The sequence below is a fragment of the Bartonella fuyuanensis genome (assembly GCF_014197255.1).
GTDB lineage: Bacteria > Pseudomonadota > Alphaproteobacteria > Rhizobiales > Rhizobiaceae > Bartonella > Bartonella fuyuanensis.
On record NZ_JACIFE010000008.1, the window covers coordinates 1 to 57671 of the forward strand.

The 57671-nt window shown below is 36.2% G+C and carries 54 protein-coding genes (1 of these 54 running past the window's edge); 44 read left to right on the forward strand and 10 right to left on the reverse strand.

Features of this window, described 5'->3' with window-relative positions; genetic code table 11:
- The 32 genes from GGR08_RS04320 to alaS all read left to right on the forward strand — a co-directional run.
- Nucleotides 1-104: EF-Tu C-terminal domain-related protein (locus GGR08_RS04320; RefSeq protein WP_484478976.1), on the forward strand; the 104-nt coding region annotated here is incomplete at its 5' end.
- Nucleotides 105-164: 60 nt separating this feature from the next.
- Nucleotides 165-473, forward strand: coding sequence for a 30S ribosomal protein S10 (gene rpsJ / locus GGR08_RS04325; RefSeq protein ID WP_005773267.1), 309 nt, complete (start codon nucleotides 165-167; stop codon nucleotides 471-473).
- A gap of 27 nt (nucleotides 474-500) precedes the next feature.
- Nucleotides 501-1238, forward strand: a complete 738-nt coding sequence (rplC, locus tag GGR08_RS04330) for a 50S ribosomal protein L3 (protein ID WP_183194159.1) — start codon at nucleotides 501-503, stop codon at nucleotides 1236-1238.
- Nucleotides 1239-1240: 2 nt separating this feature from the next.
- Nucleotides 1241-1861 carry a 50S ribosomal protein L4 gene (rplD, locus tag GGR08_RS04335; RefSeq protein ID WP_183194160.1) on the forward strand — a complete coding sequence of 207 codons (621 nt, stop codon included), beginning with the start codon at nucleotides 1241-1243 and terminating at the stop codon, nucleotides 1859-1861.
- Complete coding sequence (locus tag GGR08_RS04340) at nucleotides 1858-2151, forward strand: 50S ribosomal protein L23 (RefSeq protein WP_183194161.1); 294 nt, start codon at nucleotides 1858-1860, stop codon at nucleotides 2149-2151. The genes rplD and GGR08_RS04340 overlap by 4 nt, the downstream gene beginning before the upstream one ends.
- 22 nt (nucleotides 2152-2173) lie before the next feature.
- Complete coding sequence (rplB, locus tag GGR08_RS04345) at nucleotides 2174-3007, forward strand: 50S ribosomal protein L2 (RefSeq protein WP_183194162.1); 834 nt, start codon at nucleotides 2174-2176, stop codon at nucleotides 3005-3007.
- A gap of 15 nt (nucleotides 3008-3022) precedes the next feature.
- On the forward strand, nucleotides 3023-3301 hold the full coding sequence (gene rpsS / locus GGR08_RS04350) for a 30S ribosomal protein S19 (protein ID WP_004855734.1): 279 nt from the start codon (nucleotides 3023-3025) through the stop codon (nucleotides 3299-3301).
- A 2-nt stretch (nucleotides 3302-3303) separates the two neighbouring features.
- Nucleotides 3304-3693: a 50S ribosomal protein L22 gene (gene rplV, locus GGR08_RS04355; RefSeq protein WP_183194163.1), complete on the forward strand. Its 390-nt coding sequence runs from the start codon at nucleotides 3304-3306 to the stop codon at nucleotides 3691-3693.
- The gene (gene rpsC / locus GGR08_RS04360) at nucleotides 3693-4403 is read left to right on the forward strand and encodes a 30S ribosomal protein S3 (protein WP_183194164.1); all 711 of its coding nucleotides are present in this window, start codon (nucleotides 3693-3695) and stop codon (nucleotides 4401-4403) included. The genes rplV and rpsC overlap by 1 nt, the downstream gene beginning before the upstream one ends.
- A gap of 36 nt (nucleotides 4404-4439) precedes the next feature.
- Complete coding sequence (rplP, locus tag GGR08_RS04365) at nucleotides 4440-4853, forward strand: 50S ribosomal protein L16 (RefSeq protein ID WP_183194165.1); 414 nt, start codon at nucleotides 4440-4442, stop codon at nucleotides 4851-4853.
- A gap of 13 nt (nucleotides 4854-4866) precedes the next feature.
- Nucleotides 4867-5067, forward strand: a complete 201-nt coding sequence (gene rpmC, locus GGR08_RS04370) for a 50S ribosomal protein L29 (protein ID WP_183194166.1) — start codon at nucleotides 4867-4869, stop codon at nucleotides 5065-5067.
- Nucleotides 5068-5078: 11 nt separating this feature from the next.
- A complete protein-coding gene (rpsQ, locus tag GGR08_RS04375) occupies nucleotides 5079-5318 on the forward strand; it encodes a 30S ribosomal protein S17 (protein WP_183194167.1) in 240 nt (79 codons plus the stop codon).
- 142 nt (nucleotides 5319-5460) lie between these two features.
- The gene (rplN, locus tag GGR08_RS04380; protein ID WP_183194168.1) at nucleotides 5461-5829 is read left to right on the forward strand and encodes a 50S ribosomal protein L14; all 369 of its coding nucleotides are present in this window, start codon (nucleotides 5461-5463) and stop codon (nucleotides 5827-5829) included.
- A gap of 11 nt (nucleotides 5830-5840) precedes the next feature.
- Nucleotides 5841-6155: a 50S ribosomal protein L24 gene (rplX, locus tag GGR08_RS04385; RefSeq protein WP_183194169.1), complete on the forward strand. Its 315-nt coding sequence runs from the start codon at nucleotides 5841-5843 to the stop codon at nucleotides 6153-6155.
- Nucleotides 6148-6705, forward strand: a complete 558-nt coding sequence (rplE, locus tag GGR08_RS04390; RefSeq protein ID WP_183194170.1) for a 50S ribosomal protein L5 — start codon at nucleotides 6148-6150, stop codon at nucleotides 6703-6705. The genes rplX and rplE overlap by 8 nt, the downstream gene beginning before the upstream one ends.
- 24 nt (nucleotides 6706-6729) lie before the next feature.
- Complete coding sequence (gene rpsN / locus GGR08_RS04395; protein WP_183194171.1) at nucleotides 6730-7035, forward strand: 30S ribosomal protein S14; 306 nt, start codon at nucleotides 6730-6732, stop codon at nucleotides 7033-7035.
- A 14-nt stretch (nucleotides 7036-7049) separates the two neighbouring features.
- Nucleotides 7050-7448, forward strand: coding sequence for a 30S ribosomal protein S8 (gene rpsH / locus GGR08_RS04400; protein ID WP_183194172.1), 399 nt, complete (start codon nucleotides 7050-7052; stop codon nucleotides 7446-7448).
- A 38-nt stretch (nucleotides 7449-7486) separates the two neighbouring features.
- Nucleotides 7487-8020, forward strand: coding sequence for a 50S ribosomal protein L6 (gene rplF / locus GGR08_RS04405; protein ID WP_183194173.1), 534 nt, complete (start codon nucleotides 7487-7489; stop codon nucleotides 8018-8020).
- A gap of 12 nt (nucleotides 8021-8032) precedes the next feature.
- Nucleotides 8033-8395, forward strand: coding sequence for a 50S ribosomal protein L18 (rplR, locus tag GGR08_RS04410; RefSeq protein ID WP_183194174.1), 363 nt, complete (start codon nucleotides 8033-8035; stop codon nucleotides 8393-8395).
- Between the two features lie 113 nt (nucleotides 8396-8508).
- Nucleotides 8509-9057, forward strand: a complete 549-nt coding sequence (gene rpsE / locus GGR08_RS04415) for a 30S ribosomal protein S5 (protein WP_183194175.1) — start codon at nucleotides 8509-8511, stop codon at nucleotides 9055-9057.
- A 31-nt stretch (nucleotides 9058-9088) separates the two neighbouring features.
- Complete coding sequence (rpmD, locus tag GGR08_RS04420; protein ID WP_183194176.1) at nucleotides 9089-9295, forward strand: 50S ribosomal protein L30; 207 nt, start codon at nucleotides 9089-9091, stop codon at nucleotides 9293-9295.
- Between the two features lie 19 nt (nucleotides 9296-9314).
- Nucleotides 9315-9779, forward strand: a complete 465-nt coding sequence (rplO, locus tag GGR08_RS04425) for a 50S ribosomal protein L15 (RefSeq protein ID WP_183194177.1) — start codon at nucleotides 9315-9317, stop codon at nucleotides 9777-9779.
- A gap of 165 nt (nucleotides 9780-9944) precedes the next feature.
- Nucleotides 9945-11291: a preprotein translocase subunit SecY gene (gene secY, locus GGR08_RS04430; RefSeq protein ID WP_183194178.1), complete on the forward strand. Its 1347-nt coding sequence runs from the start codon at nucleotides 9945-9947 to the stop codon at nucleotides 11289-11291.
- On the forward strand, nucleotides 11288-11866 hold the full coding sequence (locus GGR08_RS04435) for an adenylate kinase (protein ID WP_183194179.1): 579 nt from the start codon (nucleotides 11288-11290) through the stop codon (nucleotides 11864-11866). The genes secY and GGR08_RS04435 overlap by 4 nt, the downstream gene beginning before the upstream one ends.
- A gap of 175 nt (nucleotides 11867-12041) precedes the next feature.
- Entirely contained in the window at nucleotides 12042-12410 is a 369-nt protein-coding gene (gene rpsM, locus GGR08_RS04440; protein WP_183194180.1) for a 30S ribosomal protein S13, read from the forward strand.
- 113 nt (nucleotides 12411-12523) lie between these two features.
- Nucleotides 12524-12913, forward strand: coding sequence for a 30S ribosomal protein S11 (rpsK, locus tag GGR08_RS04445; protein ID WP_183194181.1), 390 nt, complete (start codon nucleotides 12524-12526; stop codon nucleotides 12911-12913).
- Nucleotides 12914-13019: 106 nt separating this feature from the next.
- A complete protein-coding gene (locus tag GGR08_RS04450; protein WP_183194182.1) occupies nucleotides 13020-14033 on the forward strand; it encodes a DNA-directed RNA polymerase subunit alpha in 1014 nt (337 codons plus the stop codon).
- Between the two features lie 24 nt (nucleotides 14034-14057).
- Nucleotides 14058-14486 carry a 50S ribosomal protein L17 gene (gene rplQ, locus GGR08_RS04455; RefSeq protein ID WP_183194183.1) on the forward strand — a complete coding sequence of 143 codons (429 nt, stop codon included), beginning with the start codon at nucleotides 14058-14060 and terminating at the stop codon, nucleotides 14484-14486.
- Between the two features lie 269 nt (nucleotides 14487-14755).
- Complete coding sequence (locus GGR08_RS04460; protein ID WP_183194184.1) at nucleotides 14756-16150, forward strand: DegQ family serine endoprotease; 1395 nt, start codon at nucleotides 14756-14758, stop codon at nucleotides 16148-16150.
- Nucleotides 16151-16158: 8 nt separating this feature from the next.
- Nucleotides 16159-17478, forward strand: coding sequence for a replication-associated recombination protein A (locus GGR08_RS04465; RefSeq protein WP_183194185.1), 1320 nt, complete (start codon nucleotides 16159-16161; stop codon nucleotides 17476-17478).
- Nucleotides 17479-18078: 600 nt separating this feature from the next.
- Entirely contained in the window at nucleotides 18079-19122 is a 1044-nt protein-coding gene (recA, locus tag GGR08_RS04470) for a recombinase RecA (protein WP_183194186.1), read from the forward strand.
- 167 nt (nucleotides 19123-19289) lie between these two features.
- Entirely contained in the window at nucleotides 19290-21953 is a 2664-nt protein-coding gene (gene alaS / locus GGR08_RS04475; protein ID WP_183194187.1) for an alanine--tRNA ligase, read from the forward strand.
- A gap of 1669 nt (nucleotides 21954-23622) precedes the next feature.
- Here the strand turns inward: alaS and GGR08_RS04480 are convergent.
- Nucleotides 23623-25410, reverse strand: coding sequence for a glucan ABC transporter ATP-binding protein/ permease (locus GGR08_RS04480; protein ID WP_183194188.1), 1788 nt, complete (start codon nucleotides 25408-25410; stop codon nucleotides 23623-23625).
- Between the two features lie 208 nt (nucleotides 25411-25618).
- Between GGR08_RS04480 and GGR08_RS04485 the strand changes: the two genes are divergently transcribed.
- From GGR08_RS04485 to GGR08_RS04500, 4 genes are all read left to right on the forward strand, one after another.
- On the forward strand, nucleotides 25619-26602 hold the full coding sequence (locus GGR08_RS04485; protein ID WP_183194189.1) for an RluA family pseudouridine synthase: 984 nt from the start codon (nucleotides 25619-25621) through the stop codon (nucleotides 26600-26602).
- Between the two features lie 1497 nt (nucleotides 26603-28099).
- Nucleotides 28100-28249 carry an antA/AntB antirepressor family protein gene (locus GGR08_RS08245; RefSeq protein ID WP_246350124.1) on the forward strand — a complete coding sequence of 50 codons (150 nt, stop codon included), beginning with the start codon at nucleotides 28100-28102 and terminating at the stop codon, nucleotides 28247-28249.
- Between the two features lie 857 nt (nucleotides 28250-29106).
- Nucleotides 29107-29466, forward strand: coding sequence for a hypothetical protein (locus tag GGR08_RS04495; protein ID WP_183194190.1), 360 nt, complete (start codon nucleotides 29107-29109; stop codon nucleotides 29464-29466).
- Nucleotides 29467-29751: 285 nt separating this feature from the next.
- Complete coding sequence (locus tag GGR08_RS04500; RefSeq protein ID WP_183194191.1) at nucleotides 29752-30117, forward strand: response regulator; 366 nt, start codon at nucleotides 29752-29754, stop codon at nucleotides 30115-30117.
- Nucleotides 30118-30443: 326 nt separating this feature from the next.
- Here GGR08_RS04500 and rpsI read toward each other — a convergent pair whose 3' ends face one another.
- The gene (gene rpsI / locus GGR08_RS04505) at nucleotides 30444-30929 is read right to left on the reverse strand and encodes a 30S ribosomal protein S9 (RefSeq protein WP_183194192.1); all 486 of its coding nucleotides are present in this window, start codon (nucleotides 30927-30929) and stop codon (nucleotides 30444-30446) included.
- Between the two features lie 2 nt (nucleotides 30930-30931).
- On the reverse strand, nucleotides 30932-31396 hold the full coding sequence (gene rplM, locus GGR08_RS04510; RefSeq protein ID WP_183194193.1) for a 50S ribosomal protein L13: 465 nt from the start codon (nucleotides 31394-31396) through the stop codon (nucleotides 30932-30934).
- A 290-nt stretch (nucleotides 31397-31686) separates the two neighbouring features.
- On the opposite strand from rplM, the gene recJ reads away from it, so the two are divergent.
- Nucleotides 31687-33471, forward strand: coding sequence for a single-stranded-DNA-specific exonuclease RecJ (gene recJ / locus GGR08_RS04515; RefSeq protein ID WP_183194194.1), 1785 nt, complete (start codon nucleotides 31687-31689; stop codon nucleotides 33469-33471).
- A 16-nt stretch (nucleotides 33472-33487) separates the two neighbouring features.
- Here recJ and parE read toward each other — a convergent pair whose 3' ends face one another.
- The 4 genes from parE to GGR08_RS04535 form a co-directional block, all read right to left on the reverse strand.
- On the reverse strand, nucleotides 33488-35551 hold the full coding sequence (gene parE / locus GGR08_RS04520; protein WP_183194195.1) for a DNA topoisomerase IV subunit B: 2064 nt from the start codon (nucleotides 35549-35551) through the stop codon (nucleotides 33488-33490).
- A 77-nt stretch (nucleotides 35552-35628) separates the two neighbouring features.
- Nucleotides 35629-36366 (reverse strand): lipoyl(octanoyl) transferase LipB, encoded by a 738-nt coding sequence (lipB, locus tag GGR08_RS04525; RefSeq protein WP_183194213.1) that lies wholly within the window; start codon nucleotides 36364-36366, stop codon nucleotides 35629-35631.
- 121 nt (nucleotides 36367-36487) lie between these two features.
- A complete protein-coding gene (locus GGR08_RS04530; RefSeq protein WP_183194196.1) occupies nucleotides 36488-37339 on the reverse strand; it encodes a TPM domain-containing protein in 852 nt (283 codons plus the stop codon).
- Nucleotides 37339-37965 (reverse strand): LemA family protein, encoded by a 627-nt coding sequence (locus GGR08_RS04535; RefSeq protein ID WP_183194197.1) that lies wholly within the window; start codon nucleotides 37963-37965, stop codon nucleotides 37339-37341. The genes GGR08_RS04530 and GGR08_RS04535 overlap by 1 nt, the downstream gene beginning before the upstream one ends.
- Before the next feature lie 450 nt (nucleotides 37966-38415).
- Here GGR08_RS04535 and GGR08_RS04540 point away from each other — a divergent pair, with 450 nt between their 5' ends.
- From GGR08_RS04540 to GGR08_RS04570, 7 genes are all read left to right on the forward strand, one after another.
- Nucleotides 38416-38625, forward strand: coding sequence for a hypothetical protein (locus tag GGR08_RS04540; RefSeq protein WP_183194198.1), 210 nt, complete (start codon nucleotides 38416-38418; stop codon nucleotides 38623-38625).
- Between the two features lie 1526 nt (nucleotides 38626-40151).
- Entirely contained in the window at nucleotides 40152-41687 is a 1536-nt protein-coding gene (gene hutH / locus GGR08_RS04545; RefSeq protein WP_183194199.1) for a histidine ammonia-lyase, read from the forward strand.
- Nucleotides 41688-41955: 268 nt separating this feature from the next.
- A complete protein-coding gene (locus GGR08_RS04550; RefSeq protein ID WP_183194200.1) occupies nucleotides 41956-42318 on the forward strand; it encodes a hypothetical protein in 363 nt (120 codons plus the stop codon).
- A 469-nt stretch (nucleotides 42319-42787) separates the two neighbouring features.
- A complete protein-coding gene (locus tag GGR08_RS04555; protein WP_183194201.1) occupies nucleotides 42788-44170 on the forward strand; it encodes an amino acid permease in 1383 nt (460 codons plus the stop codon).
- A gap of 2376 nt (nucleotides 44171-46546) precedes the next feature.
- Nucleotides 46547-46948 carry a hypothetical protein gene (locus GGR08_RS04560; protein ID WP_183194202.1) on the forward strand — a complete coding sequence of 134 codons (402 nt, stop codon included), beginning with the start codon at nucleotides 46547-46549 and terminating at the stop codon, nucleotides 46946-46948.
- Between the two features lie 1235 nt (nucleotides 46949-48183).
- Nucleotides 48184-50937 carry an autotransporter outer membrane beta-barrel domain-containing protein gene (locus GGR08_RS04565; protein ID WP_183194203.1) on the forward strand — a complete coding sequence of 918 codons (2754 nt, stop codon included), beginning with the start codon at nucleotides 48184-48186 and terminating at the stop codon, nucleotides 50935-50937.
- 559 nt (nucleotides 50938-51496) lie between these two features.
- Entirely contained in the window at nucleotides 51497-52279 is a 783-nt protein-coding gene (locus tag GGR08_RS04570; protein WP_183194204.1) for an ATP12 family chaperone protein, read from the forward strand.
- Nucleotides 52280-52970: 691 nt separating this feature from the next.
- On the opposite strand, the gene glnA is transcribed toward GGR08_RS04570, so the two are convergent.
- The 3 genes from glnA to uvrA form a co-directional block, all read right to left on the reverse strand.
- Nucleotides 52971-54380, reverse strand: coding sequence for a type I glutamate--ammonia ligase (gene glnA, locus GGR08_RS04575; protein ID WP_183194205.1), 1410 nt, complete (start codon nucleotides 54378-54380; stop codon nucleotides 52971-52973).
- Between the two features lie 59 nt (nucleotides 54381-54439).
- Nucleotides 54440-54778, reverse strand: coding sequence for a P-II family nitrogen regulator (locus tag GGR08_RS04580; RefSeq protein ID WP_183194206.1), 339 nt, complete (start codon nucleotides 54776-54778; stop codon nucleotides 54440-54442).
- A gap of 698 nt (nucleotides 54779-55476) precedes the next feature.
- A protein-coding gene (gene uvrA, locus GGR08_RS04585) for an excinuclease ABC subunit UvrA (RefSeq protein ID WP_183194207.1) crosses the window boundary here: on the reverse strand, nucleotides 55477-57671 show its 3' portion. The gene runs 685 nt beyond the window's last position; the window shows 2195 of its 2880 coding nt (coding positions 686-2880); its start codon lies off the right edge, out of view — the gene reads right to left on this strand; its stop codon occupies nucleotides 55477-55479.

A 57671-nucleotide genomic window follows, 5' to 3' on the forward strand; every position in this document is an offset into this window, starting at 1 on the left:
TTTCGTTGATCGTTCCAATAGCAATGGAAGAGAAACTTCGTTTTGCTATTCGTGAAGGTGGTCGTACTGTTGGTGCCGGTATCGTTTCTGAAATCGTTGAATAAATAATATTTGTTGAGTTCCTTTATTATAAAGGTACTTTCTATAACAGGGAAATAAAGAGCATGAACAGTCAAAATATTCGTATTCGCTTGAAGGCGTTTGATCATAGGATTCTTGATACGTCTACACGTGAAATTGTATCAACTGCTAAACGTACTGGTGCAAATGTTCGTGGTCCCATTCCTCTTCCGACGAGGATTGAGAAATTTACCGTCAATCGTGGACCGCATATCGATAAGAAGAGTCGTGAGCAGTTTGAAATGCGTACACATAAGCGTCTTCTTGATATTGTTGATCCAACGCCACAAACAGTGGATGCGCTTATGAAGCTCGATCTCTCTGCTGGTGTGGATGTAGAAATTAAGCTCTGAGGTTTGAAGACAGAAGGAACAGACCCGATGCGTTCAGGTGTAATAGCACAGAAGCTGGGCATGACCCGTATTTATAGTGATTCTGGTGAACATGTGCCGGTAACGGTGCTTCGTTTGGAGAATTGTCAAGTTGTTGCTCAGCGTACAATTGAAAAGAATGGTTATACTGCTGTTCAATTAGGTGTAGGCTTTGCTAAAGTTAAGAATACTTCGCAAGCCCTTCGTGGGCATTTTGCTAAGGCTTCTGTTGAGCCTAAAGCTAAGTTGGCGGAGTTTCGTGTTAGTCCCGATAATCTTCTAGATGTTGGTACTGAGATTACAGTGGAACACTTTATTCCGGGACAAAGAGTTGATGTGACTGGTGTCAGCATTGGTAAGGGTTTTGCTGGTGTTATGAAACGGCATAATTTTGGTGGACATCGTGCTTCCCATGGTAACTCAATCACACATCGCGCTCATGGTTCTACTGGGCAGTGCCAAGATCCTGGTAAAGTTTTTAAAGGCAAAAAGATGGCTGGCCATATGGGGCAGGTACGTGTGACAACCCAGAATATCGAGGTTATTTCCACTGACATTGAGCGTGGTTTGATTTTAGTTCGTGGTGCTGTTTCTGGTTCTAAAGGTTCCTGGATTTTGGTACGGGATGCTGTGAAGAAGTGTCTTCCTGATGATGCTCCGAAGCCTGCTGGTATTCGCTGTCTTGAGAAGGAGAAAACAAAAATGGTCGCTCCAGTGACGGACACCTCTAAAGCTGAGGGAGCCTAATAATGGATCTTGTAATTAAAACTCTTGATGGTAATGAAGCTGGCAAATTGAAGGTTTCTGAAGCTATTTTTGATCTTGTGCCTCGTGAGGATATTTTGCAACGTGTTGTTCGTTGGCAGCTTGCCCGTCGTCAACAGGGGAGTCATCAGTCGCAAGGCCGTTCTGATGTTTCGCGAACGGGAGCGAAGATGTTTAAACAAAAAGGAACCGGGCGTGCTCGGCATTCATCTGCACGTGCACCGCAGTTTAGAGGTGGAGGTAAGGCGCATGGGCCAGTAGTTCGTAGCCATGCGCATGATCTTCCTAAAAAGATTCGTTCTCTTGGGGTGCGTCTTGCTTTATCTGCAAAATTAAAAGCAAAAGATTTGATTATTGTGAATGAGCTGACTGTTAAAGATGCTAAAACGAAAATTCTTGTTTCTTATTTTTCGAAGCTTGGATTTAATAATGCTCTCTTGGTCGATGGTAAAGAGATTGATATTAACTTTTTTCGTGCGGTATCTAATATCCCTAATGTTGATATTTTGCCCGTTCAGGGAATTAATGTTTATGATATTTTGCGTCGCGGTAAACTTGTTTTATCAAAGGCAGCTATTGAAGCTCTTGAGGAGCGTTTTAAATGACAGATTTTCGCCATTATGATATAATTATTAGTCCAGTTGTTACTGAGAAGTCTACTATGATTTCTGAATATAATCAAGTTGCTTTTAATGTTGCGCCGAAAGCGACAAAGCCTGAGATTAAGGCTGCTGTTGAAGCGCTTTTTAGCGTAAAAGTTAAAGCTGTTAACACAATAGTCCGTAAGGGTAAAGTGAAGCGTTTCAAGGGTATTGTTGGTCGGCAGAGTGATGTTAAAAAAGCAATCGTAACTCTGGCCAGTGGCCAGGTTATTGACGTTTCAACAAGTCTTTAAAGAAGCATGGAGATAGGAATTAATGGCACTTAAGCAGTTTAATCCAACTACGCCTGGACAGCGTCGGCTTGTTATTGTAGAGCGTTCTTGTCTTTATAAAGGAAAGCCTGTAAAGATATTAACTGAGGGTTTGTCTTCAAAAGGTGGACGCAATAATCGTGGTCGTATTACTGCTCGTTTTCAAGGTGGTGGACATAAACGTAGATATCGGTTTGTTGACTTTAAACGTCTTAAACGTGGTATTTTAGCAAGAGTTGAACGTTTAGAGTATGATCCCAATCGTACTGCTTTTATCGCTTTAATTCGCTATGAGGATGGACAATTGAGTTATATTCTTGCACCACAGCGCCTTGGTGTTGGTGATTCTGTTATTGCTGGTTTAAATGTTGATGTTAAGCCAGGTAATGCTATGCCTCTTGCTAATATGCCGGTAGGTACAATTATCCATAATGTTGAAATGAAGCCAGGAAAAGGAGGGCAGATTGCGCGTTCAGCGGGGACTTATGTTCAATTGGTTGGACGAGATCATGGTATGGCTATTCTTCGTTTAAATTCTGGTGAACAGCGTTTGGTATCTAGTAGTTGTTTTGCAACTGTTGGCGCTGTTTCAAATCCTGATCATGGGAATATTAATGATGGTAAGGCAGGTCGGGCACGTTGGCGTGGAAAACGTCCGCATGTTCGTGGTGTTGCTATGAATCCCGTGGATCATCCGCACGGTGGTGGTGAAGGTCGCACATCGGGGGGACGTCATCCTGTATCTCCTTGGGGTAAACCTACAAAAGGTAAGCGTACGCGCTCCAATAAAGCCACTGATAAGTTTATTATGCGTACGCGTCATCAGCGCAAGAAATGAGAAAGGTAATCTGAAGTGGTTCGTTCAGTATGGAAAGGTCCGTTTGTTGACGGCTATCTTCTTGGTAAAGCAGAAAAAGTGCGTGCAAGTGGGCGTAATGAAGTTATAAAAATATGGAGTCGTCGCTCTACGATTTTACCGCAATTTGTTGGTTTAACTTTTGGTGTTTACAACGGCAATAAGCATATACCTGTTTCTGTTTCTGAAGAAATGGTTGGACATAAGTTTGGTGAGTTCGCTCCTACCCGGACTTATTATGGTCATGGTGCCGATAAAAAAGCGAAGAGGAAGTAGGAATGGGAAAAGCTAAGGTTCCGCGCCGGCTTAAAGATAATGAAGCAAGAGCTGTTACACGGACAATTCGCGTTAGTCCGCAAAAGCTTAATTTAGTCGTTGCGATGATTCGTGGTAAAAAAGTTGATACGGCGTTAGCTGATTTGATGTTTTCACGCAAACGTATTGCTGGAACTGTGAAAAAAACACTTGAATCCGCGATTGCAAATGCAGAGAATAATCACGGTCTTGATATTGATTCGCTTATTGTAGCAGAGGCTTATGTTGGTAAGTCGATAATGATGAAGCGTTTTCATGTTCGTGGTCGAGGACGTACCAGTAGAATTGAGCGTCCATTTTCACATCTTACCGTTATTGTTCGTGAAGTTACCGAAAAAATGGAGGCCGCGTAATGGGTCAGAAGATCAATCCAATAGGGCTTCGTCTTGGTGTTAATCGGACTTGGGATTCTCGTTGGTATGCTGATAGTGGCGAATATGGACGTCTTCTTCATGAAGATTTGAAAATTCGTTCATATGTGCTTGAAGAGCTTAAACAGGCTGCTATTTCTAAGGTTGTTATTGAGCGTCCTCATAAAAAGTGTCGTGTTACGATTCATTCTGCACGTCCTGGTTTGATTATTGGCAGAAAAGGTGCTGATATCGAAAAGCTTCGTCGTAAGCTTTCAGAAATGACAAATGCTGAAACTTCATTAAATATTGTGGAGATTCGTAAACCGGAGATTGATGCTACGATTATTGCGCAGTCAATTGCTCAACAGTTAGAGCGTCGCGTTGCTTTTCGTCGTGCCATGAAACGTGCCGTTCAGTCTGCTATGCGTCTTGGTGCGGAAGGTATTCGTATCAATTGTTCTGGTCGTCTTGGTGGCGCTGAAATTGCCCGTATGGAATGGTATCGTGAAGGCCGTGTTCCGCTTCATACTTTGCGTTCTGATGTTGATTACGGTACAGCAGAGGCTAAAACCGCTTATGGCATCTGTGGTATTAAAGTGTGGGTCTTTAAAGGTGAGATTCTTGAGCATGATCCGATGGCTTCAGAGCGTCGTGCGACGGAAGTTGATCAATCTGTTTCTTCATCGAATCGTCGGCGCGAAAATGCTTAGTTTTTGAGGTTAAACTAAATTTTGGAGTAAAGAACAATGTTGCAGCCAAAGCGCACAAAGTTCCGTAAACAGTTCAAGGGCCGTATTCACGGTGTTGCAAAGGGAGGTACCAATTTGAATTTTGGTGCCTATGGTTTGAAGGCTGTTGAGCCGGATCGAATTACTGCTCGTCAAATTGAGGCTGCGCGTCGTGCGATTACACGTTACATGAAGCGTTCTGGTCGTGTATGGATTCGCATTTTCCCAGACCTTCCGGTTACATCTAAACCGACTGAAGTTCGTATGGGTAAGGGTAAGGGAAGTGTTGATTATTGGGCTGCGCGTGTTGCTCCTGGGCGTATCATGTTTGAGCTTGATGGAGTTTCTGAGGATATTGCACGTGAAGCGCTAAGGTTAGGTGCTGCAAAATTGCCGATAAAAACGCGTTTCATCCATCGTATTGTTGAATAAAAGAGGTTAAACGATGAGATCTACAGAATTACGGACACAAACGCTCGATCAAATGAAAGATGAATTGGCTAGTTTGAAAAAAGAGCAGTTTAATTTGCGCTTTCAGAAAGCGACGGGTCAATTAGAAAAGACTGCACGTGTTAAACAAGTTCGTCGTGATATTGCACGTGTTAAAACTTTTCTTTGTCAGAAGATAAGTAAAAATAATGTTTAAGGAAATAAGAGATGCCTAAACGCGTTTTGCAGGGTGTTGTTATTAGCGATAAAAGCGATAAGACTATAGTTGTCAGAGTTGAGCGTCGTTATTCTCATCCGCTTCTTAAAAAGACTGTTCGGCAGTCTAAGAATTATAAAGCACATGATGAAAACAACCAGTTCAGGATCGGAGATCGAGTTTCTATTCAAGAATCTAGACCAATTTCGAAAGATAAATGTTGGATTGTTGTGAAAGACAGTGTAGCATAATTAGTTAGGTTTGTTGTTTTGAAATTTAACAGTTATTTTTCGTTGGTAAGTTTGAAAGCGGTAATTTTATCGTTATTTGGCAGGAAAATCCGGATGTATAAAAAGTACGATCGAATGTATATATTAAAAAAGGTAGGCAGTCATGATTCAGATGCAAACAAACCTTGACGTTGCTGATAATTCTGGTGCTCGTCGTGTCATGTGTATCAAGGTGTTAGGCGGTTCAAAGCGAAAATATGCTTCAGTTGGTGACATTATTGTTGTTTCGGTTAAGGATGCTATTCCTCGTGGACGTGTTAAAAAAGGTGATGTTATGAAGGCTGTTGTGGTTCGTACTGCTAAAGATATTCGCCGTTCAGATGGTAGTATCATTCGTTTTGATAGTAATGCTGCGGTTTTAGTGGATAATAAAAAAGAGCCGATCGGTACTCGTATCTTTGGGCCTGTTCCCCGTGAATTGCGTGGTAAGGATCATATGAAGATTATTTCGCTTGCTCCTGAAGTGTTATAAGGGGTAATGTTATGCAGAAGATTCGAAAAGGTGATAAAGTTGTTGTTTTATCGGGTAAGGATAAAGGATGTAGTGGTGAGGTAATTAGAGTTAGTCCAAAAGAGAGCAAAGCTGTTGTTCGTGGGATTAATATGGTTAAACGTCATCAACGTCAAACGCAGAAGCAAGAAGCTGGAATTATTTCTAAAGAATCTCCGATTCATCTGTCTAATTTGGCAATTGCTGATCCTAAAGATGGTAAACCTACGCGTGTGGGATTTCGTGTGAATGCAGATGGTAATAAAGTGCGTTTTGCCAAGCGTTCGGGAGATTTGATTAATGGCTGAGGAAAGACAAATACCGCGTATGAAAGCATATTATTCTGAAGTGATTTGTAAAATGCTTCAAGAAAAGTTTAATTATAAAAATATTATGCAAATTCCGCGGATTGATAAAATTGTGATAAATATGGGGGTAGGTGAAGCTACTGCTGATTCGAAGAAGCCTTCCCTTGCTGCTGAGGATTTAGGACTAATAACAGGTCAGAAGGCTGTTGTTACGCGCGCGCGTAATTCTATTGCGACCTTTAAAGTTCGTGAAGGAATGCCACTAGGGGCTAAAGTTACGTTGCGTAAAGATCGTATGTTTGAGTTTTTAGATCGTCTTATCACGATTGCTCTTCCGCGAGTTCGTGATTTTCGTGGCTTAAATCCGAAAAGCTTTGATGGTCATGGCAATTTTGCTATGGGTATTAAAGAGCACATTGTGTTTCCAGAGATCAACTATGATAAAGTTGATCGAATTTGGGGCATGGATATTATCGTTTGTACGACAGCAAGAACGGATGATGAAGCTCGTGAACTATTGCGTGCTTTTAATTTTCCTTTTCGTTCGTAACGGCAAATGTAGCGAGGTGAGATTATGGCCAAAGTAAGTGCCGTTGAAAAAAATAAGCGTCGTGAAAGAATGGTGAAGCGTTATGCTGCGCGTCGCGCGTGTTTGAAAGCAATTGTGATGGATCAGAGAGTTTCTCTGGAGGAGCGTTTTAAAGCTTCTGTTCAGTTGGCGGAATTACCGCGTAATTCTTCAAAGGTTCGGGTTCGTAATCGTTGTGAGGTTTCTGGTCGTCCGCGGGCTTATTATCGTAAGTTAAAAATGTCGCGGATCGCATTGCGTGAACTTGGCTCTGTGGGCCATATTCCTGGTATTGTGAAGTCTAGTTGGTAAGAGGAGATTATTTAATGTCTATGTCAGATCCTCTTGGTGATATGTTAACGCGTATTCGTAATGCACTTGGTCGTAAAAAGGGTAAAGTGGTTACTCCAGCTTCGAAGTTGCGCGCGCGCGTTCTTGATGTTCTTCAGTTGGAAGGTTATATTCGCGGATATAATCATATTGATTTAGGTGATGGAAAAGCTGAAATTGAAATTGAATTGAAGTATTTTGAAGGGGTGGCTGCTATTCGTGAAATTTCGCGTGTATCAAAGCCGGGTCGTCGTGTATATGTTTCTGCTAAGTCACTTCCGCAAGTGGCAAATGGTTTAGGTATTTCGATTTTGTCGACCCCTAAAGGTATTATGGCGGATCATGAAGCGCGTGAACAGAATGTTGGTGGAGAACTTCTTTGTCGTGTTTTCTAGTTATATCAAGAAAACGGAAGAAAAAGTAGGTTAGAACGATGTCTCGTATTGGAAAGAAACCCATTTTAATTCCTTCTGGAGTTACTGCTACTGTTGAAGGTCAGCTAGTTAAGGCAAAAGGTCCAAAAGGTGAACTAAGTTACGTCGTTAATGATGAGGTCTTAGTCAAATTGGAAGAAAACGTTATATCAGTTATCCCGCGAGATCAGTCAAAAGATGCGCGCTCTAAATGGGGTATGTCACGCTCAATGATTGAGAATATTTTTTGTGGTGTAAAAAATGGTTTTGAAAAGAGGTTAGAGATCAATGGAGTTGGTTATCGTGCTGCTTTGCAAGGTAAGGATATTCAGCTTTCTTTAGGTTTTTCGCATGATGTAGTTTATAAAGTTCCATCAGGTGTTACTGTAACTGTTCCAAAGCCCACAGAAATTGTTGTTTCTGGAATTAATAAACAGCAGGTTGGGCAAGTGGCAGCGGAGATTCGCGAATATCGTAGGCCTGAACCTTATAAGGGTAAAGGTGTTAAGCATGCTGATGAGTCTGTCTTCCGTAAGGAAGGTAAAAAGAAATAAGGATTTTGTATTATGGTTTCATCTAAGGACATTATCCAGCGCCGTGCAAGGCGTGTTCGTCATAGAATAAAAATGGTTTCTCATAATCGCCTTCGACTTAGCGTTTATCGTTCAAATCAAAATATCTATGCTCAAGTTATCGATGATTTACGGGGATGTACGCTTGTTTCAGCTTCTACTCTTGAGGGTGATTTAAAGAAGTCTTTAAAGAGTGGTGCTGGTAAAGAAGCGGCTTTCGCTGTTGGTAAATTAATTGCAGAGCGTGCGAAGAAAGCTGGTATTGATGAAGTGTTTTTTGACCGTGGGGCATGTGTGTACCATGGACGAGTCAAAGCTTTGGCTGAAGCTGCTCGTGAAGGTGGTCTAAACTTCTAAAGTTTTCTTATTTGTGGGTAGATTAGGGGGATTTAGGGGGGGTTCGTTTAAGTTCTTCCAGTTTGGTGAGGAGCTTTTTTATCGTGCTTCCGGAAAAGAAAAAGGAATGAGGAATGGCACAAAAAGAACGTGGTGAGAGAGAAGAGCGCGACAATGAATTTGTCGATAGGCTTGTTCATATTAATCGTGTTGCTAAAGTTGTAAAGGGTGGTCGACGTTTTGGTTTTGCTGCTCTTGTTGTCGTTGGAGATCAAAAGGGACGTGTGGGTTTTGGTCATGGTAAAGCTCGTGAAGTTCCAGAAGCTGTTCGTAAAGCAACGGAATCTGCAAAGCGTAGGATGATTTATGTTCCGCTTCGTTCTGGACGTACGTTGCATCATGATCTTGAAGGCCGTCATGGCGCTGGGCGTGTTTTGTTGCGTTCAGCTTCTTCTGGTACTGGTATTATTGCTGGAGGGCCTATGCGTGCTATTTTTGAAGCTCTTGGTATGCAGGATGTTGTTGCAAAATCATTAGGGTCTTCGAATCCTTATAATATGGTGCGTGCAACATTTGATGCATTGAAACAACAAATGCATCCTAGGGATATTGCTGCTCGGCGTGGAATAAAATATTCTACTTTGCAGGCGCGTCGTCGCCATTTGATTGACGTAGAAGGGTAGTTTCTGAGATTATCAGAAAAGGAATTAGGAAATGGTTCAAAAAAAATCTCGGACTGGTAAAACTGTAATAGTAGAGCAAATTGGAAGCCCTATCCGGAACTCACAGATTCAGCGTGCAACCTTAAAGGGGCTTGGATTAAATAAAATGCGTCGGCGGCGTGTTTTAGAAGATACCCTTTGTGTGCAGGGTATGATTGCTCAGGTTCGGCATCTTGTTCGCATTATAGATAAAGCTTAAGAATTGTGGGAGTATTAGTATGAGACTCAATGAACTGCGTAATTGTGAGGGCGCAACAAGAAATCGTAAGCGCGTTGGGCGTGGTGTTGGTTCAGGTACTGGTAAGACTGGTGGTCGCGGTGTAAAAGGGCAGAAATCGCGTTCTGGTGTTTCCCTTAGTGGTTTTGAAGGTGGACAAATGCCCATTTATCGTCGTTTACCGAAGCGTGGATTTAGGAATTTTTTTGCCAAAGCTTATAATGAGATTTCATTGGGACGTATTCAGTTGGCAGTTGATGCAGGTAAGTTGAATATTGAAAAGCCTGTTGATATAATTGCTTTAAAAGAAGCTGCTCTTATTCGTCGTAAAAAAGATGGTGTTCGTCTTCTTTCTGATGGTGATTTGAAGGCTAAGATTGTCTTTCATGTTTCTGGCGCTTCAGAAGCTGCTCGTATTAAGATTGAAAAAGTAGGTGGTCAGGTTATTTTTTCTGATGTTATTTGATAGTTTTTTTGATTATGAGTAAAAATTTAAAGGGTGTTATAGCTGTTCTGTAAAATCTTTTATGTAAAATTGTTTGAGTTGTGCATTTATTTGTGTTTGAAGATATGGATTTTGTAATTATACTTCTGGAATTGAAAAAACTGGAGTGTAAAGTGGAGACGTTTTATGGCATCAGCAGCAGAGCAATTTGCTTCCAATATAAACTTCAGTACCTTTTCTCGTGCAACTGAATTAAAGAAGCGCATCTGGTTTACTCTGGCGGCGCTTCTTGTATATCGTTTTGGCACTTATATCTCTCTTCCGGGTATAAATATTGATGCTTTGCGGCAAACATTTGAGCATCATGCATCGGGTGTATTAGGGCTCTTTAATATGTTTGCTGGAGGTGCTGTTGGGCGTATGGCAATTTTTGCATTGGGGATCATGCCTTATATATCGGCATCTATTATTGTACAATTGTTAACGTCTATTATTCCTTCTTTGGAAACTCTTAAAAAGGAAGGGGAATTGGGTCGTAAGATTATTAATCAATATACGCGTTATGTAACAGTAGTATTGGCAATTCTACAGGCTTTTGGTATTGCGGTTGCGCTTGAAAGCGGTATAGGGACAGAGCTTCAAATTGTTTTAGAACCAGGACTTATGTTTCGTATCTCTTCTGTTATTACGCTTGTGGGTGGGACAATGTTTTTAATGTGGCTTGGCGAGCAAATTACATCACGCGGTGTTGGAAATGGGGTTTCTCTCATCATTTTTACAGGGATTGTGGCCAATTTTCCTTCTACTTTTGCCCAACTTTTGACAGCTCATAGTCAGGCTGATTTATCAACTTTTCTTTTAATGGGAATTATTCTTATTGCTGTTTTTGTTATTGGGTTTATTGTTTTTATAGAGCGTGCGCAGCGGAGAATTCTTATTCAGTATCCAAAACGTCAGATTGGTAATCAAATATTTCAAGGTGATATGTCGCATCTTCCTTTAAAGTTGAATACGGCTGGTGTTATTCCTCCTATTTTTGCTTCATCTTTATTGTTATTACCTGCTACTATTAATAATTTTTCTGATAAAATGCCCCAATGGATTCAGGCGATTTCTTATTCTCTTTCTCATGGACAGCCATTTTATATGATTGTTTATGCATTTTTAATGGCGTTTTTTTGTTTTTTTTATACGGCTATTGTGTTTAATCCAAATGATACTGCAGATCAGTTGAAAAAGCATTCTGGTTTTATTCCAGGGATTCGTCCGGGTGAGCGCACAGCCCAATATATTGATTATGTTTTGACACGTATTACTGTTGTGGGTGCTATTTATATTATCTTGGTTTGTTTGTTACCTGAATTTATGATATCGGCATTACAAGTTCCTTTTTATCTTGGGGGGACATCCTTATTAATTGTTGTTACTGTTACACTTGATACGGTTGCTCAAATTCAGGGGCATCTTTTTGCACACCAATATGAAGGGTTGATAAAAAAATCAAAACTTCGTGGAGGTAGAAGGAATCGATGAGAGTTATTCTTTTGGGTCCTCCTGGAGCAGGAAAAGGTACGCAAGCTAAAATGTTGACTGAGGAATATAACATTCCTCATTTATCAACAGGCGATATGTTGCGTGAGGTTATTACCAAAAAAACGGAAATTGGTAAAAAAGCAAAAACTATTATAAGTTCTGGTGCTTTAGTTCCTGATAGCATTGTTAATCAAATCGTATCAGATCGGATTAATGAAGCTGATTGTAGAAACGGTTTTGTTTTAGACGGGTATCCACGAACTGTGGGACAAGCAGAGGTGTTACAGCAGATACTGGCGTCAAAAAATATGCAACTTGATACTGTTATTGAATTGTATGCTGATGAAGATATATTGATTGAACGTATGAAGAAACGTGTTCAGGAAACGATAGTGGCTGGTGGGCAGGTTCGGCTAGATGATAATCCTGTTGTTTTTGCAAAAAGGTTAGTCGAATATCGTGAAAAAACAGCTCCCTTATCAAAATTTTATTCAGAGCGGGGAATCTTGAAGGTTATTGATGGAATGATTGGTATTGCTGAAGTGACACGAATGATTAGAGGATTTCTTTCATAAGATTTTTTTTAGAAGTAAATGAAAACAGTTGACTTTTGAGATGAAATCTATCACAAACGGGTTTAGTTCATTTCGATGAAATAGGAGGATTCGGAAGGGTTTCTGAGTCCATTTTTTTCTGTAAGGTATATCAGGTATTTTATATAATTTGTCAACATAACTAAGGAGAGTAGGCGTGGCTCGTATTGCTGGCGTCAATATCCCGACAAATAAGCGCGCTATCGTTGCGCTTCAATATATTCACGGGATTGGACCAAAATTTGCTCAAGAGATTATTCAAAAGGTTGGCATTCCCATAAGGCGTCGTGTGAATGAACTTTCAGATACTGAGGTTTTACGGATTCGTGAAGCGATAGATCAGGGCTATCAGGTTGAAGGGGATCTTCGTCGTGAGGTTGCTATGAATGTTAAGCGTTTGATGGATCTTGGTTGTTATCGTGGATTGCGTCATCGTCGGTCTTTGCCTGTTCGAGGGCAGCGTACACATACGAATGCTCGTACGCGTAAAGGTCCTGCTAAGGCAATTGCTGGTAAGAAGAAATAAGAGCCTTTAGTAGAAGTTTTTTATATATTCTGTTTCTTGTTTGGTTTTTAGCAAGGAAAAGAAGATGCGGCTGCTGATATTACGGCAGTGATGAGATCGTTGAAAGGGAGATTATGGCCAAGGAAGCCACACGTGTTCGTCGTCGCGAACGTAAGAATATTTCGTCGGGTGTTGTGCATATTAATTCAACATTTAATAACACAATGATTACTATTACTGATGCACAGGGAAACGCGATTGCGTGGTCATCTGCTGGTGCTCAAGGGTTTAAAGGGGCGCGTAAATCTACACCCTTTGCTGCTCAAGTTGCTGCGGAAGATTGTGCAAAAAAGGCGCAAGAGCATGGGATGCGTTCTTTGGAAGTTGAAGTTTGTGGACCTGGATCGGGGCGTGAATCTGCTTTACGTGCGTTGCAATCTGTTGGTTTTGTTATTACTTCTATTCGTGATGTAACACCAATTCCTCATAATGGATGTCGTCCACGAAAAAGGCGGCGTGTTTAAATGGGTGTTGTTTTTTGTTGTCGGAGATTTCTCTGATGTTCACTCTGATGTTCACATTGGTCGTTACGATTGAATGGTAACGGAACTAAAGAACGGGAATAAAAATATGATCCAGAAAAACTGGCAGGAACTTATTAAGCCCAATAAGGTTGAGTCATGTGCGCATGATAATCCGAATATTACAAGTGTGATTGCTGAGCCTCTTGAGCGGGGGTTTGGGTTAACGTTGGGAAATGCGCTTCGTCGCGTATTGTTATCTTCATTGCGTGGTGCAGCTATTACTGCTGTGCAGATTGATGGTGTTTTGCATGAATTTTCATCAATTCCAGGTGTGCGTGAGGATGTTACGGATATTATTCTAAATATAAAGGAAATTGCACTTCGTATGGAAGAAGAAGGGCCTAAGCGTGTTGTTGTTTATAAAGAGGGGCCTGGTGTTGTGAGAGCGGGAGATATCAATACTGTTGGAGATATGGAAATTTTAAATCCAGATCATGTTATTTGTACTCTTGATGAAGATGCTGAAATTCGTATGGAATTTATTGTTAACACAGGAAAGGGGTATGTTCCATCTGATCGTAATTGTATTGATGATTCACGTATAGGACTTATCCCAGTTGATAGTCTTTATTCACCAATTCGTAAAGTATCTTATAAAGTAGAAAATACTCGTGAAGGTCAGGTTCTGGATTATGATAAATTAACATTAACGGTTGAAACAAATGGTGCTATTAATGGAGAAGATGCTGTTGCTTTTGCAGCACGCATTCTCCAAGATCAATTGTCATTATTTATTAATTTTGAAGAGCCACAGAAGGAGCTTGTTGAAGAGACTGATTCTGAGCTTTCGTTTAATCCAGCACTTCTTAAAAAAGTGGATGAATTAGAGCTTTCGGTTCGTTCGGCAAATTGTCTTAAGAATGATAATATTGTTTATATTGGTGATCTGATTCAAAAAACGGAATCTGAAATGCTTCGGACACCAAATTTTGGTCGCAAATCGTTGAATGAGATTAAAGAGGTTTTAGCGTGTATGGGGTTACATCTTGGGATGGAGATTCCTGCATGGCCGCCTGAAAACATTGATGATCTTGCTAAACGCTATGAAGATCAGTATTAAAGTTAGAATTTAAGGAGAGGGCTTATGCGCCATAAGAAGTCAGGCCGCAAATTGAATCGGACTGCCAGTCACCGTAAAGCGATGTTTGCAAATATGGCAATGTCGTTGATCGAGCATGAGCAGATTATAACAACACTTCCAAAAGCTAAAGCAATTCGTCCTATTGTTGAAAAACTTATTACTCTTGGCAAGCGTGGAGGTTTGCATGCGCGTCGACAAGCGATTGCTGCGCTTCGTGATTCAGCAAAGGTTGCAAAATTATTTGATACGCTTGCGCCGCGTTATGCTTCACGCAACGGTGGGTATTTGCGTATTATGAAAGCGGGATTTCGTACTGGTGATAATGCACCCATGGCTGTTATAGAATTCGTTGATCGTGATGTTGAAGCAAAAGGAGCTAGGAATCGTGCTCGTGTGGGAGTTTCTGAAAGTGAAAAGGAGGCTTCTTCGTAGATTCTTCTTATTCTGTTGAATTTTTAAAGGCCGCCTTGTCTTGGGCGGTTTTTTTTATGAGCACTTTTAAGTTTGTTTTACTTGAGAAATAAATGCAGGGAGAAAGTTATATGATGTTGAATTATCTGATTTTTATAATATTTATTGTTTAGATAGATTGTTTTTATTTGCTATTATGAAATATTAATAGAAATCCTTAATTTGCGGGGATAGTTTTTAAAATTCTATTAACTTTCAACAGAATGTACTGATTTTATAAGGAGTAGATTATGAGGTATTCTTTTGGGGTGCGGATTTTTTTTGCGATTATGCTGCAGATATCGTTTGATCATGTGTATGCTCATATTCCTCAAACACAAAAAGAAATTACTCTTTCATTTGCTCCTTTAGTTAAAAAAACAGTTCCATCTGTTGTAAATATTTATGCAGCTCGACAAATTAAAGCGCGCTCACCTTTTGAGGGTGATCCATTTTTTGAGCAATTTTTTGGTCATTTTCAAAATAATTTTCCTGTCCGTAAGCAATCATCATTAGGGTCAGGAGTAATTGTTGATGCACGTGGTTTGATTGTTACAAATTACCACGTTATTAAAGATGCAAGCGAAATTAAAGTGGCTTTTTCTGATGGACGTGAATTTGAGAGCAAAGTTATACTCAAAGATGAAGCAACAGATCTTGCCGTTTTGGAAGTTGATGCAAAAAATGCTCAATTTCCTGTTCTTCCTTTAGGAAACTCTGATGCTGTTGAAGTTGGTGATCTTGTTCTTGCTATTGGTAATCCTTTTGGTGTTGGGCAAACGGTTACAAGTGGTATTGTTTCAGCGCAAGCGCGTACACGTGTTGGGATTTCTGATTTTGACTTTTTTATTCAAACAGACGCTGCTATTAATCCAGGGAATTCTGGTGGAGCTTTAATTGATATCAAAGGTCAGTTAATTGGGATTAATACGGCTATTTATTCGCGTTCCGGTGGTTCTGTAGGCATTGGTTTTGCTATTCCAGTTAATCTTGTAAAAGTGATGCTTGATACTGTTAAACGCGGTGGAAAATATTTTGTGCCGCCTTATATTGGGGCATCTTTTCAAAATATTACATCTGATATTGCTGGTGGTTTAGGTTTAGAACGTCCCTATGGTGCTCTTATTATTGAAGTTATCAAAGATAGTCCTGCTGAAAAAGCTGGTTTGAAAGTGGGCGATGTTATTTTAAGTGTGCAAGGAGTGCGCGTTGAGAGTCCAGATAGTCTTGGGTATCGTTTGATGATTGCTGGCATTGGGCATAGCCTTGCTTTAGAATATTTACGAAGTGGAAAAATTTTAAAAACACAAATAATAGTTTCATCAATATCGGAAACTGCACTTTTAAAATCTGAAAAAATCGTGGGTGAAAGTCCTCTTGCTGGTGCTGAGGTATTAGATTTAACACCACAAAATAGTCGACGGTTTCATCTTCCTGTATCTGCAAAAGGTGTTGTGATTATCAATCTTGATGAAATGAGCAATGCTGCTGGAATTTTTCGGTCAGGAGATATTCTACGTGTTATAAATGGCCATAAAATTCAAACAGTTCATCAATTGAAAAAGATTCTTATGCAAGCTCGTTCGCGTACGTGGCAATTGGAATATGAACGTGAGGGTATGTATATTCGTCAATTTATTCGTTGAGGTTTTTTTTGAAGAAAGATTTTTTTACTTCATCGTTTGATTTTCAAGTTAATAAAAATCAGCCTCTTGCAGAAAGAATGCGCCCTTGTTCTCTCAATGATGTTGTGGGACAAAAGCATTTGATCGGAGGGGATGGTTTGCTTTCACGTATGGTGGCAGCTGGTTCAATTGGATCGATGATTTTTTGGGGACCTCCAGGGACGGGAAAAACTACAGTTGCACGTTTGTTAGCACTTGAGACAAATTTCGTGTTTGAACAAATTTCTGCTATTTTTACAGGAGTTTCTGAACTTAAAAAGATTTTTGAAGTTGCAAAGAGGCGTTTTATATCTGGGGATAAAACCCTTCTTTTTGTTGATGAAATTCATCGGTTTAATCGAGCACAGCAGGATAGTTTCCTTCCTGTTATGGAGGATGGTACTGTGGTCCTTATAGGTGCGACAACTGAAAATCCTTCTTTTGAGCTTAATGCTGCTCTTCTTTCACGTGCACGCGTTGTGACGTTTTTTTCTCATGATTATGAGAGTTTGGACAGGCTTTTGAGGCGTGCTGAAGAAGTGAAGGGAAAATTTCTTCCCGTGGATAATAATGCTAGAAACGTTTTGATAGAGATATCTGATGGTGATGCACGGGTAGCATTGACATTGGCAGAAGAAGTTTGGTCTATTGCACCGTCAGAAGAGATTCTTGATGTTGCTGCTTTGCAAAAAGTTATTCAACGTCGTGCACCCATTTATGATAAAGGACGAGATAGCCATTATAATCTCATTTCAGCATTGCATAAATCCGTTCGTGGGTCTGATCCTGATGCAGCGCTTTATTATTTGGCACGTATGTTGGATGCCGGTGAAGATCCTCACTATATTGGACGACGATTGGTTCGTATGGCTGTTGAAGATGTTGGTTTAGCAGATCCTCAAGCTCTTATCATTTGTAATGCGGCAAAAGACGCTTATGATTATTTAGGATCACCGGAAGGAGAATTGGCTTTGGCACAGGCATGTCTTTATGTTGCAACTGCACCAAAGTCAAATGCAACATATCTCGCGTATAAAGCAGCTATGCATTGTGCGCGTAAAAATGGTTCTTTGTCGCCGCCTAAGCATATTCTTAATGCTCCTACGAAATTTATGAAAGAGGAAGGGTATGGTGATGGTTATTGTTATGACCATGATGAACCAGATGCTTTTTCAGGGCAAGAGTACTTTCCTGAAAAACTTGGGCGTCAGAGTTATTATAAACCAGTTGAGCGTGGTTTTGAACGAGAAATTTTAAAACGGCTTGAATGGTGGAAACAATTGCGCCAAAAAATCAAAAATAAAGTTTAAGTTAAAATAAATTTTTTATTGATCTTAGATTTATTTTTTATCCCTTAATAAATTGGATGAACAATTTAGTTTATATTTTAAATGCTTATTGGATTAGTGGTAGTGTCATTTTTAAGTGATATTTTTAAAAATGCATGTTCTTTTACGGATTTAAGGTTAAAAGATATTTCATTCAACAATTAAACTGTCTTATTTGTGTGGTTAATTAGATGCAATCTAGTATGTTTTTGATTGGTGATGCATTTTTGTGTGATCAATATCAGAGGAGTGATTCTCTCTTAAGTATTTAATTAAAGGGATACGCAAAGGGACCATAGAACATTGTGTTGAAATTGAAAATGTTCCTTTTCTAGAAAGATATAAATGTATTAATTTTCTTTCATATAGAAGTATTATTTTACTGTTACTAAAACCTATTTTGTGTCATAAGATAAGCAATGTTAGGTCTTTTATTGTGGTGATTTTGATGTGTTCTGGGTAGAATGTGGAGATAGGAATGGGAATAGTCTGTGAAAATCTAAATTCAATGCTTTAGTTAAATTAAAAATACAGTGCACAATATAAGTGTTGGATTATTATGAATCAATCAAGGATATAATCGTGGATAAAACAAAAGCTCTCGATGCTGCTCTCTCACAAATTGAACGTTCTTTTGGTAAAGGCTCCATTATGCGTCTTGGGCAAAAAGAGCAGGTTGTTGAAATTGAAACAGTTCCAACAGGGTCGTTATCCTTGGATATTGCTTTAGGAATTGGTGGACTACCAAAGGGCCGTATTGTTGAGGTTTATGGACCAGAAAGTTCTGGGAAAACAACATTGGCTCTGCATGCTATTGCTGAGGCGCAGAGAAGCGGTGGGATTTGTGCTTTTATTGATGCAGAGCATGCGCTTGATCCTATTTATGCACGTAAGCTTGGTGTAGATTTAGAAAACTTGTTCATTTCTCAGCCAGATACTGGTGAACAGGCATTAGAAATTACAGAGACGTTGGTTCGTTCTGGTGCAGTTGATGTGCTTGTTGTGGATTCTGTCGCAGCTTTAACACCACGGGCAGAAATTGATGGTGAAATGGGTGATGCTTTGCCTGGATTGCAAGCTCGGTTAATGAGTAAAGCATTGCGGAAATTAACAGCAGCAATTTTTCGTTCTAATTGTATGGTAGTCTTTATTAATCAAATTCGCATGAAAATTGGTGTGATGTTTGGCTCTCCTGAAACGACAACAGGTGGAAATGCTTTAAAGTTTTATGCTTCTGTTCGTTTAGATATTCGTCGCATTGGATCTATTAAAGATAGGGATGCAATCGTTGGTAATCAGACGCGTGTTAAAGTGGTAAAGAATAAATTGGCACCTCCGTTCAAACAGGTTGAGTTTGATATTATTTATGGTGAAGGCATTTCCAAAGTAGGTGAATTGATTGATTTAGGTGTCAAGGTTGGCATTGTGGAAAAATCTGGTGCATGGTTTTCTTATAATTCTCAGCGTTTAGGACAGGGGCGTGAGAATGCAAAACAGTTTTTACGTGAACATGCGGAAATAGCTGCAGAGATTGAAGCAGCTTTGCGCCAAAATGCCGGTTTGATTGCGATTGAATTATTAGAAAATGCAGGGTCAGAAAATACAGAAAGCGATGAAGCTATTTGATAGAGCGTTTTTTCATCTATAGTTTTTTTATTTAAGATTTTTTCAATTTTTTTGAAAAAACATTCTGCTTTTTGATTAACTGACTCTGCGAGTGTAGCAATAGAGAATGTTAAATTCGGAAGGTATTTAATTTTTATGGTTTTGCACTGTACTTTACAGGTATTAATATGAATAGTGTTAATAACATTCGGTCAAGCTTTTTGGACTATTTTCATCGTAATGGGCATAAAATTCTTTCTTCTAGTCCACTTATTCCCCGTAATGATCCCACACTCATGTTTACAAATGCAGGAATGGTACAGTTTAAAAATGTCTTTACTGGACTTCAACAACCTCCTTATAAGCAGGCAACAACGGTGCAAAAATGTGTTCGTGCAGGTGGAAAGCATAATGATCTTGATAATGTTGGTTATACAGCGCGCCATCATACGTTTTTTGAAATGTTGGGGAATTTTTCTTTTGGTGATTATTTTAAAGAAGAAGCCATTTTTTTATCATGGAATCTTTTAACAAAGGAATTTTGTCTGCCAAAAGATAAATTATTAGTAACAGTTTATCATACTGATGATGTTGCTGCTGAATTATGGCGTAAAATTTCAGGTCTTTCAGATGAAAAAATTGTTCGGATTGCGACAGCTGATAATTTTTGGACAATGAGCGATACAGGTCCTTGTGGTCCTTGTTCGGAGATTTTTTATGATCATGGTGATGAAATCAGGGGGGGGCCTCCTGGAAGTATGGAAGAAGAAGGTGATCGCTTTATTGAGATTTGGAATCTAGTTTTCATGCAGTATGAGCAAGTAAGCAAGGCAGAGCGCGTTGAATTGTCTCATCCTTCTATTGATACTGGCATGGGATTAGAGCGAATTGCTGCTGTTTTACAGGGGGTTCATGATAACTATGATATTGATCTTTTTCGTGCATTAATTGAAGCATCAAAAGAAATTACAGGAGTTGAGGCAACTGGCGATTTTATTGTAAGTTATCGTGTTATTGCTGATCATCTTCGCTCATGTGCATTTTTGATTGCTGATGGTGTTCTTCCTTCTAATGAAGGAAGGGGATATGTTTTACGTCGTATTATGCGTCGTGCTATGCGTCATGCGCATCTTCTTGGTGCTAAAGATCCTTTAATGTGGCGGCTTTTACCCGCTTTAATTCGCGAAATGGGGCAAGCTTATCCTGAATTGGTGCGTGCTGAATCTTTAATTTCGGAAATTCTGAAGTTAGAAGAAATGCGTTTTCGCAAAACACTTGAACGAGGACTTGGTTTGTTAAATGAAGCGAGTAGTCTGCTTAAAGAAGGAGATCATTTAAATGGTGAAGTTGCTTTCAAGCTTTATGATACTTATGGTTTTCCGCTTGATTTGACGCAAGATGTGCTTCGGCATCGTGGAATATCTGTCGATGTTGATACCTTTGATAATGCAATGAAACGTCAGAAAGAGGGAGCTCGTGCTCATTGGTCTGGTTCTGGTGAAGCAGTGACAGAGACAATTTGGTTTTCTGTTCGTGATAGAGTAGGGGTTACAGAATTTTTAGGTTATGAAACAGAAAAAGCTGAAGGAATTATTACGGCTCTTGTGTGTGATGGTAAAATTGTTGATGATGTTTCTCTAGGGCAGAAAGCCATTCTTGTGGTGAATCAGACCCCTTTTTATGGTGAATCTGGAGGGCAAATTGGTGATAGCGGTATCATTTCTGGTGAAGGTTTTATTTTTGAGGTGTATGATACTCAGAAAAAAGCTGATGGTATTTTTATTCATCTTGGAGAAGTAAAATCTGGTCAGGCGAAGATATTTGATTGTGTTGAATTAATCGTGGATGTTGTGCGTCGTAAAAAAATTCGTGCAAACCATTCTGCTACTCATTTATTACACGAGGCTTTACGACAAATATTGGGATCTCATGTTACTCAAAAAGGCTCCCTTGTATTGCCGGATCGTTTGCGTTTTGATTTTTCTCATCCAAAATCTGTTTCTTTGGAAGAATTGAAAAAAATAGAAGATTTGGCAAATGAGATTGTTTTGCAAAATAGTAGAATTATAACACGACTCATGACTGTAGATAATGCAATTTCTGAAGGAGCAATGGCGTTATTTGGTGAAAAGTATGGAGATGAAGTTCGCGTTGTTTCTATGGGAAAACCTCTTGAGGGAGGGGTTAAAAAATGCTGGTCAATTGAGCTTTGTGGAGGGATACATGTAGAAAGAACAGGCGATATTGGTTTGATTCATATTGTTTCTGAAAGTTCTGTTTCAGCTGGGGTGCGTCGGATTGAAGCTTTAACAGGGAAAGAAGCACGTCTTTATCTTTGTCAACAAGATGAACATATACATGAGATCGCTGATCTTTTAAAAACTTCTTCCTTAGATGTAGAAAAACGCGTACGAATTTTGCTTGATGATTGTCGTAAACTTGAAAAAGATTTGAATGATATACGAAAAAAAATACTATTAAGTGATGTGATAACAGAAAGTATCCAAGATGATATTATCGTCATCAATGGATTTTCTTTTATCGGACGCGTTGTTAAAAATATTTTACCACGGAATCTTAAGGCATTAGTCGATTTTGGGAAAAAACAAATTGGATCTGGAGTGGTGGCTTTTATTAGTGTTTCGGAGGATGGAAAAGGGAGTGCTATTGTTGGCGTTACAGATGATTTAACAGGTAAGTTGAATGCTATTGATCTTGTTCGTATTCTTTCAGCAGTGCTTGGTGGTCAAGGTGGTGGTGGTCGTCCTGATATGGCGCAGGCTGGTGGTCCTGAGGGGAACAAGGCAGGTGAAGCATTTACAGTACTAAGAGATTTTCTTGAAAAAATTTAAGAAATAAAATCATTTCTTATATGTATTTTTTATATTTTTATGTTCAATTATCCACAAAGTATCATAAGTTTGATGAATTGTTGAAATGCAGGTACTGCGTAATTGAGCGGAAATACAAAAACGTAAAGATAAAACAGAGTGTTTCTTTATTATTATTTTTTTATTTATTTTTATCTTTTTTAAGAGTTTAGAGAGTCATCTTTTAAAGTAAGAGAGATTATGCAAAATTTCATGCCTTTTTATAATATGTTTTTTACGAAGTGTAGTATTTATTGGGTTGCACTTACAGATTTGTTTTAAAAAAACATCTCTATCTTATTTTATGGAAGGAATAATATACGATTATTTGTACGCTTATAAAATTATAAGCTATCAATTATTTTATTAGCTTTCAATTGATTAAAATTTTTTGTCTTGAAAAATTCAATAAGATGGCTGTTATATTGCTTCTATTTTTCTTGTTAAATCTGTGTATTCTGAAGCAATCAAAATCACTTGCTTGCACACCACAAGCGGTATGAATGATATGGATCATAAGAAAGGAGTAAAAATGGTTCTTATGAATTGTCTTAATGCAAGATTTGCTGCGATGTTGGGAGATGGTAAATAATGTGATGGTATCAGCTTGCTTCTTCACAAGTGTCAGATGGGAGTCTCAATAATTTTATCATTCTACCCTTCATGGTCACCGTAGTGAAACAGGTTTGGAAGCATTAAGAGATATCTTTTTAAAACAGACGCATGAAGCTGTAGCTCGATAAGCGTTTTATTTTATGTGAGGGATACAACTCCATTAAAGAATATTAAAAATAAAAGCGTGATGCAATAAGTAATCTTCGTTATTAAAAAAAGATATTGCTTTAGATACTTTTGAAGGAGATAAGAAAGATGGAAACTGGTTTTTACTGTTCCGTCTTTATATTTTCACAAAATTAGGTCGTCTGCTGGTTGTAGAGAGGATGCAAACAGAGGTATGCAATACGCTTTCTTCCCTTGGATTTACAAAGCTGGAGCTGCTCAAATAGCACTGATACATCTTAGTTTTTAGAAGATATATGATAAGATATTGTTTTTTTTATAAATAAAGTATCATTTCTCAAGGAATAAAAAATATAATTAATAAATGCTTGTGATTTGTTTTCATTTTTTATAGTAAAAGGATTTTATAATGACAAAAAATGATGTTCTTTTGACAGACTGAAAAGTGCAAAATTGCTTCATATCTATAAAATTCCTGTACAGTAAAGATATCGGATAAATAATCGCGATGCTTGATAATTGGTTTGCATGCTCTGTTGCTAAGGAATGTGGTAAACAAACCGTGAAGTGATACGGAATATTCGTTATTAAAAAAACATTACTTTAGCTGGTTTTGAAAGTTGTAAAGCTGAGTTAAAAAAGACGGTAAAATTGGAATTGTTTTTGCCTTTATATCTTTATATTTTCCTTAAATTATTTTGTACACTCTTTGATATGTGAAGATAGAGGTAATTCTAATAAAAAATTACAACAGCCGAGAAAGTACCCAACAGTTTTAATATTTGCTTCAAATATTTTGCATTCAAAATAGATTATAGCATGCTTAAAAATTTTTTACTTGCATCAACAAAGCACTCCTGTTGTATTCAAGAGATACTTTTGTGCATGAGCTTTGTGAAGAGTATCATTTTTATGATGCTATGGATTCGTGTAAGGAGATTACATTTTCATTTTTTCCTTCTTTTTTGAGTGGTTTGATTGTTAAACCACTTGCTTTTAAGAATTTAGAGAAACGGCCTCCTTTAGCGTTTAATTCTTGGAAGTTTCCTTTTTCAATTAAGTGACCATGTTCTAAAAAAAGGACTACATCAGCATTGCGTACTGTTGAGAGGCGATGGGCTATAATGAAAGTGGTGCGGTTATGGCTTATGCAATCAAGGGCATTTTTGACACGTGCTTCTGTTTCAATATCAAGAGCGCTTGTTGCTTCATCTAGAATGAGAATGGGTGCATTTTTTAAAATAGCGCGGGCAATTGCTAATCGTTGTTTTTCCCCACCTGATAATCGAGATCCTCGTTCACCCACCATTGTGTTATAACGATCAGCTTTTGTCAGAATAAAATCGTGCGCTTCTGCTATTTTTGCTGCTTCATAAAGTTCTCCGTTTGTTGCGTTTGCTCTTCCTATTGAGATATTGTCATGAATACTTCGGTTGAAAAGACCTGTGTCTTGAAATACTGTTGCTAGAGATTTGCGTAAAGATTCACGACTGATCGAGCATATATTTATTCCATCAATGGAGATATGCCCAAAGGTAGGGTCGTATACACGCTGTAGAAGATTAATTAATGTTGTTTTTCCAGAGCCTGTGGGTCCTATAATCGCAACAGTTTGTCCTGCTTTAACCTCAAAGGAAATGTCAAAAACACCTTGAGAAGAATTTGGGAATTTGTAGGTTACATGATGGAATTGTATGGCACCCTTAACATTTTGGAGGGAAGGGAGATTTTGGGGCTCGTTGATATGAAACGTTGAATCTTCCATTTCAAAAAAATCTTGTAATTTTGCTTGTGAGGATATTGCACAATAAATAAAGCTGCTTATTTGATCTAGACGGCTAATCATGAGTTGTGCAAATCCAACAAAAGCAACGACTTCACCTACCCGTAATTGATTTTTTGCAACAAAGAAAGCTCCAAGGAGTAGAATACAAACTATTGAAACCGTTGAAGCCATTCGGTTTAATCCACTGGCAAGCGCCCACCAATTGAGAACAGGATTTTGTGCTTCAAGTAGAGCATTTGTATGTTGCGCCAGTATGGAAGTTTCTTCTTTTATTCGGTTATAACTTTGGACAATGGAAACATTAGAAATTGAATCACTGACATGTTTAAAAAGATTATGGTGGTAGCATTCTACAGCGGCTTGTCCATCTTTTGTTTTTCGCATCACTAAGCGTGCAATTAGTACATAGATGATAGCAAGAACAATCAAGACTATTGAAAGACGCCAATTCATATTAAAGGCTGTGGGGATTAGGACTAATAAGGCAACAAGCGTTGAGAGATGTTGGCGCATGAAATCAAGCCATATGGTTGACATGGAGTCTATAGCGCGCAAAAGTGTATGAAGCGCGTTAGAAGTTCCACGTTGTTGATGCCAAATTAAAGGCATAGAAATGATACGTTCGAAAGATTCTGTTAAAACTGTTAAACGACGTCTGTGCGCCAAGCGGTCCGCACCGCGAGCAACAAGAACATAAGCAATAATATGTGAAAGTCCAAAACAAACCCAAATGGCAAGAGTAGAGATAATACCTGATTTTTCTGCAATAGAATCAATAACGCATCCAAATAAAATAGGTTCCGCAATGGTAATAATGGCTAATATAACATTAGCAGCACAGATTAAAAGGGATGCATTTTTTTCTCTGTTTAGGTAAGTGAGAACACGTGTATAGGTTTTGAAAAAGGACACTGTCAATTATCTCCATTTGCTGTTAAGCGTAATAAAAGCTGTTGATTTTTATAACGCTTAATTTTAGCTAATAAAATTTGAATGTTAAGAAAAGGCAATTTTGGATACTAACTGTAATATGGTGTGATAAAGTCAACTGAAATATGAGTTTTGGTGTTTATAAAGGCGCAAAAATAGATCAGTAGAATTATCAGACAAAGGAATTTTCATGGCAGGTGTAGAAATAAAAAAAATTGAGGCTGATGAAAATGGCATGCGCTTAGATCGCTGGTTTAAAGTGTGTTATCCGAGACTTGGGTTTGGGACTTTGCAAAGATTATTGCGTTCTGGTCAGATACGGGTTGATGGTGGACGTGTGAAAGCCGATACGCGTCTTTTTATGGGACAGTGTGTTCGTATTCCACCTCTACCGATTGATGACAAGGAAAGTCTTCCAATAACGGATAAAAAACTTTGTGGGCAGGGTAATGGAAGCGTTTTAAAAAAAATGCTGCTTTATGAAGATTCAACGGTTTTTGTTTTTAATAAACCAGCTGGATTAGCTGTACAAGGAGGCTCTGGTTTAACATGTCATATGGACCAAATGTTGGAAGTATGGCGCAATAAAAAAGGTGAAAAGCCTCGTTTGGTTCATCGTCTTGATCGTGAGACGTCAGGTGTGCTTATTGTGGCGCGCTCAAGGGGGGCCGCTCAGTCTTTAACGACTGCTTTTAGAGCGCGGGAAACAAAAAAAACTTATTGGGCGTTGGTTCGGGGGGTGCCTAAAAAAAAGAGGGATAAAATTTCAACGTGGATGGTTAAGGAAATGACTGCACAAGGTGATAAAATGCGTGTTTGTGAACATGGAGAGCCAAATTCATATCATGCGGTTTCCTACTATCGCGTTTTAGATATGCGGGGTCGGGCTCTTTCGTGGCTTGAAATGGAACCATATACGGGGAGAACACATCAGCTTCGTGTGCATGCTGCCCATATGGATCATCCTATCATTGGTGATACAAAGTATTTTTTTTCTGATAGTAATTGGACATTACCAAGAGGAATTCAAAATCGTCTTCACCTTCATGCGCGTCGTATTCGTATCCCTCATCCTTCAGGAGGAATATTGGATATTGTTGCACCTTTACCACCTCATATGGTTCAAAGTTTTAATCTTTTATCTTTTAATGAGAATGATGCTGAAAGAGAGTAAAAAGGCGCTACTTACTTTTTTGATTGGTGAAGACTTTGTTTCTAAATTTGCTAAAGCCAATAGAATATTATTTAAAGCAAGATTTTGGTAGGTAATCGCTATGAGAGGACTATATTTTTAAACAATAATATTTAAACATCATAAGTTTTTTCTACAGTTTTTATTCATGTTGATTGTCTTATTATTTCCGGATACGGCGTATTTTAAATAAGCTGAGCTTATGAAAATACTCCTTTGAATTATCTGCAAGATTATATTACAGATCTACTATTTATACCTTTGTATACACAATGAGAATTTCTTAGTAAAGGACTTCTTTCAGTTATTATTTTTCTGATTCCTTTGCTTAACTGAATTTATTTGAAAGATTACTTTTTACAAAAGAAGAAACAGCTTTTTAGTATCTTAATGTTGCATTTAAGTGAATCCATTCCATAAAAAAATATTTCATACTAAAAATTGGAAATTCAAGATTCAGATAAGTTTTATTATACTAAGGAGGGGGGAACATGTTTATCTTTTCCTATGAATAAAATAGGTATTCAAAGTCTACGAAAATATTCAAATAAGAGATAAATTTAAATGAGGGGTGACTGATGCGAATTATTATTGATTAATTTTAACAATATATCAAAATATGTCTCAACATAGATAGAGGAGCTTCTTTCAGAAACAGAGAGCTTTCTCTTTTAAAGCCAGTATATAAGAATTATTGCGTGCTGAAAAATATAAGTTTTGTCCTTTTCAGGACAATCTTTTTCTAACTCTTGGAGCGAATAGGGCAAATAAACCAACACTGATTAAAATATTCCCTAGTATAAAATTTATTGATAAAGGAAGTCTTAAAGTACTGGGATTTAATCCATATAGTGAAATCAGGAAAGATCAGTTTAGATGAGTGAGCGTGATATTTGGCTATAAAGATTGTTTATGGTGGAAGTTACCACTACGTTACAGTTTGGATCTGGTTCAAAAGTATTTCAAGCCTCTGAAGGAATGGGAACAGTCATTCCTTACGCAAAAATCACAGCAAAAATACGAGTGTTGTATCTTAAGGTTTTCAAAGACAAAGTGTGCATGAAGAGATTATCATCATGGAAAAGAAATTCGAATTAACTGGTGAAAGAAGCATGGTTTATTTGCATCAATTTTTAATTGACAATATATTATCAGTATATATCTATTGAAATCAGATGCTTTAAGAATTCCTTAAACCAATAATGAATAGATTTGCCGATATAATCTCTTTTCCGCTACATTAAAAGTCTTTGATTCATTATATATTCCACGCGTATTATGGTATTGTCGGGGCATTTACGCTATACAATCCTCTTGACTCTTACGAGGAAAGCGTAACAATGGACTATTGGCTGTGCTTTTTTAGCACGTGGCACTCTTTTAGAGTATGAATGAAAAACATCCAACCAATAGAAGTTTATTATGAGCACATTCATCAAAATTAAAGAAAAAATCGTTGATTAGAAAACTGTTTAAACCATGAATTTTACTCAAAAAAGAGTAAAATCTACAAGCAGTTATCCAAATATAGAATATCACCTTACATTAAATATGGCGAAAGAATTCTCAATGGTTGAATGCAATGGAAAGGATAACAAGCGTGCTGTTATTAAAGAGCTAATTTGTTGATTATGATTGAGATACATGCTTTGCTTTTCCAAGCTATGAGAAAGGTATGAAATTTGGTGAAGAAGTTTTGTATCTTCTATTGTGGGTTTTATCTTTATAAACTGAAAAAATATAATGCCTAATTACAAATATTTTCAAAAAAATACTTTTATTAGATGTATTGAGTTTTTTTTATGATTTACAATTTTTTATCGTTTTATTTGGGTTAGAGAGGATATGTATTTATTTCTATTTCTTTCTTTTTGTATTCAAAGTGTGAAGTTATCTTAATGTCAAAAAGTCATGATTGTGGAAAATGATGAACTTGATTGAAGTTGTTCCTCGATCTTGTAGAAACGAATGACTGTGAAATCGTTGAAATATGTAATAATATTAGATTTAGCGCTATCATTAAAGCACACTCTTAATTTTACCTTCTTTATTTTTTAATCAAAGAGCTAAGTTTGTCTTGATGCTAATTTTTTCTAGCTTAGCTATTTCTTTTCAATCTATGTTAAGATAAAACTATTTTTCTAGTATATTTCAATGAACTGCTTTGTATTTTTGTAAATTTGAAAACTATTTATATTATTATATTATATAAAAACATTATGTATAAATAAAAATATATTAAATATAATAAAACAATAAAATATTCATATGTTAACAGATTTTTATAAATCGATTATAAAATTTAAAGATACAAAATAAATAATTGACATAAATAAATAAATATGTAATTTATACATTATGAATATAATATAAAATAATAATTTTAATTTTTATTATCAGAAGATAAATATAGATTATAGGCATATGATATGAGGTTTTTTAGAGACTACAGTAAAGAAAATTTAATATTATAATAGGTGATTAAGATGAAGATATTTAAAAATTGTATATTATGTTTTGTTATAGTAGGTATTTTATTTTCCCATGTTTTAAAAGCTAATGCTGATTCCTTAAATAATAGATTTCAAAATGCTGGTTTCATTTCTGTAATGACACAGGAGAATAGAGTATTTAAAGCTGTTAATCTGATTATTAACCGCTTTAAAGGACAAAATACTGAGAAAAATATCCAAAAAGTTGCGGGTTTAATGGGGGCAGAGGCATTAATTTTTGGTTTAGTCGCATATCTTGTATATTTCTTTACTAGAAAGCCACCGAGTTCTAGTAGAGCGACAGGTGGAAGAACGTTCGATGCTTTTACTCATAGTGCATGGGCGTTTAACTAAAGGATATTTTACTTGCTGAATTTTAAATTAGTTTGCTGTTGAATATTTAGATTACTAACCGTGATTTAAAATCACGGTTTAGTTAGTTTTGTATTTATCGATATGATTATCAAGTTTTAATTCTGAAGAACCTCTCTATTTGCACTCTTGTTACAGAAATGCTTTTATTGAAAGCTTTTAATTTCTTTGTAGTTTACAATTTTTTTTATCATTTTATCTTAAACAAAGAGAACATGGATTCATTTCTATTTCTCTATTTTGTCTAAGAAGGGTGGAGTGATACTAATGTCAAAAAAAGTCATGATCGTGGAAGATAATGAGCTTAATATGAAGTTATTCCGTGATCTTGTAGAAGCGAGTGGCTATGAAACTGTTGAAACACGTAATGGTCTTATGGCATTAGATTTGGCACGTTCATCAATGCCTTCTCTTATCCTTGTGGATATTCAGTTGCCAGAAGTATCGGGAATAGATGTTATTAAACAATTAAAAGAAGATGAAGAAGTAAGATCTATTCCTGTTGTCGCTGTAACAGCTTTTGCTATGAAGGGAGATGAGGAACGAATTCGTGCAAGTGGTTGTGAAGAATATATGTCAAAACCTATTTCTGTTCCTCATTTTATTACAATGGTAAAGCATTTCTTAGATTGAAACTTTGTTAAGGAATGATAGAAAAAGACATTAAAAAATTTGTGAGCTAGCTGAAATTATATTGCAAATACTTTCATATCATCGCATGCGGATATATCTGGATATATCTAAGTTACCAGAATAGATTTTTTAAATTGAAACTGAGGTTTTAAAATTTTTCTATCCTATTTTTTTAGTTTTTATCTTTAAAGAGAAGCGGTTATTTTGCAGGCTTGTTTTCTTCTCGTAGGTATAAATTCAGCTCTGCATTCATCTAATAATTTGTTTTAGATGGGAAAAAAGCTCCATTTTTACCTGGAGCTTTATGTGTTGTACAAAAATTGAAATTAACGTTTCGAAAATTGGAACGAACGCCGTGCTTTTGCTTTACCGTACTTTTTGCGTTCAACAACACGACTATCACGAGCAAGAAAGCCGCCTTTTTTCAATATTGAGCGAAGTTCTGGTTCGTAATAGGTTAAAGCTTTGGAAATGCCATGACGCACTGCACCAGCTTGTCCAGAGAGACCACCCCCTGCAACGGTTGCAATAATATCAAATTGGGTATCTCTGTTTGTTGCAATAATTGGTTGACGAAGAATCATTCTAAGAACAGGACGAGAAAAATATTTATCAAATTCCTTATTATTGATGATAATTTTCCCCGAACCTGGTTTGATCCATACACGAGCAACAGCGTCTTTACGCTTTCCTGTTGCATAGGCACGCCCTTGTGAATCAAGTTTTTGCACGTGAACAGAAATGACATTTTCATGTGCTTCTGCAATATTTGTTACTATTTTAAGCTCAGAAAGAGAATTAATTTCAGCCATAATCAAGCAATCCTTTTATTTTTGCGGTTTAAAGCACCAACGTCAAGAGATTCGGGCTGTTGTGCTTCATGCGGATGCTGATTCCCAGCATAAATACGTAGATTCTTCAATTGGCGACGACCAAGAGGACCACGAGGAATCATGCGTTCTACTGCTTTTTTTATAACGCGCTCTGGAAAACGTCCCTCAAGAAGCTGACGCGCTGTACGTTCTTTAATTCCACCAATATAACCGGTATGCCAATAATATTTTTTATCTGTATATTTTTTGCCTGTGAGAGCTATTTTATCTGCATTGATGACAATAACATTGTCACCATCATCAACGTGTGGAGTAAATGTAGCTTTATGTTTGCCACGTAAGCGGTTAGCAACAAATGTGGCAAGACGGCCTAAAACAAGGTTTTCTGCGTCAATAATAACCCATTTTTTCACCACTTCAGTTGGCTTTTGTGAAAAAGTTGCCATAGAAGTATCCTTTAATTAGATCCCTTGAACATAAGGGTAATTTTATGCTGTGCGTTGAAAATTGTTACCATAGCGAAATATTTAACGCATACTGTCCACTCTGATATAATGTCTTTTGATTTACGTCAAGAGAAAATAAAAACTTAAAAAACAGTACTTTATGATTGAGGTATTGTGATACCATATTAAGAAAAGTTTATAGACGATTTAAACTTAAAATGAAGGATGCAAAAGATTTTATCCTTAACGCATGATTGTATTTTATTAACTTTTATTATAAATAAATAAAAATGCAGTGGTCTCGTTATTTTCTCAATGTTGAATCTTCTGCTTGTGGTCAAGCTTGGTTAAACGCTCTTGATGTTCGAGGGGTAAATAATGCGCGCGCTATTTCTCAAAAGTTTGGTTTTCCAGATCAGTTAGCTCGAGTACTTTCAGCAAGAGATGTAGATGAAGCTGATGCTGTTTCTTTTATTAATCCGACATTGCGTACGCTTATGCCTGATCCAAAAAGTTTTAGAGATATGCAATGTGCAGCAGAACGCATTATTAAGGCCCTTGTAAATCAAGAGAAGGTGGCGGTTTTTGGTGATTATGACGTTGATGGTGCTTGCTCATCAGCCCTTATAGCACGTTTTTTTCGTTGTTTTGGTATTGAAGTAAAAATTTATATTCCTGATCGTATTGTTGAAGGTTATGGTCCGAATGAACAAGCAATGAGAATGTTAGTGCAAGAAGGCGCCCGTTTAATTATCACTGTTGATTGTGGTGCGAATAGCCCAGATGCAGTAAAAGCAGCGAGGCTTGCAGGCGCTGATGTCGTGGTCTTAGATCATCATCAAATGTCAGAGATTCATCAAGAAGCCTTTGCTCTTATCAATCCTAATCGCCCTGATGATTTTTCTGAACAGGGGCATTTATGTGCTGCGGGAGTTGTTTTCGTTACGTTAGCTTGGGTTCATCATTTGCTGCGGAAAGAACATTTTAAAGGGCAGTTGCCTGATCTTTTAAGTCTGCTTGACCTTGTGGCATTGGCGACTATATGTGATGTTGTTCCATTACAAGGTGTTAACCGTGCTTTTGTAGTAAAAGGGCTTCAAGTCGCTCGTTCTATGCAGAATCCAGGAATAGCGGCTTTAATAAAGGTTGCACGAATCGGGGAGCCACTTAATAGTTTTCATTTAGGTTTTTTGTTAGGTCCTAGAATTAATGCAGGAGGGCGGATTGGCAACCAAGCTTTGGGAGCTCGTTTGCTTAGCTGTGAGAATAAAGGTGAAGCTGAGAAAATAGCAGAACAATTAGATCGACTTAATCAAGAGCGCCAAGAAATGGAAAGCATTCAATTAGCACAAGCAGAGTCCTATATTGCTTCTCTTTATCAAGATCAAGAAACACCATTGTCACTTGTAGTTTCTCATAAAAAATGGCATCCGGGGATCATTGGTCTTCTTTCTTCCCGTCTCAAAGAGCGTTTTTTTTGTCCTGTTTTTGCTATTGCTTTGAAAGAAGATGGAAATGGTGTAGGGTCAGGACGTTCAATTAATGGTATAGATTTAGGAGGAATCGTTCGTGAAGCTGTTACATTAAATTTATTAGAAAAGGGAGGGGGACATAGTATGGCAGCAGGGATTACAATTCAATCAACGAAAATTGAAATCTTTCGAACATGGCTAGAAGAAAAAGTGTCTTCAATGGTTTCACAGTTGCGTGCAAAAAAGTCTCTTAATATAGATGGATCTCTTTCTGCTTCTGGTGCCAATAAAGAACTGTTTGAATTGCTTGAAAAAGCAGGACCATTTGGGCCAGGAAATGCAACCCCTGTTTTTGTTTTTCCCTCTCATCGGTTAATAAATCTATCTGAAGTTGGTAAAGGTCATCTTCGTCTCATTATATCTAATATTGAAGGAAAAAAACTGCAAGGAATAGCTTTTTGTGCTGTAGGTACATCGCTCGGTGATTTTCTTTCTGAAAATATTGGTGAAAGAATCCATTTAGCAGGTCATCTTAGTTTGAATTATTGGAATGGAACGATCAATACGCAACTGCGCGTGATTGATGCAGCTGCAGTGATTTGAAAAAGATTTTTTTACACTAGATATCTAGATTAGAGGCAAAAGTACAATTCTCTTGTATAAAACGAAATCGTGCTTCTGGTTTTGTTCCCATGAGACTTTCTACAGCTTTTTTTGTTTCTTGCATTTCTACTGCATCAATAGAAATGCGTAACAGTGTGCGTTTTTGAGGATGCATAGTCGTTTCTTTAAGTTGTTCTGCGCGCATTTCGCCCAATCCTTTAAAACGTCCGATTTCAATTTTAGCTTTTCCAGTAAATTCAGTTTTTAGTAATTCATCCTTATGGATGTCATCACGTGCATAAGCAACTCTTCCTCCTTGCGATATTCTATAAAGAGGGGGGACGGCAAGATATAAATGCCCCTGATGAATAAGGTCGGGCATTTCTTGAAAGAAAAAGGTTATGAGGAGGGAAGCAATATGAGCACCGTCAACATCAGCATCTGTCATGATGATAATACGTTCATATCTAAGATCCTTTTCACGATATTTAGAGCGTGTTCCACATCCAAGAGCAAGGATAAGATCATTAATTGTTTGGCTTGAGTTCATTTTTTCATCTGCAGCACTGGCTACGTTTAAGATTTTGCCACGAAGAGGTAAAATTGCTTGGTTTGCTCGATTTCTTGCTTGTTTAGCGGATCCCCCTGCAGAATCTCCTTCAACAATGAATAATTCGGTACCAGAAGCATGGTTTTGGCTACAATCTGCAAGTTTACCAGGTAGGCGTAATTTACGTACAGCAGTTTTTCGATTTATTTCTCTAGCTTGGCGCCGTCTAACACGTTCTTCAGCACGTTCAATAATCCAATCGAGCAATTTTGTTGCTTCTTGTGGAGAATTTGCTAACCAATGATCAAAAGGATCCCGTATTGCACTCTCAACAATACGCTGTGCTTCAATGGTTGCTAATCGATCTTTTGTTTGTCCAACAAATTCAGGATTGTTGATAAAGACTGAAAGTATTGCAGTTGTTGAAAGCATAATATCGTCAGAGGTAATAATTCCTGCACGCTTATTCCCTATTAACTCAGCATAGGATTTCAAACCACGCAAAAGAGCTTGACGCAATCCTATTTCGTGTGTTCCTCCTTCTCCCGTAGGAATAGTATTACAGTAAGATTGTATACAAGGATCACCACTATGCCAAGCAATAGCCCATTCAATGGCACCATGGCCATTATTTCGTTGCATTTTGCCTGAAAAAATTTCTGACGTTACTAAACATTCATCTTTTAGTAATGAGAGTAAATAGTCTTTAAGTCCATTGGGGAAATGAAAAATAGCTTTTTCAGGAATATTTTTTGTGCTTTCAAGTATGACTGGATTACAAGTCCAACGAATTTTTACTCCGCCAAAAAGATAGGCTTTGGAGCGCGTCATCTTATAAATTTTTTCTGGATCAAATGTTTTTCCACCAAAAATTTTCCAATCAGGATGAAAACGAACGCGCGTACCACGACGATTATAAACATCTCCCAGATCTTCTAAGCCAGTTTGAGGAATACCTCGTGAGAAACGTTGGCGATAAAGTTTTCGTTCTCGGGCAACTTCAACTTCCATATCATCCGAAAGAGCATTAACGACAGAAATTCCTACTCCATGAAGTCCTCCGGCTGTTTGATAAGCTTTTCCATCAAATTTTCCACCTGAGTGGAGTTGTGTCATAATAACTTCAAGAGTAGATTTATCCGGCATTTGAGGATGATTTTCGACAGGAATACCGCGTCCATTATCTGTAACAGTTATATAATCGTTCTTATCTAACGATACTTCAATGGTGTCTGCATAACCAGCGATAGCTTCATCCATCGCGTTATCGATAATTTCGGCAAATAAATGATGAAGCGCTTTACTATCTGTTCCACCAATATACATTCCAGGACGTAAACGCACAGGTTCTAAACCCTCAAGCACTCGAATAGAGAGGGCATTATATTCATCTTCTTGCGTAGTTTTCGCACTTTTTTTTGAAATCATTGCTTTTGATTTTATTGGAGATTGCAGAGTGCTTTCTTTTGTATCTACCAGAGACTGGGCTTTATTTAAAACACTAAAAAGATCCTTCTCATTACCGCTCATAGTGTTTAGCTATCTACCTCATAAAATATTCATTAAAATGTATCTTATGCCTGTTTTTTATTTAGAAATCAATGTGTTTAGGAAACATCGATTGTTGGACCAAAAATTTGTTCAAAAGTTTTTTTGAGAGCGATATCAATATCATGCATTGTTACAGGGTAACCTAGATCAAGAAAGCTTGTTACACCGTGATTTTTAATTCCACAAGGAATAATTCCTGAATAATGGGCTAAATTAGGATTAACATTGATAGAAACTCCATGCAAACTTACCCATTTGCGCACTCGAATACCAATAGCTGCAATTTTATTTTCGGCAGAAAGATCATTTTGTTTTGATGGGTAATGAGATTGTTTAATCCAGACACCAACTCGATCTTCTCGTCGTTCGCCTTTAATATTAAAGTTTGCAAGCATTTGTATAACCCATTCTTCTAGTGCTCTAATAAAAGCTCGAATATCTTGTTTTCGGCGTTTAAGATCAAGCATAATATAAGCAATACGTTGTCCTGGACCATGATATGTAAATTCACCGCCACGACCTGCCTCATAAACAGGGAATAAATGCGGCGCTAGAAGATCTTTTTTGTTTGCACTCGTACCCGCCGTATAAAGGGAAGGATGTTCAAGGAGCCAAACTTGTTCATGCGCGGTTTTTGAAAGAATTTTTTCGACACGCCCCTGCATATAACGCAGAGCTTTAGGGTATTCAACAAGATGATCACTTATTTTCCATTCAACGGGTGGATTTCCTAAAATTGCATTAAAATGATACGATAAGTGATTACGATCCGTCGGTTTTAATTCAAATGTCATTGGTAATTTTTGTCTTGATGTTTGAGTTTGTGTTGTAATTAGAAAAATAATAAAAAAATAAGATAGGTGATAATTTATAAGAAGTGCAAGAAATTTTATTAAAAAAATCATCCCGCTCTTTTTACCATCTTCCTGTTGCACCACCTCCACCTGACGATCCACCTCCCCCTCTGAATCCTCCTCCTCTTGAATGTCTACCAAAGATTCCATTCGAGCTTCGACTGTTGGCATTTAAGTTTAGAAACCAAGGTGTGAAAATAATACCCAGCCAAAAATACTTGCATGGACCTACTTTTTTACCAAAAATCATAGCAAGAATGGGTAAACCAACAACTATAAAGAGAATGAGAAATATGATTATATTTATAATCATTTCCTCTTTTTCAGCTTTTTTACGCTGTTCTTCAACAAATTTTGCTTTTTGATTGATTCGAAAAGAAAAATTAGCATCGCTTTGTGTGATCACTTTGATAATTGCATGAACTGCTTCGACAATTCCTTTTTGATAATTTCCTTCACGAAAATTAGGAATCATGAAATTAGTAATGATAACAGAAGAAATGGCATCTGTTAGTTCTCCTTCTAAACCATAGCCTACCTCAATACGCGCTTTGCGTTCATTTGGTGCAATAACGAGTAATATACCGTTATTGATTTGTTTTTGACCTAATCTCCATGTGCGAAAAAGAGAATTGCTGTAAATTTCTATATCATTACCTGAAAGAGTAGGGAGCGTTACAAGAACAATTTGATCTCCTGTTTTTTCTTCAAGTGTAGCTAGTTTTTCCGTTAAATCTTTCTTTGTTGTATGGTCAAGTAAATGAGCCATATCGTTGATATAACCTGTTAAGGGAGGGAATTTAGTGTGCGCGTACGTGATATTCTCTAATGCAATAATTAAATATAGAATACTCAAAGGAACCCGTAAACGTAGAAAAACACGACGTTGTATGGAGTGTTGAAATAGTTTCATTAATTAAAATTAACCTTTGGCATTTGTTGGCTATCGGTATCAATCGTAAAAGTTGGCATAGGTTTAACATCGTGAAACCATAACTTGACCCAAATCATTGTTGGCATTGTTTTGAGTGCAGTATTGTGGACACGTACTGCTTCGATATAATCTCGGCGTGCAATGGAGATACGGTTTTCAGTTCCTTCTAATTGTGATTGAAGAGCAAGAAAGTTCTGGTTTGCTTTAAGATCAGGATAGTTTTCGACAATAGCCATAAGCCGCGAAAGTGCACTTGATAAATTTGCTTGATTTTTCAGATATTGCTGCAAAACTTCTGGATTATTCAACATATCTGAATTAATATTTACTTGTGTTGCTTTGGCACGTGCTTCAATGACATTTTTGAAAACGGTTTGTTCATGGGCTGTATAAGCTTTAATTGTTTCTACGAGGTTAGGGATAAGATCTGTACGGCGTTGATATTGATTGAGCACTTCACTCCATGCTGCATGGGCTTTTTCTTCATTTGTTGGTATTGTATTGAATCCGCAGCCACTTAAAAATGGTACTAACCAGAGCAAAAAAATAACGATTAAAAATTGTTTCAATATTTTAAACATTGAAGCAGATTGTACATTTAACATAAAGATGTCTCCACAAATATTTTATGTATCATATAGGGTTTAGCTTCTTTATGGAAAGTATTTTGAATTTTATAAACAGACATTATCATTAATAAATTGATATCTGTATGTGTTTTTATTATAATCAAATAATTTTTTGATATTCAATCGGTAATATAGATATCTCCTTATGAAAGATCAATGGTATTTAACTTAATTGTTATTACAGAAGATTATATAATTCTTCTTTCTTTTCAGAAAAGAGAAATAACAATTGGAGAAGGAGAGAATGTTAAGAAACAATCTTATAGAAAAATAGAAGGTAGGGAGAATCTCCATTTTCCCTTCTTTAGAAGTTATGCTTAATACATTGGAAAACAGGCGTTTCCATCATGTATATTCCTAGTGAGAAGAAGAAGGGGGGGGCATACAATAAAAAGTGCTTAACTGCAAAGTGAAAAGTTTGATGAATTGGCTAGAGATTATGATCGTGCCCGCGTTATATTTTCAGTGGATGTCGGTGTGGGGATAAGCATCGCATTAGAAGGAATTATTAAACTTTTTAGGGAACGAACATCAATATTATGCTATGTTATCGATGTATCGGCAGATATGATTAAGCGGGGGAGAGGGAATTTTCTTATAGTGCAGTGGTATTATGGCCGAGCTGAAGACCTATAGCCGAAAATCGGCGTTATCGATTTTATCCTTGTTGCGCAGGCAGTTAATGGATGCACTGCCTTAAGCTGCTTGGCACTGTTTCATGATCAACTTCGAACTAATGATGTCATGGCGGTTGTTCAAAATAACTGTGGTTTCAAATCTAGCGAATTTCTAAAGATTTATAAGAAATTAGTTCATGAAGATGAGTCTAGATTATTCCTATTATTATCATAATTTTGATTTTTTACAGGAAATTAGGAATGGCTTTGGGGTAAAGCCAGAAAAGATTTCTTATCATACGCACAATTGGGTGCTGATGATCCTGTCTGAATCTTTTCCTAGAATGAACTGCTCTTCAATACAAGTGTAACGCGCATTGAGAGCTGTGGGGAAGAGTATTTGCAGCAGTTGATGCATTGATAAAGAAATATGAAAGGCAGAAAGTTTGGAGTTTTTGTATCGGAGTGAGCTCTATATGTATGGGATAATTTGATATCGATAATTGCTTTTGTTTTCTGGTAGCACATCAGAGCACAGATGATGGATAGAAAATTCACGCATTATTAAAGTGTATTTTGAGAGGGGGAAACAGCTTTTTCAGAATTCAAATTGACGTTTCATTATATCTGATTTTCACTGTTCGTTTAATTATATGGGAGTTTATTAATAGAAAACTTATGAACTGTATGATAAAATTGAAGGGCTTTTTTAACAGAAGATTTTTTATAAAATGGAAAGAGGTGGATTGAATGGAAATGTTCTTTAATTTTTATGATTATTTTTTACTATGAAATGAGGGTTTTATTAAAATAGATTTCGAGAGAAAAAACTGAAAAAAATATCACAGGAAGAATTTTATAGTAAAAGTGGTAGATAGTTTTAAAAAGTCTATAAATGCTCAAAAAAGTGGTTTTGAAGAACCTTAAAAACAAACCAATTTTAAAATTGGCTCTAAAATTAGATCCAAATGACAAAAAAAGCAAAATAGAACCCCATCATAAGAAGTATTTCTATCTTTTAATATATAATATAAAAAATAATATATTAATTATTTTTTTAATGTAAAATGAATTTTTTATTCTATTTTAAATTAACGAGTTAGGCCGAGTTTTTGATGATCTTATTAAAGATATACTTTTCAGGTTTCAAGCTAGTGTATTTAGTAAGAGTGGCAAATAAGCTCAATTTTTTCTCTATGTTGATGTTTTGAATAAGTTTTAATTTTCCATCAAGTTCCATTGTGTGTGCTGTTCTATCTCCGAGGGACAGAGTGTTTTTTGCGTTCATGCTAGATTGCATCAGCTATCTATTTAAGCTTTTTTATAAGTTCAGTGAAAATAGTTTAGGGTTTAAAATGCACTACCTTTGTCTTGCTTGTAAATATCTTCAATCTACTGTTAGCGTTCTACTTTTGGGTAATGCCTTTATTTTAAGGAATGGCTTTAAAAAATTCTTTTCGTTTAAAGAGTCGTTATAATTTTTTTGCTTTATAGAAAAATCAATAATATTAAGCATTGTACTTTAATTAAAAAAGAAAGAAAATTATGACTATTATACTAAAACCATGCGAGGTAACGCTTAGTGAACTTGAAGCTATTTATTTTAATGGTGAAGTAAGTAAACTTCATAATGACACGCATTTAGCTATCGAGAAAGGAGCGCAGCGTATTGCTGAAATTGCTGCTGGAAGTGAGCCTGTGTATGGTGTTAATACTGGTTTTGGGAAATTGGCTTCAATTAAGATTGATGCGGATAATCTTGCTGTTTTACAGAAAAATCTTATTTTGTCGCATTGTTGTGGAGTAGGAAAACCTTTAGCTAAAAATATTGTGCGTTTGATAATGAGCTTAAAGCTTATCTCTTTAGGAAGAGGGGCTTCTGGAGTTCGTCTAGAATTGGTAAGATTATTGGAAAATATGCTTGTAAGAGGCGTTATTCCTGTTATCCCTGAAAAAGGATCTGTTGGCGCTTCAGGTGATCTAGCCCCACTTGCTCACATGACAGCTGTTATGATGGGAGAAGGAGAAGCATTTTTTGAAAATATTCGTATGAGTGGAGCGGCTGCATTGGAGAAAGCGGGATTGTCTCCCATTACTTTAAAGGCAAAGGAAGGTTTAGCTCTTATTAATGGGACACAAACATCAACAGCGCTTGCACTTGCAGGTCTTTTTCGAGGTTATCGGGCATTGTGTGGTGGATTGTTGGCAGGAGCTTTGACGACAGATGCCATTATGGGATCAACAGTGCCATTTCATCCTGATATCCATGTTTTACGAGGACATTATGGGCAGATGGCTGTTTCGAAAACATTAGAAAAGCTTGTCGAGGATTCAGAAATTCGTGCAGCACATTTACGTGGTGATAAGCGCGTACAAGATCCTTACTGTATACGTTGTCAGCCACAGGTTATGGGGGCATGTTTCGATATTTTACTAGCAGCAGCAAAAACGCTGATTGTTGAAGCAAATGCTGTTACAGATAATCCATTGATTTTAAGAAACGGTGAGGTTGTATCAGGTGGTAATTTTCATGCTGAACCTGTAGCGTTTGCTGCTGATCAGATCGCTCTTGCTTTGTGTGAAATAGGATCTATTTCTCAACGACGTATTGCTCTTATGGTTGATCCAGCAGTTTCTTATGGTCTTCCAGCTTTTTTAGCGCATAATGCTGGTCTTAATTCAGGTTTTATGATCGCTGAAGTAACAGCAGCGGCTTTAATGGCTGAAAATAAACAAATGGCCTATCCAGCTTCTGTTGATTCAACACCAACTTCAGCCAATCAAGAAGATCATGTTTCAATGGCTTGCCATGGTGCGCGCCGGTTATTGGTAATGAGTGAAAATCTTTTTACACTTATTGGCATTGAAACGCTTGTTGCAGCACAAGGCATTGAATATCGTGCGCCTTTAAAAACAAGTACTCTTTTGCAAGCTGTAATGAAATGTTTACGCAAAAATATCGCTTCCCTTCAGGAAGATCGTTATATGGCTCCAGATCTTCATAAAGGGCATATACTTGTGCGTGAAGGACACTTATTATCTGTTTTACCGGAAATTTTTCCTCAACTAGAACCTAAATAATATTTATTCTGAATTAAAAAAGAAGTATATACCTAATTATTATGATTATTTAGATAAGAATTGGGGAAATGATGAATAGATATATGATAATTAGTAAATATTTTTTATCTATTATTTGTTATGTATTCATTTGACATTAAACTCTTTATTTAATAAAATTATTTTATATTATAGATTAGTTATTATTAATTAATAATATAAATATTTATTTTTTAAAAATTTATTTTATAATTTTTGTAACTTTTAAATAACACACAATAAAAAATAAATGTCGAAAAATCGCTTATTATATATTTTAATGGCAGCCATTATTTGTTTTTCACCAATTATAGAGGTTTGTGCGAATCTTTCGAAAGAAAGATTTCGACGGGATAATTTTATTGCTCTGCGTGAACAGAGGAAAGATGTTTTTGTTCAGATAACAAGTGGGGGTGTCATGAGTATTTCAGGTCAAAAAAGTGGGAAAAATAGTTGTTCTCTTATTGGGCTAATCGGCTCAAAAGTTGAAAGAATGATATTTACTGTAGTAGCTCTTTTCTTTGGAATTAAAGTGGTTTGGATTCTTAAGACATGGGCTGAAGCTAAATTTTCTCGCGCCATTGAGGAATGGCGAGATTCGTTGTATCATTAACTAAGTTACATAAATTAGTTTCAAAAAATGAGTTCATATGTTACCGAATCCAATTTATGATTTTTAGAGCTAAAAAGTGTAGAAGGTTTAAAAGAAATTAAAATATTTTCTTCCTAAATATCATTCTATTAGTTTAAAGCTTTTATTTATAGAACTGAAAAATTTATGATTAATATTTCATTAAATCCGATGTTTTTTGCAGAAAAATAAAAATATAAAAATGAATTAAATGACAACTATAAAAAATTTGATTATCATGTAACCTCAATAAAATGACATAAAGCTATAAGCTATAAAAAGCTGATCACTCGCAGTAAAAGTATTTTTCATTGCCTAGAATAAAGCGTTTGGAAGGCTATTGTTTAATGCTTTTAAAATATATCTTCGAAAGAAAATATGCGGCTTTATTTAATCATAAAGCTGTTATTGTGGTGTGAATTTTAATCAGCATCAATAAAAAAGGAAAAAAATGGCAATAAATGAACTAAAACGAGGTATGAGCAAGCGCCAAGTTATTTTTTTAGCTCTTGGTTCTGCTATTGGAACAGGTCTTTTTTATGGGTCTGCACAAGCAATTAAGCTTGCTGGTCCAAGTGTTTTGATTGCTTATTGTATTGCTGGTTTGGCTATTTTTATGGTTATGCGTGCTTTAGGTGAGATGATTATTCAAAATCCATTGCCAGGTTCTTTTGCTCGTTACGCGGCAAATTATGTATCGCCATTAGCAGGTTTTTTAACGGGGTGGACATATGTATTTGAGATGATTCTTGTTGGTTTGGCTGATATTACAGCTTTTGCAACTTATATGGGGTTTTGGTATCCTGGTGTAGCTCCTTGGATATGGGCACTGAGTATTACGTTAATTATCACGGGTATTAATTTAGCTGCTGTAGAGGTATATGGTGAACTAGAATTTTGGCTGTCTTCTATTAAAGTTTTTGCTATTATTGCGATGATTATTTTAGGGATAGCAATTATTTTTTGTGGTTGGGGCGAAAGTACAGATTTTTCTACTGTTACTGTTCATAATTTATGGAAGAATGGTGGTCTTTTTCCCAATGGTTGGTTCGGTTTTTTAGCTTGCTTTAGTGTTGTTGTCTTTGCTTTTGGTGGCATAGAAATCATTGGGATGGCAATCATGGAAGTCCAAAATCCTCATCAAACAATTTCAAAGGCAATTAATGCTACTCCAGTTCGCATTTTGCTTTTTTATGTCATGGCATTAGCTATTTTAATGTCACTTTATCCTTGGAATGAAATTGGCCTTATGAATAGTCCTTTTGTGTCCATTTTTGAAAATCTTGGGATTTCATATGCGGCAAATATTTTAAATATTGTTGTTGTTACAGCAGCTATTTCTGCAATGAATAGTGGAATGTATGGTGCTTGTCGTATGATACATGGTTTATCGCAGGAAGGTTATGCTTTGAAAAAATTTCAGTATTTATCAAAAAACGGTATACCAGTTTTTGTTATTTTGATGATCTTCGGTATTTTTCTTCTTGGTGCTGTTCTTAATTATTTTTACCATGAAAGGCTCTTTTTTCTTATTGCAGCAATGGCAACATTTGCGACGGTTTTTGTTTGGATGATGATTCTACTTTCGCAAATTTTTATGCGGATGAAGATGTCTAAAGAAGCACAGAATGGTTTAAAATTTCCAATTCCATTTTGGCCAATAGGATCGCTTTTTTCTATTTTGTTTATGGTTTTTATTTTTATTCTCTTATGGTACTTCGATGAGACACGACCAATTTTAATTATAGGTTTTAGTTGGATTATTTGGCTTGTTATTTGTTTTTATGCACTTAAATTCTATAATTTTAAACGAAAAAACTGCAATGAAATATAAATAGAGTTTAAACTAAAAACAAATAGTTTATGTTTTCAAGCAAGCTAAGTATTTGATCGTTATTTTCCAAAGATTGGAGTTTATCTGCCAATTATCATTTTACTTTGGAAGTTTTTGTGAGCCATTGCTTATGATAACGGTCAAATCAATATAAATATTAGGTGTTTTTTTATGGTGAGCTGGCCATTAATCTAGGCGGTTCGTATTAAAATATTTAACAGTGTGTAGATACTATAGGACTCTCTCTTTTTCTAAGCTTATTAATGAAATTCTGTTACATACGAGAAATTATTGTGAAAATTATTTTTATTATTTTATTAATTTTTTCATTTTTACTCAATTGAGAAAAAAAGAGTTTTTATGTGAAAAGAAGGGGGGCTTCAGCGTCCTTTGAAAGGATATTGGGGGTGTTTAGAGTAAAGGGGGGAGAAGTTTTTTCCATTTCTATGGTCATTTTTTCAAAGAGGATTGGCATTGGTAGAAACAGTGGATAATAGAGTCGCTGAAGGCATTATACTATTGCATTTATAAGAATTTTAATAGAGAGCAGAAAGATATCACAATAAAATTTCATAGAAGAGTAAATTTAAAGAGAGTGATGAGGGCGCGGCAGTTTTATGATTCTTGTCGTTATTGCCGTTAAAATAGTGAGCACAAAACTTATTTTTTTATAAGATTATGTTTCATTGAATGTTTTTGCTGATTTTTATTATAATGTTGGTAACATCAATATAGGATTAACTTTTATCACCAGTGGAGAAGGAAAAATCATTCAATATCATTATAAAAGGTGCTTAAGAATGCTACGACTAAATCTAAATCACATATTACAATAGTTTTCTCCATTCTTGGAGAGAGAGGTAATGTTTATATAGACATAGACAAGAAAATATAAAGTTTTTTGCTTCTCATTTCTTTTGGGGTTAAGACATCAATGTAACAGAAGAAAATCTGACGATTGATGGTATGAAAGACTGCTATGGCAGTTATTCAGAAGAATATGAAACAGGTTTTGGGGTTAGTTTAAGCAAGATCCATGTTTTGTTCAATGGCGTTTTACTCATACTCAGAGGAGGTAGGTGTTTATGCAGTTCAGCATGCTAAAATCGAAATAAACTACTCTATTTTGTTGTTGTCTCCCAAGCTGTTGAGCAATATCAGTGCTGATAGAAATAGAGTATTAGAAGTTTTTGGAAAATAATTGGGGGGGCTAATTAGCTCAACATAAGACGCGAAAGAATCTGATGGATGGCTACGGTAATACGGAGTTAGATTTTATGTTCATAGCCGTGGCGGTATAATAGTGTATAGCGTGCTGTATTCTTAAAACAACAAGGTGTACGGGATCTAGGAGGAAAAATAGAGGTTAATCTCTATGAATCAACTTCGAATGCTGAGGTAATAGCAGATTTGTGATATTATGCGAGCGGAGACAAACAAACTACGGTTGGCTTTGATGGGTATAAAGATGATTTTATAAATACAGTAATTGGTGGGAAAAGTAGGAAAAATGTTTACAAATGCTAACAACTCTTAGACTTCTCTTAGAAATACGAGCTATATGTGTCAAAAGCTTTATGATTTGTCTCATCTAACACAAATTTCTTGTAGAAGAAAAAATGAAATAAACTTTAAATTATTGAGTGTTTAAGCTCTATTGATCATAACTGGATGTCAGTTTAATAAGCTTTGCCTAGGATACTTGAGTATGTAGAAGAAGCTTGGAGGGGGGGCTGAGGTAGAAAAAGCCTTCTAGAATGTGGAATGCCAATCCCTTATGATCTCAATCTAGAAATCAAAAAGATAAGTGTCAGTATCAAAGAATCCATTGAAGTGTGCATGTTTCAAGCTGGTTTCTGTAATAAAAAAGTGGGGGAGAGCGATTTGGTGTAAGAATTATAAATCCGAAAACTTTCTCACTTGCCATTTTAGGCGCTGTCATTCCTCAGAGAAGTATCAAAAATTAGTTTGAGTAGTCTTTTTTAGAAAGAGCCTAGCACATATTTAAGTCTTCCAGTTGGGTTCACCATCTTTATCTTCGCTTGGGATGGAGGATTGTTTTCTCAACAAATCATTTTAATGCTATTGATCTATGGGTTCAAAAAATTTAGGTTCAGGCACAATATTTTATAAAAACATCTATTTAGGTTGTAATTAAAATATTGAGAATAATTATGATGCATAACGTTGATAGAATCTAATTTTAGTAGTAATTTTTCTGTATTTTTGATATGACATTAACAGCATAGTCATCGGGAAGAAATAAATGATAATGAAAATTAATGATATCCATCATTGTTTTAGAAGTGAAAAAAACAGCATGTAAAATAATTTATAAATTGTTTTGTGATATCAAAATTATTTAAGGATAGGAAAATGAAGCAGATTTTTAAATTATTAAGCGGGATGGCCCTATTTGTTATGGCTGGATGTTACTCAGAACAGCCTTCTCAGACGGTTGTCGATGCGTGGGAAAAGTCTGGAGCAGATCAAATTGAGATAAAAAAGGCCTTGTTAGAATGTGGAATACAGCATCTTGATGGTCGTTTTGATACAGAAAAAAGCACTGATGAAAAGTTCAATGCAGAAGAGTCAGTGAATGTGTGTATGATACACGCAGGATTTCAGGATAAATTGGGAAGGGTGAAGTGGTGTGAGAAATATAAGAATCTTCCAATTTGTCAACCTGATGCTGTTATTCCTAAACGAAGTTTAGAAAGGCGCTTGCAAAGTCCTCATTGTGAAGAGAACAAAGAAAAACCAGAATGTCAACCTTAAATTTTGATGCGGTTGTGATCAATAATTCTCTATTTTTGTTTTCACATGGAGAAAAAGGGTTGTTTTTCGATGTCAGCAATATTGCATGCAAAAGAAGTCTTAGTACAACTTATAGGCCTTTTATTGTGCATGTTGAGGGAGGGGAAAATGAGAAAAATATTGAATGCTGTAATTTTATTAGACTATTATGAGAATGTGTTAGCAAATTTCCTCTGTCGGTATTGGTGTTATGATATGAAATCCGGTTTCAATAAATATTATGTTCGAACAAGGAGTATCGAAATGTGATTGGAAATCAATCGAGGTTTCTCTTGAAAATGTCGATTCTCATACAAGTTAGTTTTCAGTAATTCTGAGTGCGTGACTAAAGCAGGTTATCAATACAAATTTTAGGATTCAAAGGGAATTTTGCATCAGCACCGCGAAGTGCTTGATAGTAGGGTGTTAGCAGGTTATGGATAATGATACTTTTGTTGTAATCAAATGAGAATGACGTAGAATAATTTTGTTAAAATACTTTAATGATAATAAACAAATTGCTTTCATAGAACTGATTTTGATGAAATATTTTATTTTTTTCAGTTTTAGGAGAATGGGTATTTCATTGTATTTTGGGTTTTATCAGGAAATATAAAGTATTGTACGAGTAAGTTTGATGTAAATAGCTTTTTGTTTTATAATCCGCTTTAAGGTAAGATTCTATATTAAATTCAAAATGTTGATGAGAAGAGGAAAGGGAGTTTTGTTTATTTATGCAGTTTCTTTGTTAGATAGCTTAGAGTTTTTATATAGCATTAGCTTATGCGTGAGGGAGCATTTTCTGAGATCTTTGGTGTGGTTGGAGTAATGTTGCAGCGCTCATAGCTTTTATATATTTGCATCATTTTGAGCATTTAAATCTTAACAATTTTTCTCATTTTATTATGTTTTTATTTTCTTGCAGTGAAAGAAATTTAATATTGAAGTTCTACAAAATTTATATTTCCTCGAGTTTTTTGAGATTAGTTTTTCAGTGCTTTGTGGTATAGCTTTTAGAAGTTTTGGTGATTAATCCTTTAGGAGATCGTTAATTTGTTCTTCTTTGAAGTAAAATACAAAACATATTATTAAAATTATATTATTATCTGAAAGGATAATAATATAATTTTGTTTTATTCTTATTGTATTTAATTTATGGTTTATTTTTTTGCCGGTATTTTTTGTTTTTATTGAAAAAAAGAAAGCTGTGAAAAACAATGGTAAGTAAGGTATCTAGAAATCACTTGTATTTATGCGTTTTTACAGCAATTACTTTTTCTTTTTTGTTAAATATAAATATTGAAGCATGTTCTCATTCATTTGTATCACTGTCATGTGATGAAAACAAATTACCTTATGGATGCGGTGATGGTGCAAAGCATACAATTAGTGATAAAATATATAAGTTTATGCTACCTGTTAAAGGAAAGAATGACAAGAGCAGTTCTCTCATGTTGCCTGCTGCTATAGTCGTAAAAGAGCCAAATACAGTTATTCAAGCAATGCGTGTAGAAGTTGAAGGTATTGCAGGTACAGAAGATATTTATGGTGCTGTTGTATCACGAGGGGGAAAAATTGTTTTGAGCGATTCGGCTTTTAAAAATGTCTCAATAGGTGTTAAAGCTGATAGCGGAATGATTGAGGTCAATCGTGGAACAATTAAAGCTTTTCAGGTAGCTGCTTATGCAGAGAAGTTAGGAGCATCTATTACGTTAACGAATACAAAAATTAAGGTGGAAGGTCAAGGTAGCGGCCAAGAGAGCGCTCTTTTTGTTGGTGCTGATGCGGATATCCAGATGATAGGTGGATTTATTGATGTGAATGATGTCGCTGCACTTTATGTAGGTATAAGAGGAAATGCAACTTTAAATGATGTTACCATTACTGCAAAACGTCAAAAAACAGAAGATAAAGGAAATACAACTGAAAAAACTGCGTATACAGTTTTCAATGTAAACCAACATGGCTCTATTAATTTGAAGAATACTAATATTGTTTCTACTGATGTTCATATTTTGACAGTTGGGCAAGATTCTCAGGCACAATTCCGTGTTGGTCAGGAAGGAGATATTTCAATTTCGCGGGTTAACATTGAAGATTCAACAATTAAAGCAATAGGTAAAAAACATGGTATGCATTTTGAGATGAGGGAGGAGAATAATGCGTATGAACAAGGACTTATCTTTTTGAAAAGGACGGTTTTTGAGGTTTCAGCTGGAACAGCTATTCATAGTAATAATAGTCGTAGTTATATTGCAGTAACAGAAGGTACAAAAATTTCTGGTGATTTATTATTAACAACAGAAAAGGGGGGGATTGTAGCAATTTTGGCTGATTCTTCTTCATTGATAGGAGGGACTCGTATTGCTGATGATTCTATCGCTGAACTTTATTTGACAGAAGGATCAAAATGGTTTTTGACAAAAAAAAGAGAAATAGATTCGCAAATCGCAAACCGTACAAGTTCGTTTATTTCATTTGTAAAACTTTCTGATAGTTTTATTGCTTTTGAAACTCCAATGTATCAGGAGTATCAGACACTTTATATTGGCAAGGGTGAGCAAGAAGTTTATAGTGCACAAAATAGTGCAGATATTTATCTCAATACATATCTCAGTAGTGATGGTTTACTCGATAATAAACGGACGGATCGACTTTTAATACATGGTGATGTTTCTGGAAAAACGACAGTTTATGTGCAATTTGTTGCAGAGAATCAGGGGGAAATAGAATCCAGTGAAAATGCTCATAGTATTTCACTTGTTCAGGTTTCTGGAAAAGCAGTAGAAGATTCTTTTCAGTTAAATCGTTCTTATATTGTATTGGAGGGTTTACCGTACCAATATTATCTTCGTGCTTATGGTCCAGATTCCGCTCTTGGAAATGCACAAACTTCTCAAAGATTGGTTAAAGGAGATGGGGATTTTTGGGATTTCCGACTTGAAAGTAAATATATTCAGCCTACTTCGGAGGGGGCTGTTATTCCTCATTCTGAGTTAAAGATCAGAGAGGTTGTTCCACAAGTTCCGACCTATCTTCTTTTACCAAATACTTTATTTCATGTTGGGCTCATGGATATAAGTAATCAACAAAAGCAGTTGCAAGTTATGCGGTCTAATCCTCATAAATCATTAAAAATTGAAGAGAATTTTGCTTTATCTGTTCATAGTTATGGTGGAAGTTATCGTTATGTCTCAGATCTTTCTACACTTGAATATGGATACGATGGTAATATTAATTATAATGCTATAGAAACAGGAATTTTGCTCAAAATAATAGAAGGAGCATATAGTACGGTATCTTTTGGGATTATAGGAACTTACGGGAAGTTTTCTTTACAACCTCATAACGTGGAACAAAGTCGAAAAAGCACATTTAATAAATGGTCATTTGCGGCGTCCAGTAGTGTGGAACATAACATTGGTTTTTATGTAGATGGTCTTTTATCTTATGGTTTGTTTAAAGGGGATGTACTTACCTATGCTTGGGGTAAGACCGCGACATTAAAAACAAATCCTCTGAATATTTCGTTTTCTGTTGGTAAAGTGTTTATGCCAGGACGTAAAGGTCTTATTTGGGATCCGCAGATTCAGCTTATTCATCAATATCTTAAATTTCATAAGTTTCACGATGTTGATGGATTTGATGTTGAGATGAAGAAAATAAGTCAATGGTTAGTGCGTATTGGTGGGCGTTTAAGTAAAATATTTACAGAATCTGAAAAGGATCGTAGCATTTCTTTTTATGGCAATGTTCATCTTGCTAATTGTTTTGGTAAAAAACAATTTGTTTATTTTAAAGATGTTTTTCAGTTGGGTTCTTTCGGTTCTTTCTTAGAAGTTGGTTTGGGTGTCAATTCACAGTTTTTTTCTAAAGTTATCCTTCACAGTGAGTTTAGTTATCAGCATATGTTAAGCAAGGCAGGTTTTTCTGGTGTTCGTTTTTCTGGTGGATTGCGCTATCATTTTTGATATTTTTTTAGCAAAAATAAGAAATATGATTTTCAAAGTTTTATTCTATCGCAGGATTAAAGCTACTTTTTGTGCTATTTTGACTATAAATGTTGGGAATACATTTGCCAATCAGCCTTTTAGAAATAGCAGCATTAGTTATCCTATATTCTGTAAGATACCGTTGTTTAAGGTGTGCTCATATTAGGCATGAAAGGCAGTGGAAGATTAACTGTTAATTTTGGATCTTTGTTTTAAGAAAAGGAAGAGGATGCGTAAAATGCACAGCCTTATAATTTCGTGAATGATGAGCATTTTTACCATCGAATTTAATATAATTAACGTTCTAATTAAGATAATGCTTTTAGTAAATTATGTTACAGTCATAAATCACTGAGTCTCTGAAAAGATGCTATCATTATTTTGTTTGTAAAAAACATGAAATATAATTTTAAATTTAGATTGAGATTGACAAGATTTTTTTCTTTCTTTGAGGTGTGGGAAGGTCAACTTAAATCTTGTTTAAAGTGTATAAAGTTGGATAAAACGTTTTTTTTTGAAAAGGTTAAAGATAAATAATATGCGTGAGATTTTTAGTCACTTTGATATGCCATTGAATAAAAAGAGTTCTGTTCAAAAAATTCAAAGTTTTTCATGTCAACCGTTACCAAAACGATTTTATAGAAAAGTGGAGATTGCTTGTGAAGAAGGGGGCTTTACCATCTTATTAGATGGACGTTCCATTAAAACGCCTGCAAGGCGTCATTTTTATGTACCAACAGAAGTATTTGCTGAATTCGTTGCTCAGGAATTTGAGAACCAAAAGCAAGTTATTGATCCAGCAAAAATGCCGATGACCCGTCTTGTTAATACTGTTATTGATGGTATCGCCGATGATAGGCAGGTTGTTTTTGAAGATTTATTACGTTTCGTTGCAGGTGATATGATCTTTTATCGTGCACAAACACCTAAAGAGCTAGTGCAAAAACAATCTAAACAGTGGGATCCTTTATTAGATTGGGCAGAAAAAAAACTAGGTGCACAGTTTTATTTGACAGAAGGGTTGATGCATGTAGAACAATCCCCAGAAGCTATTCAAGCAGTGAGCAGTTATTTACGTAAAGTTGAATCTCCTTATATGCTTGCTGCACTCCATATGATGACGACTTTAACGGGATCTGCTCTCATTGCTCTTGCGGTTGCTGCGAGAGATATTGATGCCGATTATGCTTGGTCTATTGCTCATTTAGATGAAGATTGGATGATGGAACAATGGGGAATGGATAAAGAAACAATGGCGCGCCGTGCTCATAAAAATGCTGAATTTAATGCTGCTGTTACAATTTCTACAGTATGTTTATAAGATTTTTGTTTCTATTTGCTTTTTCTTATTATAGTCTTTTTGCGATTTTAGGGGGATTGGTTTTTACTTTTTCAAACCCAAGAAATGTTTCACTGGTTATGTTTAAGATTGCTTCGTCAGTAACACTGATAAAATATTATTGATTACTATAAAGCAGAGTAATAATTTCACTTTGAATAGAGCATTTTCTAGTATTTGTTGCGGTTACAAACTTCCACTAGTACAGTAAAATAAGAAATGCCATTACCAAGTGTACCTTTATGTTTTTTCGGTCAATGTAAATACTTTCAATCATATCATTTTTTTCTCATTGTTCTATTTATTTCCATTATTTTATGATTTATTAAGATTTTTTTATAGTTAAGCTATTGATAATTATGAGAAGAGATAGCATTTATAATGGCATTTGTATCGGTATTTTAAAGTGTTTTACTACGAGCAGATGTCGTTTTTTTAGTTATGAATTTTTAGTTTGTAATTGTATGTGCTTGAGCTGCTGATGTAATAAAGACAATACATACAAAAATTGGAATAAGAAAATAAATTCACGGTATTAAAAGCCTTGTTAACTAATTTGAAGAAATTCAATCCTTTGGAAAAGCAAATGAGAAAAAAAGTTCTCGTGCTCGTTCAAGAAGAATATCCACAAAAATAGAAGATTTTGCCTCCATTTTAAAAGCGTAGTGATTGTTTAAACAGAATAGTACATATCAAATTCAATAGGATGGGGTGTTGTTTCGTAGCGTAAAATTTCTTGCATTTTCATTTGAATGAAGGAATCAATCTGGTCATCATCAAAAACATTTCCAGCTTTAAGAAAGCCACGATCTTTGTCGAGTGCTTCAAGCGCTTCACGCAAACTTCCTGAAACAGTAGGGATTTCCTTGAGTTCTTTTAAAGGAAGATCATAAAGATCTTTATCCATAGCGTGTCCAGGATGAATTTTGTTTTTGATACCATCAATGCCAGCCATTAAGAGGGCTGCAAATGCCAAATAGGGATTTGCTGTTGGATCTGGAAAACGCACTTCTACACGTTTTGAATTTGGTGAGGAACTCATTGGAATACGGCAAGATGCGGAACGATTGCGTGCCGAATAGGCAAGAAGAACAGGAGCTTCATAACCTGGAACCAAACGCTTATAGGAGTTCGTAGATGGATTAGTAAAGGCATTGACTGCTTTTGCGTGCTTAATGACACCACCGATAAAAAATAAGCAGGTTTTAGATAATCCAGCATATTCATTTCCTGCAAAAAGGGGTTTGCCATCTTTCCAAATGGAGATGTGAACATGCATTCCAGATCCGTTATCACCAAAAACTGGTTTTGGCATGAAGGTTGCTGTTTTTCCATAACTGTTTGCTATTTGATGTACAACGTATTTAAAAATTTGCATCTTATCAGCTTCGCGGACGAGCGTATCGAAACGAATACCTAATTCGTGTTGACTTGCTGCCACTTCGTGATGGTGTTTTTCGACCTGCACTCCCATATCTTTGAGTGCTATGAGCATTTCAGAACGCATATCTTGGCAGGAATCAATCGGGGGAACAGGAAGGTAGCCTCCCTTCATTCGTGGGCGATGTCCTAGATTGCCTGTTTTATATTTCGTATCATTATTGGAAGGAAGTTCACTTGAATCGAGTTTAAAACCTGTGTTGTAAGGGGTTGTCTTATAGCGCACATCATCAAAGATAAAAAATTCTGCCTCTGGGCCTATATTGATTGTATCCCCAATATCTAAAGATTTCATATAAACCTCAGCTCTTTTAGCAATAGAGCGAGGATCTCTACGGTAAAATTCACCAGAGACAGGATCAAGGACGTCACAAAATATGACCAATGTAGATTGAGCAAAAAAAGGATCCATATGTGCTGTTTCTGGATCTGGCATTAAAACCATGTCAGATTCATTAATTGTTTTCCAACCAGAAATTGAAGAACCATCAAACATAACACCATCATTAAAGGTATCTTCGCTGATTTCTGCGATATCCATTGTAATGTGATGCAATTTTCCTCGTGGATCAGTAAAACGTAAATCAATAAAACGGATTTCATTATCTGCAATCTGTTTGATAATATCTGATGCGGTTGTCATATTCAATTTCCTTAATATGGCGTTGAGGTGGAGAAAAAGATTAATTTTTTCTTTATCTATTAAAGAGTATCGACCATAGTTTCGTTAGTGTCTATACGAATGGCATCATCAATGGAAAAGACAAATATCTTTCCATCTCCTATATGTTTAGTTTGAGTTGCTTTACGTATTGCATCAACAGTTTGTTCCAGTTTTTCATCGGATACAACAATTTCAATTTTTACTTTAGGTAGTAAGCCAACAATGTATTTTGTGCCACGATAAAGTTCTGTCTGTTTCCTTTGATGGTCAAATCCTTTCACTTCTGTTACTATGATACCATGCAGCTCAATTTTTTGAAGTGCTTCTTTCACTTCATCAAGTTTGAAAGGTTTTATAATGGCTTCAATTTTTTTCATACTGAAATTGTCTCCAATGTTATTTTGTCTTTTTAGACTGCATCACATTATATTGGCAACTGTAAGATATCTAACAGATACTTTGTGCACAGAAAGTCGGAACTGATGTTTCTATATACTCTTGGAGGAGAATTTCTTGTAAAATAAAGTGAAATACTGTTTGGGGGAAAAAAGCTTACAATCTTTGTAAAAAATCAAAATAATATAATTTAGGAGAGTTTTTTCTTTTTTGTTAGGTAAAAATTTGATTTATAATGATAATAAGACGTTCTTCATATTAAATGAGGCATCCCAATAGCATAGGATTTTCTCATGTTAGATATTTTTATAGTAAATCATTCAAAACTATATCCTTTATCTATATAAGAGGTACAAGTGTGTGGATGAAAACATTAAAAAAAAGAAAAATGCTTTTTGTGAAAGCTTTCGATAACCAAAGATTGTTAGAATATTTAGGGATAAGAAAATATTGGAAAAAATATGATGGTGTTGGTTCGTACCTTCATGAAAGTGTAAAAATGGTGGTGTACAATAATTGATTTACCACTATACCATTGTTGGAGAATATTGCTTTAAAATAAGCATGTAAAGCGGTAATATAATAGCGTTCTGTTCTTCGTGAGGAAAAAGTACAGGCTTTGTAAGTCTAATGTATTTGACAATAGAAAGAATTTTTAAGAGTTAGAATTATAGCTAGGCTAGCGCGATAAAACATTTTTTAGAAATTTTCCAGTATAGGAAGCGGGAATTTTAATAATGTCTTCAGGGCGTCCAGTTGCAATGATTTCACCACCGCGATCTCCACCTTCTGGTCCTAAATCAATAATCCAGTCGGCTGTCTTTATAACATCAAGGTTATGTTCAATGACTATGACTGTGTTGCCTTGCTCAACTAGTGTATGCAAGACTTCAAGAAGTTTGGAAATATCGTGAAAATGTAAACCTGTAGTGGGTTCATCCAAAATATAGAGTGTACGTCCCGTTGTTTTACGTGAAAGTTCTTTCGCAAGTTTTATACGTTGTGCTTCTCCACCGGAAAGCGTGGTTGCTTGCTGTCCTACTTTTATGTAACCCAATCCGACTTTAATAAGAGTTTTCATTTTATTATGAATGGCAGGAACAGCTTGAAAAAAATCCTCTGCTTTTTCAATTGTCATATCCAAAATATCGGCAATAGATTGTCCTTTGAATTTTATTTCTAGTGTTTCTCGATTATAGCGTTTTCCTTCACAGACGTCGCAGGTAACATAGACATCAGGTAAAAAATGCATTTCAATTTTGATGATTCCATCACCTTGACATGCTTCGCAGCGTCCTCCTTTAACATTAAATGAAAAACGCCCTGCTTTATAACCACGGGCTTTTGATTCTGGAAGCTCGGAAAACCATTCACGAATTGGTGTAAAAGCACCTGTGTAGGTTGCGGGATTAGAGCGTGGGGTGCGTCCAATGGGAGATTGGTTAATATCGATGACTTTATCGAGGAACTCTAAGCCTTCAATTTTATCATAGCTAGCGGGGCTGTGATGACTGGCCATGATATGATGTGATGCTGCTTTGAAAAGCGTTTCAATAAGAAATGTTGATTTTCCTCCTCCAGAAACGCCGGTTATACATGTGAAGGTTCCAAGAGGGATGTTCGCATTGATATTTTTGAGATTATTGCCTTTGGCGCCGATGATTTTAAGGGTTTTCAATTTTGATATTTTGCGTCGTTCAGTCGGCATTCTAACAGACATTTTTCCTGAAAGGTATTGGCCTGTGAGCGAGGCTGAATTTTCTATAATTTCCTGTGGTGTACCTTGCGCTATGATTTCTCCACCATGAATGCCCGCAGCAGGACCCATATCGACAATATGGTCTGCAGAAAGAATGGCGTCTTCATCATGTTCAACGACAATAACTGTATTGCCAAGATTGCGTAAATGACGCAGCATTTCCAAAAGGCGCTCATTATCGCGTTGGTGTAAACCAATGGATGGTTCATCTAAAATATAAAGGACGCCTGTAAGACCAGAACCAATCTGGGATGCTAATCGAATGCGCTGGCTCTCTCCACCTGAGAGCGTTCCTGAATTTCGAGATAAAGTAAGATATTCCAATCCTACATGATTTAAAAAAGCTAAGCGTTCACGAATTTCTTTTAAAATACGTGCGGAGATATTACGTTGTTTTTCGGTGAGATGTTGATGAATATTGGCAAACCAATCATCTGCTTTTAAAATAGAAAGATCTGATATTTGCCCAATATGCATTCCATGGATTTTTACAGCAAGTGCCTCTGGTTTTAAACGATAACCCTGACAAGCAGGGCAAGACGAAGAAGACATATAACGTTCTATCTCTTCACGTAACCATGCAGAATCGGTCTTTTCCCAGCGTTTCTCCATATTGGGGATGATTCCTTCAAAAAGTTGATCCATTTTCTGCGAACCAGAATCAGAAGAGATTTCATTTTTTTTTGTACCATAGAGAATAGCTTGTTGTGCTTCATTGGAGAGTTTACACCACTGATCTGTGAGTTTGAAACCGTAAGCTTTTCCTAATGCTTCTAAGGTTTTGCTATAGTCAAGAGAATTTGATTTAGCCCAAGGAGCAAGAGCTCCATTCTTTAGAGTAAGACTTTTATTTGGCACGATTTTCAGTGGGTCTATTGCCTTTTTAATGCCCAGTCCATTGCAGAGAGGACAGGCACCAAAAGGATTATTGAACGAAAAAAGTCGTGGTTCAATTTCAGGGATAGAAAAACCAGAGATAGGGCAAGAAAACTTTTCTGAAAAAATGAGCCGTTTGTGCGTCTCATTTTTTGACTTATAAGCAGATTCTTTTATTGTTTCTTTTTGTGTCAAGGGTTTATCTATCATTTCAGCAATAGCAAGTCCTTTTGCTAGCT

What these genes read in the sequence shown, in the direction of transcription:
- rpsJ (WP_005773267.1), top strand. Translation starts at nt 165, where the DNA reads ATGAACAGTCAAAATATTCGTATTCGCTTGAAGGCGTTTGATCATAGG.
- rplC (WP_183194159.1), top strand. Translation starts at nt 501, where the DNA reads ATGCGTTCAGGTGTAATAGCACAGAAGCTGGGCATGACCCGTATTTAT.
- rplD (WP_183194160.1), top strand. Translation starts at nt 1,241, where the DNA reads ATGGATCTTGTAATTAAAACTCTTGATGGTAATGAAGCTGGCAAATTG.
- GGR08_RS04340 (WP_183194161.1), top strand. Translation starts at nt 1,858, where the DNA reads ATGACAGATTTTCGCCATTATGATATAATTATTAGTCCAGTTGTTACT.
- rplB (WP_183194162.1), top strand. Translation starts at nt 2,174, where the DNA reads ATGGCACTTAAGCAGTTTAATCCAACTACGCCTGGACAGCGTCGGCTT.
- rplV (WP_183194163.1), top strand. Translation starts at nt 3,304, where the DNA reads ATGGGAAAAGCTAAGGTTCCGCGCCGGCTTAAAGATAATGAAGCAAGA.
- rpsC (WP_183194164.1), top strand. Translation starts at nt 3,693, where the DNA reads ATGGGTCAGAAGATCAATCCAATAGGGCTTCGTCTTGGTGTTAATCGG.
- rplP (WP_183194165.1), top strand. Translation starts at nt 4,440, where the DNA reads ATGTTGCAGCCAAAGCGCACAAAGTTCCGTAAACAGTTCAAGGGCCGT.
- rpmC (WP_183194166.1), top strand. Translation starts at nt 4,867, where the DNA reads ATGAGATCTACAGAATTACGGACACAAACGCTCGATCAAATGAAAGAT.
- rpsQ (WP_183194167.1), top strand. Translation starts at nt 5,079, where the DNA reads ATGCCTAAACGCGTTTTGCAGGGTGTTGTTATTAGCGATAAAAGCGAT.
- rplN (WP_183194168.1), top strand. Translation starts at nt 5,461, where the DNA reads ATGATTCAGATGCAAACAAACCTTGACGTTGCTGATAATTCTGGTGCT.
- rplX (WP_183194169.1), top strand. Translation starts at nt 5,841, where the DNA reads ATGCAGAAGATTCGAAAAGGTGATAAAGTTGTTGTTTTATCGGGTAAG.
- rplE (WP_183194170.1), top strand. Translation starts at nt 6,148, where the DNA reads ATGGCTGAGGAAAGACAAATACCGCGTATGAAAGCATATTATTCTGAA.
- rpsN (WP_183194171.1), top strand. Translation starts at nt 6,730, where the DNA reads ATGGCCAAAGTAAGTGCCGTTGAAAAAAATAAGCGTCGTGAAAGAATG.
- rpsH (WP_183194172.1), top strand. Translation starts at nt 7,050, where the DNA reads ATGTCTATGTCAGATCCTCTTGGTGATATGTTAACGCGTATTCGTAAT.
- rplF (WP_183194173.1), top strand. Translation starts at nt 7,487, where the DNA reads ATGTCTCGTATTGGAAAGAAACCCATTTTAATTCCTTCTGGAGTTACT.
- rplR (WP_183194174.1), top strand. Translation starts at nt 8,033, where the DNA reads ATGGTTTCATCTAAGGACATTATCCAGCGCCGTGCAAGGCGTGTTCGT.
- rpsE (WP_183194175.1), top strand. Translation starts at nt 8,509, where the DNA reads ATGGCACAAAAAGAACGTGGTGAGAGAGAAGAGCGCGACAATGAATTT.
- rpmD (WP_183194176.1), top strand. Translation starts at nt 9,089, where the DNA reads ATGGTTCAAAAAAAATCTCGGACTGGTAAAACTGTAATAGTAGAGCAA.
- rplO (WP_183194177.1), top strand. Translation starts at nt 9,315, where the DNA reads ATGAGACTCAATGAACTGCGTAATTGTGAGGGCGCAACAAGAAATCGT.
- secY (WP_183194178.1), top strand. Translation starts at nt 9,945, where the DNA reads ATGGCATCAGCAGCAGAGCAATTTGCTTCCAATATAAACTTCAGTACC.
- GGR08_RS04435 (WP_183194179.1), top strand. Translation starts at nt 11,288, where the DNA reads ATGAGAGTTATTCTTTTGGGTCCTCCTGGAGCAGGAAAAGGTACGCAA.
- rpsK (WP_183194181.1), top strand. Translation starts at nt 12,524, where the DNA reads ATGGCCAAGGAAGCCACACGTGTTCGTCGTCGCGAACGTAAGAATATT.
- GGR08_RS04450 (WP_183194182.1), top strand. Translation starts at nt 13,020, where the DNA reads ATGATCCAGAAAAACTGGCAGGAACTTATTAAGCCCAATAAGGTTGAG.
- rplQ (WP_183194183.1), top strand. Translation starts at nt 14,058, where the DNA reads ATGCGCCATAAGAAGTCAGGCCGCAAATTGAATCGGACTGCCAGTCAC.
- GGR08_RS04460 (WP_183194184.1), top strand. Translation starts at nt 14,756, where the DNA reads ATGAGGTATTCTTTTGGGGTGCGGATTTTTTTTGCGATTATGCTGCAG.
- alaS (WP_183194187.1), top strand. Translation starts at nt 19,290, where the DNA reads ATGAATAGTGTTAATAACATTCGGTCAAGCTTTTTGGACTATTTTCAT.
- GGR08_RS04485 (WP_183194189.1), top strand. Translation starts at nt 25,619, where the DNA reads ATGGCAGGTGTAGAAATAAAAAAAATTGAGGCTGATGAAAATGGCATG.
- GGR08_RS08245 (WP_246350124.1), top strand. Translation starts at nt 28,100, where the DNA reads ATGAATTTTACTCAAAAAAGAGTAAAATCTACAAGCAGTTATCCAAAT.
- GGR08_RS04495 (WP_183194190.1), top strand. Translation starts at nt 29,107, where the DNA reads ATGAAGATATTTAAAAATTGTATATTATGTTTTGTTATAGTAGGTATT.
- GGR08_RS04500 (WP_183194191.1), top strand. Translation starts at nt 29,752, where the DNA reads ATGTCAAAAAAAGTCATGATCGTGGAAGATAATGAGCTTAATATGAAG.
- rpsI (WP_183194192.1), bottom strand. Translation starts at nt 30,929, where the DNA reads ATGGCTGAAATTAATTCTCTTTCTGAGCTTAAAATAGTAACAAATATT.
- rplM (WP_183194193.1), bottom strand. Translation starts at nt 31,396, where the DNA reads ATGGCAACTTTTTCACAAAAGCCAACTGAAGTGGTGAAAAAATGGGTT.
- recJ (WP_183194194.1), top strand. Translation starts at nt 31,687, where the DNA reads ATGCAGTGGTCTCGTTATTTTCTCAATGTTGAATCTTCTGCTTGTGGT.
- parE (WP_183194195.1), bottom strand. Translation starts at nt 35,551, where the DNA reads ATGAGCGGTAATGAGAAGGATCTTTTTAGTGTTTTAAATAAAGCCCAG.
- lipB (WP_183194213.1), bottom strand. Translation starts at nt 36,366, where the DNA reads ATGACATTTGAATTAAAACCGACGGATCGTAATCACTTATCGTATCAT.
- GGR08_RS04530 (WP_183194196.1), bottom strand. Translation starts at nt 37,339, where the DNA reads ATGAAACTATTTCAACACTCCATACAACGTCGTGTTTTTCTACGTTTA.
- GGR08_RS04535 (WP_183194197.1), bottom strand. Translation starts at nt 37,965, where the DNA reads ATGTTAAATGTACAATCTGCTTCAATGTTTAAAATATTGAAACAATTT.
- hutH (WP_183194199.1), top strand. Translation starts at nt 40,152, where the DNA reads ATGACTATTATACTAAAACCATGCGAGGTAACGCTTAGTGAACTTGAA.
- GGR08_RS04550 (WP_183194200.1), top strand. Translation starts at nt 41,956, where the DNA reads ATGTCGAAAAATCGCTTATTATATATTTTAATGGCAGCCATTATTTGT.
- GGR08_RS04555 (WP_183194201.1), top strand. Translation starts at nt 42,788, where the DNA reads ATGGCAATAAATGAACTAAAACGAGGTATGAGCAAGCGCCAAGTTATT.
- GGR08_RS04560 (WP_183194202.1), top strand. Translation starts at nt 46,547, where the DNA reads ATGAAGCAGATTTTTAAATTATTAAGCGGGATGGCCCTATTTGTTATG.
- GGR08_RS04565 (WP_183194203.1), top strand. Translation starts at nt 48,184, where the DNA reads ATGGTAAGTAAGGTATCTAGAAATCACTTGTATTTATGCGTTTTTACA.
- GGR08_RS04570 (WP_183194204.1), top strand. Translation starts at nt 51,497, where the DNA reads ATGCGTGAGATTTTTAGTCACTTTGATATGCCATTGAATAAAAAGAGT.
- glnA (WP_183194205.1), bottom strand. Translation starts at nt 54,380, where the DNA reads ATGACAACCGCATCAGATATTATCAAACAGATTGCAGATAATGAAATC.
- GGR08_RS04580 (WP_183194206.1), bottom strand. Translation starts at nt 54,778, where the DNA reads ATGAAAAAAATTGAAGCCATTATAAAACCTTTCAAACTTGATGAAGTG.